The organism is Pseudomonas sp. AN-1 (assembly GCF_034057115.1).
Classification (GTDB): Bacteria; Pseudomonadota; Gammaproteobacteria; order Pseudomonadales; family Pseudomonadaceae; genus Geopseudomonas.
This window is the reverse complement of record NZ_CP139195.1, coordinates 1470148-1521863: the sequence shown is the minus strand read 5'-3', so window position 1 is coordinate 1521863 and position 51716 is coordinate 1470148. Positions and strand designations below refer to the sequence as shown.

Sequence of the window (51716 nt, the reverse complement as noted above, 5' to 3'; positions counted from 1 at the left end):
TCCAGGCCGCAGGCGCGCATGAACGCCAGGGTCTCGTCGATGCGGTCGGCCAACTGGCCGTACTTCTCGTTCAGCTCGGCGTTGGCGATGAAGTCGAGGTTCCACTGGTGCACCTGGTGCAGGTCGGCGAAGCCGCCCTGGGCGAAGGCGCGCAGCAGGTTGAGGCTGGCGGTGGACTGGTGGTAGGCCTGCAGCAGGCGCTCCGGGTCCGGCACCCGGCTCTTCTCGTCGAAGCCGATGCCGTTGACGATGTCGCCGCGGTAGGCGGGCAGGGTGACGCCTTCGATGGTCTCCTCGCCGGCCGAGCGCGGCTTGGCGAACTGGCCGGCCATGCGTCCGACCTTGACCACCGGGCAGCCGGCGGCGAAGGTCATGGCGATGGCCATCTGCAGCAGCACCTTGAAGGTGTCGCGGATCTTGCCGGCGGAGAACTCGGCGAAGCTCTCCGCGCAGTCGCCGCCCTGCAGCAGGAAGGCGCGGCCCTGGGTGACCTCGGCGAACTGCCGGCGCAGCTCGCGCGCCTCGCCGGCGAACACCAGCGGCGGATAGCCGGCGAGGGTCCGCTCGACGCGCGCCAGGTGCTCGGCGTCGGGGTAAACGGGTTGCTGCTGGATGGGCTTGCCTCTCCAGCTGTCGGGGCTCCAGGTCTGGCTCATCGGACTGCTCGCCTTGCGTGTGTCGGTATGCCGCTATGGTAACCGATGCATCCTTCCGCCGGGCCGATGGCTCCGATAGGGTCTCTGCATCTCAACGGTGGCTCTGCTAGGATGCCGGGCCATTTTTCCGGGGGCACGAGATGAGCGACTACCAGCAGCTGGCCGAGGTGCACGACGACTACGGAGTGATCCGCGTGGTGCAGTCCGGCGACTACCGCTTCCTCGAGTTCGGCGACGAGGTCGAGCAGAGCTGCAGCTATGTCCCCGATCCGGCCTGGCTGGAGTACGACTACACCCGCGCCATGCTGCTCGGCGCGCTGCTGCCCGAGCGCGCCGAGCATGCGCTGTTCCTCGGCCTGGGCGGCGGCAGCCTGACCATGGCCTGCCTGAAGTATCTGCCGTTCGCCACGGTGGAGGCGGTGGAGCTGCGCCCCGAGGTGCCGCGCCTGGCCCGCGAGTTCATGGGGCTGGCCAGCGATCCGCGCCTGAGCATCCGCATCGGTGACGCCCAGGAGCGGCTGGACGAGTGCGCGCCGGCGGACGTGATCTTCTTCGACCTCTATACCGACACCGGGCCGGCGGCGGCGCACCTCGCCTGGGGCTTTCTCGAGGCCTGCCGCGCGCGCCTGCGCCCCGGTGGCTGGCTGGTGATCAACCAGTGGAGCACCGCCGACGGCAAGCCGCTGGGCGCGGCGCTGCTGCGCGGGTTGTTCCGCCGCAGCTACTGGGAGATCCCGGTCAGCGACGGCAACGTGATCCTCTTCATTCCGGCCGACGCCGGGCAGGAGCTGGACGAGGAGCGTCTGCGCCAGCGCGCCTCGGTGCTGGAGGGGGCGCTCGGCTATTCCCTGGAGCGGCTCATCGCGGCGCTGCGCCCGGCGAGCTGACGGGGCGGGACAAAAAGGGCGCGACTCGGCACACATTTTGCGTTATGATGCGCGCCGGCTTTGACACGCGCCCTTCCGGAACATCTTTTCCCGGGAGCGCTGCTTCTGCTGTGCGTCCGTCCCCACGGACATTTCTTGACGAACTATCCTTTCACGCGATTTCGCAAATCCCCGCCGACCAGGCTGCCAGGGTGACCCCACGGGTCTTGCTTTTGGCTGGCGCAGCGCTGGCCATGGGTCTTTGCGGATTACACGAGGCAAATACCCATGACCGAATCCATCGTTGGCGGCTTCGCCGCGCTCAATCTTCACCCGGCCGTGCTGTCCGCGATCACCGCGGTCGGCTATGAAGAGCCGTCCGCCATCCAGTCGCAGTCGATTCCGGTGATCCTCGCCGGCCACGACATGATCGGCCAGGCGCAGACCGGCACCGGCAAGACCGCGGCCTTCGCCCTGCCGATGCTGTCGCTGCTCGACCCGGCCCGTCGCGAGCCGCAGATCCTCATCCTCACCCCGACCCGCGAGCTGGCCCTGCAGGTCGCCGCCGCCTTCGAGCGCTACTCCAGCGACATGGGCAGCGTGAAGGTGGTGGCGGTGTACGGCGGCGCGCCCATGGGCCCGCAGCTCAAGGCCCTGCGCCAGGGCGCCCAGGTGGTGGTCGCCACCCCGGGCCGCCTGTGCGACCACCTGCGCCGCGACGAGAACCTGCTGAACAGCGTCCAGCGCCTGGTTCTCGACGAGGCCGACGAGATGCTCAAGCTCGGCTTCATGGAGGACATCGAGGCGATCTTCCAGGCCCTGCCGGAAAGCCGCCAGACCGTGCTGTTCTCCGCGACCCTGCCGGCGTCGATCCGCGCCATCGCCGAGCGCAACCTGAAGTCGCCCAAGCACGTCAAGATCGCCAGCAAGACCCAGACCGTCGAGCGCATCGAGCAGGCTCACCTGATGGTGCATGCCGACCAGAAGCAGGCCGCCGTGCTGCGTCTGCTCGAGGTCGAGCAGTTCGACGCGCTGATCGGCTTCGTGCGCACCAAGCAAGCCACCCTCGACATCGCCGAGATGCTCGAGCGCAACGGCTACCGTGCCGCCGCGCTGAACGGTGACATCGCCCAGGCCCAGCGCGAGCGCGTGGTCGAGTCGCTGAAGAACGGCGTGCTGGACATCGTGATCGCCACCGACGTGGCCGCCCGCGGCCTCGACGTGCCGCGCATCACCCACGTGCTGAACATCGACATGCCGTACGACCCGGAGTCCTACGTGCACCGCATCGGCCGTACCGGCCGTGCCGGTCGCGAAGGCCGTGCCCTGCTGCTGGTCACCCCGCGCGAGCGCCGCATGCTGCAGGTGATCGAGCGCGTCACCGGGCAGAAGGTCGCCGAGATCAAGATGCCGGATGCCGAAACCGTGCTGGAAGCGCGTCTGCAGCGTCTGGCCAACAGCCTCCAGCCGCTGCTGGCAGACGCCGAAGCCAGCCGCGGCCAGGTCTGCGCCGAGCTGTGCCGTCGCCTGGAGTGCACCCCCGAGGTGCTGGCCGCCGTGCTGCTGGCCAAGCAGACCCAGGGCCAGGCCCTTGATCTGGAAGGCGTGCGCCGCGAGCAGCCGCTGGCCCCGGCTCCGGCCCGCGAGCGTGCGCCGGCTGGCGAGCGCGGCGAGCGTGGTGGTGAGCGCAGCGGCGAGCCGCGCGCCCGCCGCCCGATGGAGCCGCTGGCCGAAGGCCGCGTGCGCTGCCGCACCGCGCTGGGCAAGCGCGACGGCATTGCCGCCAAGAACCTGCTCGGCGCCATCATCAACGAGGGCAAGCTGGTGCGCGAAGCCATCGGCCGCATCCAGGTGCGTGAGACCTTCAGCCTGGTCGAGCTGCCGGAAGAGGGCCTGGAGCGTCTGCTCGGTCGCCTGAAGGAAACCCGTGTCGCCGGCAAGGCCCTGCGCCTGCGTCGCTACCACGAAGATTGATCCTGCGCTGACACGAAAACGCCCCGCCTGGTTCGGGGCGTTTTTGTTTGTGCCGGCGAATGCCCGGTGCTCAGCCGAAGCGGTAGATGTCCATGGCGATGGTGGCCTTGCTGAACCCCTCGTACTCGACGCTGAAGGCGCCGCCCGCGCCGCGGGCGAAGAACAGCGGCAGCAGGTGCTCGTCGCTGGGGTGGCTGCGCACCGCCCAGGGGGCCTGCTGGCGGTAGTCGTGCAGGGCGGCCTCGTCGTCGGCGGCCAGATGCGCGACCAGCCAGTCGCGGAACTCGCGGGCCCAGGGCTCGACCGTGCCGGGGGCGGCGTCCCAGTCCAGTTCGCGCAGGTTGTGGGTGATGCTGCCCGAACCGATCAGCAGCACGCCGCGCGCCCGCAGGTCGCCGAGCAGGCGGCCGAGTCGGGTCTGCAGCGCCGGCCCCTGGCGGCTGGGCAGCGACAGCTGCAGCACGGGGATGTCGGCCTCGGGGTACATCAGCAGCAGCGGCACCCAGGCGCCGTGGTCGAGCGGGCGCTGCGGGTCGAGGTGCGCCGGCAGGTCGGCGTCCTCCAGCAGTTCGACGATCTCCAGGGCCAGATCGGGGGCGCCCGGCGGCTCGTAGTCCAGCGCGTAGAGCGCCGGCGGGAAGCCGTAGAAGTCGTGCCAGGCCTGCTGGCGCGGCGCCGAGGTCAGGCGCAGGTCGCTGGTTTCCCAGTGCGCGGACACCACCAGGATGGCCCTGGGCCTGGCCAGCTCGCGGGCCAGGCGGGCGAGGGCGCGGCCGGTGTCGCCGGGCTGCAGGGCGACCATCGGCGAGCCGTGGGAAATGAACAGGCTGGGCAGCATGGGGTGTCTCCGGATGGCGATGTTGCTATCTTCGGCAGGCCAATGATCGAAATCCAGCATAAGTTTTCGACCATTGATATCGAATCCGGCAATCGAAGGGAGGCCCCGATGCACGAAGAGTTCTGGCAGGCGCGCTGGACGCGCAACGAGATCGGCTTTCACCTCCGGGAGGTGAACCCCTATCTGCAGGCCCACTGGGCCAATTTGCAGCTGCCGGCAGGCAGTGAGGTGCTGGTGCCTTTGTGTGGCAAGAGCCTGGACATGCCCTGGCTGGCTGCGCAGGGTTGCCGGGTACTCGGTGTCGAGCTGGCCGCGAAGGCGGTCGGTGATTTCTTCGCCGAGCAGGGGCTGCACGCCACAGTCAGCAGCGACGGCGGGCTGCAGCGGCACGAGGCGGAGGGCATTGCGCTCCTGCAGGGGGACTTCTTCGCTTTGGTACCGGCGCAGGCCGCCGGCTGCAGCGGCTACTACGATCGTGCCGCACTGATCGCCCTGCCGCCGGAGATGCGTCGGCGCTATGTCGCTCACTTGCAGACACTGCTGCCCAGCGGCTGTCGCGGCCTGCTGGTGACCCTCGACTATCCCCAGGAGCAGATGGATGGTCCGCCGTTCGCGGTGAGTGACGCCGAGGTGCACGCGCTCTACGGGGAGGGCTGGCAGATCGAGCTGCTGGGTGAGTACGAAGTGCGGGACAAGAACTGGCGCTTCGTCGAGCGTGGCCTGAGTCGTCTGCACGAGCGGGTCTACCGACTGACCCGCCGCTGATCCGGGGGGGAAGGCGGGGCGCGGCGGCCCCGCCAGCCTCAGCCGGCGCTCTGCAGGCGGCGCACGAAGGCGTCGGATTCGTCGATGGCGCGCTGCATGTCGCGCAGCAACTGGTCGACGTTGCCCTGCAGGGTGCGGTACTCGCCCTTGAGTGCGCCGATGGCGCGGGCGTTGAGGTTGTGCTTGAGGAACAGCACCTGGTCGCGCAGCACGCTGAGCACCGGCTCGATGCGCCGTTCGGCGGTCTTCATGCGCTGGATCAGGCTGCGGTAGTCCTGGCGGGTGCGCGCCAGCTCGCGGGCGCTGGCGCTGCGCAGGCTGGCGTTGCTGTACTGCGCCAGTTCGCCTTCCCATTCGTCGAACAGCGCCTCGGCCACGTCCTCCACCGCCGCGATGCGCGCGCGCACTGCCTTGGCGCTGTCCTCGCTGGCGCGGTATTCGCTGTCCAGCGCCCGGTAGCGTTCCTCCAGCTCGCCGCCGTCGACCTGCACCACGCTGCGGTAGCGCTCCAGGGCGTCGCGGAACTGCTCCTTGGCCTCCTGCTGGGCGTCGCGCGCCGCCTCGACGCGGTCGACGAGGATGTCGCGCTTGTGCACGCCGACCTTTTCCATGGCGGCGTAGTAGGTGCTCTGGCAGCCGGCCAGCAGGAACAGGGCGGCGGCGAACAGCAGGGGAAGGGGTTGGCGCATCGGGAGATCTCGCTGACGGATGACGGCGCCATGGTAGCGAGCGGACAAAAAAAGGGCGACTCGCGTCGCCCCCAGTGTGAAACCTTGCCGCAGTCGCCGATCAGCGGCCGCGCTGCATCAGCGCCTCGATGCGGTCTTCCAGCGGCGGGTGGGTCATCAGCAGGCCGGCCAGGCCGTGCTTGAGGCCGCCGTTGATGCCGAAGGCGGTCATGCTCGAGGGCATGTGCACCGGCAGGCCCTGTTCGGCGCGCAGGCGCTGCAGGGCGTTGATCATCGCGCCGGTGCCGGCCAGGTCGGCGCCGGCCGCGTCGGCCTTGAACTCGCGATGGCGGGAGAACCACATGACGATGATGCTGGCGAGGATGCCCAGTACCAGCTCGGCGAAGATGGTCGCGACGAAGTAGCCGATGCCGTTGCCTTCCTCGTTCTTGAGGATCGCCTTGTCGACGAAGGTGCCGAAGATGCGCGCGAAGAACATCACGAAGGTGTTCACCACGCCCTGGATCAGGCTCAGGGTGACCATGTCGCCGTTGGCCACGTGGCCGATCTCGTGGGCCAGCACGGCGCGCACCTCGTCGGGCGAGAAGCGCTCGAGCAGGCCCTGGCTGACGGCGACCAGCGCGTCGTTCTTGTTCCAGCCGGTGGCGAAGGCGTTGGCCTCGTAGGCCGGGAAGATGCCGACCTCGGGCATGCGGATGCCGGCGTCGCGCGACAGCTGTTCGACGGTCTGCAGCAGCCACTGCTCGTGGCGGGTGCGCGGCTGGCTGATGATCTCGGTGCCGGTGCTCATCTTCGCCATCCACTTGGAGATGAACAGCGAGATCAGCGAGCCGGCGAAGCCGAACACGGCGCAGTAGATCAGCAGGCTGCCGTAGTTCTGGCCGGTGAAGCGATCCACCCCGAGCAGCTTCAGGGTGATGCTGGCGATCACCAGTACGGCCAGGTTGGTGGCCAGGAACAGCAGAATACGCATCATGATTTGAACCGTCTCCTTGCGGCAGAGTCGCGATGAGTCTAGGCGGCTATATAAGGCTGCCCCGGGGGGCAATTCAACCGCAGCGCTATTTCAAACTGTGTCGCCTGCGCCGCTCTGGCTCGGGGCGAAGAGCAGGCGGGCATGGCGGATCAGGCGTTCGCTGTCGCCGCTGGCCAGGCTTTCCTGCAGTTGCCAGGCGAGGGTGGCGTGCACGCGCAGCACGCTGGGCGGCAGATGGCTGTCGGTCAGCGCCGCGTCGGCGATGCGGCCGCTCAGGCGCAGGAAGCCCTTCTCGCTGAGTACCGCCTGCTCCAGCGCCTCGTGGCGGATGGTGCCTTCGTGGCGCAGGTAGCCTTCCTCGCCGAGCCACAGCAGGGTGCCCAGGCAGCTCTGGTGGCGCGCGGCGGGCAGGCCGTACTCGTCGGGCTCGTGGTAGCCGATCAGGTCGTCGATGTAGAGGGTGGTCTTGCGCGGGAAGGCCCGGTAGAGGGCGAGTAGGGCGCGGCTGGCGTCCTGGTAGAAGTCGTCGATCTGCAGGTGCATGGCGAGGCTCGCACCCGCCGCCCGGAAGGGGCGGCGGGCCGGGAGTGGCTTACTGACGGTAGCCCTTGATGAAGTTGCCGATGCGGCCGATGGCCAGCTCGAGGTCGTCGACCCGCGGCAGGGTGACCACGCGGAAGTGGTCCGGCCACGGCCAGTTGAAGGCGGTGCCCTGGACGATCAGCAGCTTCTCGGAGAGCAGCAGGTCGAGGACGAACTTCTCGTCGTTGTGGATCGGGCAGACCTTGGGGTCGATCTTCGGGAAGGCGTAGAGCGCGCCCATCGGCTTGACGCAGCTGACTCCGGGGATGTCGTTGAGCAGTTCCCAGGCGCGGTTGCGCTGCTCGTACAGGCGGCCATGCGGCAGGACCAGGTCGTTGATGCTCTGGTAGCCGCCCAGCGCGGTCTGGATCGCGTGCTGGGCCGGCACGTTGGCGCACAGGCGCATGTTGGCGAGGATGTCGAGGCCCTCGATGTAGCTCTGCGCCTTGTGCTTGGGACCGGAGATGATCACCCAGCCGGAGCGGAAGCCGGCCACCCGGTAGGACTTGGACAGGCCGTTGAAGGTCAGGCACAGCACGTCCGGGGCCAGCGAGGCGGTGGAGATGTGCTCGGCGCCGTCGTAGAGGATCTTGTCGTAGATCTCGTCGGAGAAGATCACCAGGTTGTGCTGGCGGGCGACCTCGACGATCTGCTCCAGCACTTCCTTCGGATACACCGCGCCGGTCGGGTTGTTCGGGTTGATCAGCAGGATGGCCTTGGTGTTGCTGCTGACCTTTGCCTTGATGTCGTCGATGTCCGGGTACCAGTTCGACTGCTCGTCGCACAGGTAGTGCACCGCCTTGCCGCCGGCCAGGCTGGTGGCCGCGGTCCACAGCGGGTAGTCGGGGGCGGGGATCAGCACCTCGTCGCCGTTGTTGAGCAGGGCCTGCAGGGCCATGACGATCAGCTCGGACACGCCGTTGCCGAGGTAGATGTCCTCGATGGTGACGCCTTCGATGTTCTTCTGCTGGCAGTACTGCATCACCGCCTTGCGCGCGCTGAACAGGCCCTTGGAGTCGCTGTAGCCCTGGGAGATCGGCAGGTTGCGGATCACGTCCTGGAGGATTTCCTCCGGGGCTTCGAAGCCGAACGGCGCGGGGTTGCCGATGTTCAGCTTGAGGATGCGGTGGCCTTCCTCTTCGAGGCGCTTGGCGTGCTTGAGTACCGGCCCGCGGATGTCGTAGCAGACGTTGGCGAGCTTGTTGGATTTGCTGACCTGCATGAGGGGACCCCGATATGACCCGCCCGCTTCGGCGCTGGCGCAAATCGTCCGGGGGGCGGCTTGGCAGGCGCAGACGCGGGTGACAGACTGAAAGCCACGCATCATACGACTGCCCCGTGCCCGGTGAAAGGGAAGGGGCGGGCTTTTTTCCAAGGCGAGGTGAATTACATGGACAAGGTCGAGAAACCGCTGGAGTCCTGGCGCGAGGAGCTGTCGGAAAGCCAGTTCCAGGTCTGCCGGCTCAAGGGCACCGAGCGGCCTTTCACCGGCGAGTACTACCACTGCACCACGCCGGGCACCTACCACTGCGCCTGCTGCGATGCGCCGCTGTTCGATTCGGACGCCAAGTACGACTCCGGCAGCGGCTGGCCGAGCTACTTCCAGCCGGCCTCCGCGGAGGCGCTGCGCCAGGTGGAGGATTTCAGCCATGGCATGCACCGCGTCGAGGTGCTCTGTGCGCGCTGCGATGCCCACCTCGGGCATGTGTTCCCCGACGGCCCGGCGCCGACCGGCCTGCGCTACTGCATCAACTCGGTGGCCCTGCGCCTCAAGCCCCGCGCCTGAGGCGGCCCGTCGCGGTGCGGGCCGGCTGGCGGGTCGGCATGGTTTCCAGCGTCTCGCGGCGCTGGCCTGCCTGGAGGAAGGGCGCCGGCTGAAGGGGATATCCATATACGAAGGGCGACGCTGTGTGGCTGCGGGTGGCGTGGCCGCCCGGTCGCCGGTGTCGGCGGCCGGCGCGTCGCCGTCATTTTCAGGGAGTCTTGCGTGGAAAGTCGTCTGAATGAATTCCTGGGGCGGGTCGAAGGCCTGCTCGAGCGCGTCCGGCCGTTGTTGCCCGAGCCGGTGCAGACCATCGACTGGGAGACCTGTCTGGCGGCGCGCTGGCAGCGCAACGGTAGTCATGGTGCGCTGCGCCCGCTCGAGGTGCGCCTCGATCTGCAGCTGCACGATCTGCTCGGCGTGGACCGTCAGCGCGAGCAGCTGGGGCGCAACACCCGGCAGTTCGTCGCCGGCCTGCCGGCCAACCATGCGTTGCTGTGGGGCGCGCGCGGCACCGGCAAGTCGTCGCTGGTGCGCGCCCTGCTGGCGGCCTACGCCGCCGAGGGGTTGCGCCTGATCGAGATCGAGCGCGATGACCTGGCCGACCTGCCGCGGGTGGTCGCCCAGCTCGCCGGCCTGCCGCAGCGCTTCGTGCTGTTCTGTGACGACCTGTCGTTCGACGCCGGCGAGGGCGACTACCGGGTGCTCAAGAGCGTGCTGGACGGCTCGCTGGAGCAGGCGCCGGAAAACGTGCTGCTCTACGCCACCTCCAACCGCCGCCACCTGGTTCCCGAGCGGCTGAGCGACAACCTCGACTGGCAGCAGGTGGACGGCGAGGTGCATCCCTCCGAGGCGGTGGAGGACAAGGTCGCCCTATCCGACCGCTTCGGCCTGTGGCTGTCCTTCTATCCGTTCACCCAGCCGGAGTATCTGCAGGTGGTGCAGCACTGGATCGGCGTGCTGGCGGCGCGTGCCGGACTGGACTGGCAGTGGGACGAGGCGGTGGAGAAGGCGGCGATCCGCTGGGCCAGCGGACGCGGCAACCGCAACGGTCGCTGCGCCCAGCAGTTCGCACGGCACTGGGTGGGGCTCGCCCTGCTCGAGGGCGAGGCGCGCTGAGCGGGCCGGCGCTCGATCAGGCCGGGGTGGCGTTCTGCGCGCGGGCCAGCAGCTTGGCTAGCAGGGTGCACTCGTCCGGCAGCACGCCCTGCAGGCTGGCGCGCTGGCACAGGCGCGCGTACAGGGCGGCCAGGCCCGGCCAGCGCGCGGCGTCGATCGACTCGCCGCCGTGCTGGAGGTTGGCGATCTGGCAGGCGAAGGCCAGATCGGCCACGCTCAGGCGGTCGCCGACGAAGTAGTCGGCGCCGCCGAGGGCCTTCTCCAGATAGTCGAAGTGCCTGGGCAGCTTCTCGGCGAGAGCCTTCTGCACCGCCTCCTCGTTGCACGGCTTGCCCATGGTCGGGTTGAGCGCGCGGTTGAGGAACACGCAGAAGGTGGTCAGCGGCGCCAGCTCGTAGTCGGCGTACTTCTCCAGCCAGCGGATGCGCGCGCGCTCGACGGCGTCGCGGCCGTACAGGGCGGGTGCCTCCGGATACTGCTCCTCGATGTACTGGGCGATCACGCCGGAGTCGGCCAGGGTCAGCTCGCCGTCGCGCAGGGCCGGGATGCGCCCCAGCGGGCTGATCTCCATGAACCAGTCCGGCTGGTTGAACGGGGCGACGATTTCCAGCTGGTAGTCGAGACCCTTTTCCGCCAGCAGCAGGCGGACCTTGCGGACGAAGGGCGAGAGCGTGGCACCGTAGAGGATCAGGCTCATGGAGCGATTCCTTGTTGTGGTCGGAGGCATCGTTTATAGCATGTGGCCCGCGTGAGGGGGAGTGACTCTTATGGCGCAGGTGCCGGGTGGGGCCGGGTGGGCTGGAGGCCAGGCGTGGCGCGGGATTCGGGGTGCGGGTGGGGCGCGACAGTGATTGCGCGAAACTGCACCGGATTGAGCATGTTCTGAAAAAAGATGCGCGTTATCTGGCGCGGAGTGAGCGGGGAGTGCTCCCTCCTTGGTGAGGCCGGGATGCGCGGCGCGGCCGACCGTGTGCCGGTCATATCAGGCCACCCTTCCATACGGCTCGGCCGACCACGTGAAGGCTGTCTGCCGTGGCCTCGAACTCTGGGTACAGACGGTTGTCGCTGATGACCCGTATCACACCGCCCAGCTTGCGCTGCAGGCGCTTGACCAGGAGCGTCTCGCCGTCGCGGATGACGAACACCTGGCCGTCCTGGATCTGGGTGTGGGCCATGTCCACCAGGATGGTGTCGCCGCCGCGGATGGTGGGCTCCATGCTGTCGCCCTTGACGCGGATGGCCGCGAGTTGGCTGAGGCAAAGGCCGACCTTCTTGATCCAGTAGCGAGTGAAGGCCAGGTCGGCCAGCTTGTTCTCTTCGCCGTTGAGCAGGCCGTGACCAGCGGAGACGGTCACGTCGTACAGCGGCACCAGCGCGAAGCGGTCTTCATCGAGTGCTGTGTTGGCTTCAGCGGGCTTGGGGCGAATCTCTCCCTCGCCAGAAACGAGCCAACCAACATCAGCACCAACCGCTTTTGCGATTTCAACGCACCGAGACACCTTCGGTTCGCGCTCCCCTGTCAGGTAGTACTCAAGCGTCCGACGTGGGATAGCCGTTAAGCGCGAAAGCTCGTCGCCGCTTCCGGCTATCTCTGCGCATTGTCTGATGCGTGCTGCCAGACCCTCGTTCATTTCGCTTTCTCCCCAGAGGAAAACGAAAGCCGCTCCCTAGTGGTGGCGAAATTTCGCTTTCCCAAAAAAGCCTTAAAAAACAATGGCATAGCTCTAATGATCCAAGAATTGCCGCTTTGGGCTTGGCGAAATGCCGCTTTTCGCTTTACTGCCAAGCACAAAGCGGCTATGTTTGTGCCGTAAGTGACGTTAACTAGCCCAAAAAAACCACCCCGCCAGGTGGTTGAAATGGATGCAAGGCATGAACACAACCGAAATCCCAATCGACCCGCTCCTGCGCTGGGAATGGATCAAGTTCCAGCTCCGCACCAGAGGTACCTCGCTGGCCGCGCTGTCGCGTGAGCTGGGTGTTTCCGACACCGCAGTGAAGAACACCAAGCGCACGGCCTACCCGCGCATGGAGCGCGCCATCGCCGCAGCTTTGGACCTACAGCCGGTAATGCTGTGGCCCGAGCGCTGGAACGTCGATGGCACACCAAGCCGCTTGCGGCCAAGGCGCGCGGAAAGCAACGCAGTCTATGACCAAGAGCATAAACAAGTTTGTGCCCTTGAACACGTTAAAGCGGGTGCGGAGGGCTGAGCCCATGCGTAACTGGTACACAGCCAAGGAACTGGTAGGGCTGCAGGGCATGCCAGGAACAGTGCGTGCGGTGCAGCTTCGGGCTCAGCGCGAAGGCTGGGAAGGCCAGCGCCGCCTCGGCAGCAAGGCGATCGAATACAACATCGCCGTACTCCCGGAGGCGACCCGCGCCGCTCTGCTGAAGGCTGCCGTGACCGAAGTCGCCGAAGCCCGCGCCGCTGCAGCGCCGGCCGCCGAGACACTGCCGGTCGTCCAGGAAACCGCCGTCGCCCTGCGCCCGCTGTCCTCGACCGGCGCGCTGAGCCACCGCCAGACCCTGACCCGCGACGCCCGCCTGCTGGCAGTCAACATGCTCAAGCGCCTGATCGCCGGCGGCCTGAGCCAGAAGGCCGCCATCGCCCGGCTGCGCGAGTGGGCCGCCCGGGGCGAGCTGCAGCCGCAGGTTCTGGCTGCGCTGGCCCTGGGCAACAACAAGTCCGGCCTGGAATGGGCGATCCGCCTGGTCGACGGCCTGCCCAGTGCCGAGCTGCTGCCTGGCCAGGACGTGCAGGCTGCCGCCTGCGACGTGAGCGTGCGCACCCTGGAGCGCTGGCTGCAGCAGGAGCGCGACGGCGGTGCCGAGGCACTGGCCCCCGGCAAGCGCGAGAAGGACATGAGCGTCAAGCCGTGGGTGCCCTACCTGCTGGAGCGCATGCAGCGCCCGCAGAAGCCGTTCCTGTCGGACGCCTGGCGCGAGATGTGTGCGGCCCTGCCGGCGCACATCGAGGCGCCCAGCTACCACGCCGTGCAGCGCTGGTACCGGGAGAAGTTCTCCAGCCTGGACAAGCAGCGCGGCCGCCACCAGGGCAGCGCGCTCAACCCGCACAAGCATCACCTGATCCGCACCAGCGAGGGCATGCAGCCGATGCAGGAGCTGCACAGCGACGGCTGGGGCAGCAAGTTCACCGCGCCCCATCCGGTGTCGGGCAAGTACGTGAAGCTCGAGGTCTGGCACAGCCACGACGTGGCCACCCGCTACGTGTTCCGCCCGAGCGTGGGCCTGTCCGAGTCGATGCTGGTGATCATGGGCAGCCTGTTCAACGCCGTGGCTGAGGGCGGCGTGCCGGCCGTGTGGCAGACCGACAACACCGGCAGCGTGAAGAACGACCGCGTCAGCTTCGACCCGGTGACCTCGATTCAGGCGCGCGCTGGCATCCACATCGTCCACAACCTGCCGGGCAACAGCCAGGCCAACGGCATCGCCGAGAGTTTCAACAAGTACCTGGATCGTCGCGCCCGCGAGCTGGCCACCTACATGGCCAGCCGCATGGACCCCTTGGCGCAGAAGAAAGTGCTGCGTGTCACCCAGAAACTGGTCAAGGCCGAGGCCCTGGACGAGCGTCGTCGCCTCAAGGCCGAGGCCGAGAAGCTCGGCGCCGGGGTGCTGGTGGAGAGCTTCGAGGAGGCCCGCGAGCTGATCTGCCGCTGGTGCGAGGAATACAACCACACCCCGCACCGCAGCCTGCCGAAGATCGCCGACCCGGTGACCGGACAGCGCCGCCACCAGACCCCGGCCGAAGCCTGGGCCGCCCATGTGGCCGCCGGCTGGCGCCCGATTGCCGTGCAGGGCGAGCAACTGGCCGACCTGTTCCGCCCGCACGAAACCAAGGTGGTGCGCCGGGCCACGGTCACTCTGTTCACCCAGAAGTACCACCACGCCGAGCTGGAGCACTGGAACGGCCAGGAGGTGCAGGTCGCCTACGACATCCACGAGGGCGAACAGGTGTGGGTCAAGACCCTGGAGGGCCGCCTGATCTGCGTCGCCAAGCTCGACAGCGTGCGCGGCTACCGCGCCATGAGCGTGTACGAGATGGCCATGGAGAAGCGCGCCGACGCCGCCATCGCCCGCCACGAGGCGCACATCGCCGAGATCGAGCGGCAGCGCCCGGTCCACGTCATCAGCCACGACGCCCCGCTCAACCTGCCGGGCCTGGGCGAGATCACCCCCCAGCGCCTGCAGGAGCGCTTCGCCGCCGTGACCATCGAGGTCCAGGCCGAACGGTTGCCGGAGCCGGCCGCACCGCCGGCGCCGATCCCGGCCGCCGTGCCGGCCATGGCCGAGGTGTTCGTCCTCCCGGAAAGCCCGGCCCAGCGCTACCGCCAGTGGTGCGCGCTGGACGAACGGGTCAGCGCCGGCGAGGAGATCGAGGACCACCGCACCAGGCGCTGGTACGAGCTGTACCCGCAGAGCAAGGAATTCGCCGCCCAGCGGCGCCAAGCGTAAGACCGCAATCAATCGCAGTAGAGACAAGGAAATCAGCATGAGCAGTCTGAATACCCCCATCGTCGGCCCCGGCCTCGCCCAGATCGCCAACCTCGGCCTGTGCGACATCGCCCTGGAGCGCGCCCTGTCGCGCACCACCAGCCTGCCCGGGCTGGTGTGCTTCTACGGGCCGAGCGGCTTCGGCAAGTCCATGTCCGCCGCCTGGGTGGCCAACGCCCGCCGCGCCTACTACGTGCAGGCTCGCAGCATCTGGACCAAGAAGCACTTCCTCAAGGCCATCCTGGTCGAGATGAACATCAAGCCGGCGCCGACCGTGTCGGAGATGGCCGACCAGGTGGCCGAGGAACTGGCCGCCAGCGGCCGTCCGCTGATCGTCGACGAGATGGACCATGTGGTGGAGCGCGGCTCTGTGGAGCTGGTGCGCGACATCTACGAGGCCAGCCAGGCCGCCATCCTGCTGATCGGCGAGGAGGGGCTGCCGACCAAGCTGCGCAAGTTCGAGCGCTTCCACGGCCGGGTGCTGAGCTGGGTGCCGGCGCAGCCGGTGAGCCTGGAGGATGCGCGCAGCCTGGCGCCGGTCTACTGCGGTCAGGTGACCGTGGCCGACGACCTGCTCGAGCACCTGGTGACCCTGGCACAGGGCTCGGTGCGCCGTGTGGCCGTTAACCTCGAGATGATCCGCGACAGCGCTTTGACGCTCGGCCTCGACCAGATGGATCTGGTCACCTGGGGCGAGCGCGAGCTGTACACCGGCGAAGCGCCGAAGCGGAGGGTCTGAGATGCAGGGACGCAGGATTCCCGGGCGCAAGATGCATGGGCGCAAACCCGTGCACCTGGAGACCCGTGGTGGCAAGACGCCCCGACAGCTGCTGTGGGAGGCCATCCGTGCTTGCCGCGACGGCTTCACCGACCACTGCCTGAGCCAGGCGACCAAGGTCAACTACGGCACCACCTCGGCGTTCACCTGCTCGCTGCGCAACGGCGGCTATCTCGGCTGGCTGGATGCGCATGAAGAAGGCAGCGGCGAGCGCCTGCAGACGCTGATCAAGGACAACGGCGCCGAAGCCCCGGCCATCCGGCGCGACGGCAGCCGCTGCAACAAGCACCTGGGCTCCGAGGCGATGTGGCGGACCCTGCGCATCCTCGGTGAAGCCTCCGCCGAGGAGCTGGCCAGCCTCGCCAGTGCCGCGGCGCCGGTCAGTATCCCCAGGGCCAAGACCTACCTGAACTGGCTGACCCGCGCCGGTTACCTGCAGGCCAAGCGGACTGCAGGTCGCAGCACGCGGTATCGGCTGATCCCGTCCCGCTACAGCGGCCCGCTGCCCCCCAAGATCCAGCGTACCGGTCAGGTCTACGACCCCAACCTGGGCAAGGTGGTGTGGCGCACGCCACCCAAGGAGATCCCGGTATGACAGCCCCCTGGCTCGACCTGCTGCGCGGCGCCGTCGCCGCCAGCAGCATGACCGCCGTTGCCGCCCGGCTCGGCATCTCGCGCACCGCTGTCAGCCTGGTGCTGGCCGGCAAATACGGCGCCAAGGTCGACCGCATCGCCGCCAAGGTGCTGGACGTCCTCGGCGAGTCCGTGGACTGCCCGGCCAAGGGCGCGGTGATCGCCAAGAGCGAGTGCCACGAGCTGCGCAGCAGGAAGGCGCCCATGCACAACCCCATCGCCATGCAGACCTGGCGCGCCTGCCAGCGCTGCCCACACAACCCGAGCTGCCACGCCAAGGAGGCCTCCGATGCTCGCCACTGAGAAACAACCCCTGCAGATCCGCAACGCCGGCCGCATGTGGCGCGTGTGCCAGGGCGAGCGCGTGCTCGCCTTCGCCCGCACCTACCACCTTGCCAAGACCCGCGCCGCCGACCTGGAACGGCAGCCGACCCACCACTGAAGGAGCAACACCGCATGACCGCACAACCGCAAACCATCCCCGCCGGCTACCGCCGCGACGCCCAGGGCCGCCTGGTGCACGAGGAGCAGATCAAGCCCGTCGACAAGCTGCGCGACGAGCTGGTGCTCGCCCTGGTCGAGCGCGCCCGCACCACCCACGAGGCCCTGGTGCAGTACAAGGCCGCCGCCTTCGGCGAGATCGAGGCCTTCCTCGACCTGTCCGCCGCCGAGTACGGCGCCAAGATCGGCGGCAAGAAGGGCAACGTGAGCCTGCTCAGCTTCGACGGCCGCTACAAGATCCAGCGCGCCGTCCAGGAGTCGATCGCCTTCGACGAGCGCCTGCAGGCCGCCCGCGCCCTGATCGACGAGTGCCTGCGCGAGTGGACCGAGGGCGCCCGCCCCGAGCTGGCCACCCTGGTCAACGACGCCTTCCGCGTCGACACCAAGGGCGAGATCCGCACCGCCCGCGTGCTCGCCCTGCGCCGCCTGGACATCACCGACGAGCGCTGGCTGCGCGCCATGGACGCCATCGGCGACGCCTGCCAGGTGGTCGGCTCCAAGAGCTACATCCGCGTGTACGAGCGCATCGGCGACAGCGACCAGTACCGGCCCATCAGCCTCGATATCGCGGGGGTGTGAGATGGCAGGCGAATACACCATCCACCTGACTGTCCGCGAGACCGAGGAAGGCCTGCATATCGAGTCGCAGAACGACCTCGGCAGCGGCGACAGCCACGGCTCGATCTTCGCCAAGGCTCTCTTCGGCGCCATCAAGCGCGAGGTGCGGACCATGAAGGCCAAGGTCGAGGCAAGCGCTGCCGCCGAATCCAGCAAGACCCTCCACTGAGCAAGGAGCACCACCATGACCAGGAAGGACCTGATCGACGAGATCACCCATGTGCTGAAAGTCACCGGCACCCCGATCAGCAAGGTGCAGGTCACTGCCGTGCTGGATGGTCTGGCCTCGATCACCACCCGCGAGCTGATGGCGAATCGGGTGATGCACCTGCCCCGTATCGGCGGCCTGCAGCCGGTGAGCGGCCAGCAGGGCGAGCGCAACGGCGTGATGTTCCACCCGTGGCCGGCGCTGGATGACGCCCTGAACCTCAACCCCTGAGCGAAACCGCCCCGGGCAACCGGGGCGGTCTGCCCGGCGTGGTGGCCGGGTACTGATGAGCAGCCGAGGAAGAGATGGAACAAGCCGATTGGGATGCGCTCAAGGCGCAGATGGAAAGCCCGTGGGGCGTGATGAAGCTGCAGTGCGACCTGTACGTGCTGACCCTGGTGCAGGAGGCATCCAGCAAGAGCAAGAGTTGGTCGACCGCGGTGTACGTGGATGGCTTCTTCAAGGGGGCATGGATGGAGGCGAGCAAGGACGGCCAGCCGCTGCATGAGGAGGCGCGCCGCTTCTACCGCAAGGTCAGCAAGAGCATGCACACCCGCAAGGAGATCGAGGCATGGCGCAAGGCCTTCGGCAAGCGCGAGGCCGCGAAGATGGAAGCGAGAAAGTTCGTTCTCTTCCATCCGAACTGGAAAAGCTTCAACTCCCTGAAGAAGCACCTGCTGGCCAACAACACCAGCATCACCCGCCTGGACTGAGGTGACGACCATGCACACCAGTACCCAGCGCACCGCCCAGTCCGCTGCCCTGCAGGCCCTGCAGCTCCAGGGCTTCGCTCGCCAGTCCGCCGACGACGGCGTGATCGTCGTCCGCCGCGGCGCCGACGTGCGGATCGTCAGACGGGACGGCAGCGTCCGCCGCTGCGACCGGATCAAGTAGCGAAACCAGGCCCCCCCGCCGGGGTCTGGTCTGCCCGGCGTGGTGGCCGGGTACTGACGAGCAGCCAACTATGAGCAAGGAAACCAAGGAACAGCGCAAGACCCGCCTGGCGCGCGAGCGCAAGCAGGCCCAGCGTGACCGCGAGCGCGCGCACCGCGCCGCGGTCGACGCCCAGGAGTACCGCATGGAGATGTACGCCGGCACCCGTGCCGAGCTGGCCCGGATCTGCCAGGCCGGCCAGTTCGAGGAGCCGGCCGAAGCCATCACCCTGCTGATCCACAACGCCGCCGAACTGATCGAGCGTGACCCGTCACGCTTTGCGGAAATTCTGCGCGCGAGGTGTCACGCATGAGCGACAACCGCGAGGCTTTCGAGGCCTACATGCTCCACGACGTCGGCCTGCAGCCCGAGCAGCTGCTGCGCGACCGGGAAACCGGCGAGTACGACTGCTTCCAGGTACAGGACTACTGGCTGGTCTGGTGCCGCGCCTGTGCCGAATCTGCCGCGAGGGCCGAGGCATGAACGTGCAGCCGACCCAGCAGCCGAAGCTGCGCGAGACCTGGTACGGCCCGGAGAAACAGTGCACCCGCTGCGGCGAGTGGTGGCCGGCGGATGCCGAGTTCTTTCATGTGCGCCTCGGCCAACTGGTCGCGGCCTGCAAGGCCTGCTGCAACGAAGACCGCAAGCGGAGGGCCAAGGCATGAACCTGCGCCAAGCCAACCTGGCGAAGATCCACATCGCCAAGAAAGCCCTGGGCATGGACGACGACATCTACCGCGCCCTGCTGGCCCGCGTGGCGGGCGTCACTTCGGCCAAGGACCTCGGCCCGCGCCAGGTGTCGGCGGTACTGGCCGAGTTCCAGCGCCTTGGCTGGCAGCCGACCAGCAATCCGCGCGCCGGGCGGGCGCGGCCGAAGCTCGCGCGCAGCCGCCAGGCGGTGATGAGCAAGGTCGAGGCGCTGCTGGCCGAGGCCGGGAGGCCCTGGTCCTATGCCGATTCCATGGCCGAACGGATGTTCCGGATCGCTCGGGTAGAATGGCTGGACGACAACCAGCTGACCCGCCTGATGCAGGCGCTGATCATCGACGCCGGACGCCATGGGAGGCCCACAAGGTGAAACTGGAGCAGGTTCAGGAGCTACTGCCGCGCAGCGTGCGCGAGATGTCTCAGCGTCTGGGCCTGCCCGCCACACTGGTGGTGGTCGAGAAACTCGGTGGGATCAGTTGGCGAGTGGCCGAAGGTCGAGGCGGGGAGGGCGAGGCCCGCCGCGCCGCGCTGGCCGAGCTGGTCGGCAGCGATATCGAGGAGCAGCTGCACCACCACTACGCCGGCGAGGAGCTGTACCTGGCAAAGTGCGACGCGGCCCTGCGCCGCCTGCGCGACCTGCAGATCCACCGCCGCTTCGAGGCTGGTGTGCGCCAGGGCCGCGGCGCCCGCGACCTGGTCGCCGAGCTGGCCCGCGAGTACAAGCTGAGCGACCGCTGGGTCTGGGAGATCCTCGGGCGCTTCCTGCCCGAGCCGGAGCAGGGGACGTTGTTCCACTGAGAGGGCTACCACAGTCCTCGGAATCTGTAACCAAGGTCTGCCTGTGCAGAAAATACATCGAGTTGGCTTGCGTGCGTTAAACGCCCCCATATGATGGGTATCGACTTTTCTGTCGATGGAGCAGTTTGATGTCGGAGCAAGAAACTTTCCAGGCCAATCTCGAGCGCCTGAACATGCTGGGTCGCTGCTTGAGAGCAGTGGCCGATCTGCTTTCCCCTGAGCCGGATCTGAGCGTAGTTGATCGCCACGATCTGGCCTGTCTGTTGGATGTGCTGCACTGTGAGTACGACAAGGCGCAGGTGGGGTTGCGGCAATCTTGGCAGAACTACTGAATGGGTCAAAAAGAAGCCCCGCACTGTGCGGGGCTTCTCTCGTTTAACGGTCTGTTTCGGCGTGGCTATCGGCCCAGCCTGGCGGGTTGTGGCGTGCTGCCCGTGCGGCTAAATCCATCGACGCGCCCATCCGGGCCAACCTTGACGGAAAGGCTCTGAACTTCGGTGCCGATCCCCATGAAGCCGATGTGCGCATAGCCCCACGCCAGGAGCTGGGAGCCGTCCGAGTTGTAGGTCTCGGTGGTCGGGGCGCCGAACAGGGTGATCAAGTCGGAGCGGGTGGTTTGCCCGTTGATAACCTGATCCATCTTGTCCTGGGTGATACGCTGCCCGCTGCTGGCGCAGCCCGCCAGTAACATGGCCATGAGGCCGGCCGTCATGATCTTGCGCATGGGTTTCCCTCCCGGTATGAAGTGGCCGGACTGTAGCAGAGCAGCGGCGCCGGAACCCAGATGTCCAGGCGCTGAAACAGCTCATCTAGCACTGTCTCGCCAGCGCTGAACCGATTCCTGCTCTTGTCCCCACATGCCGCCAGCACCATGGCGGCATGACTACTCGAACCTCCCACTCGCCCCTGCGCACCCCACGCGACCATGCCGCGGCCATCCTGGCCGAGCCTTCGCGCGAGCGGCGCAACCAGCTGTTGGCCGCCTGCCCCGAGCACTGGCGCGAGCTGGTGCGCGAGCACGTGGCGAGCGCCTTCGCGCGAGTCCAGCAGTACCGCCAGCACAAGGCTGAGCGCGTAGCGGCGGCCAAGCAGCCGCCCAAGCCCGCACCGCGGCGCGAAGACACCACCTTCCGTATTTCCGACCACAAGAAGTCCGCCCCGGAGGTAGGCCATGCCCATCTGGCCGAACTGCGCGCCCGGCTCAACCCAACCCCGCAAGGACGCCCCCATGTCTGAACCCGCCAGCACGGCCGCCGCCGGTGGCGCACTGATCAAGTACTTCGGCCTGCACGTCAGCGCCGGCGCCCTGGCTGCGGCGCTGGGCTTCCTGGTGCTGTGGCCGCGCTCGATGAAGGAAGGCTTCGCCCGGCTGTTCTGCACCATCGTCGCCAGCTCGGTGTTCGGCCCGATGCTGGTGGTACAGATGCACTCCAGCCGGCCAGAACTGTTCGCCTCGGCCGACCATGTGGCCACCTTGTACGGCCTGGAGCCGGCGCTGGGGCTGCTGTTCGTCGCCACGCCGCTGCTGGTGATCGCCGGGCTGCCGGCCTGGTGGCTGATCGGCGCGGCACTGCGCCTGTTCGAGCGCGATAGCGATTCCTGGCTGGGCATGTTCGCCCAGTGGCTCAAACGCAAACTGGAGGCGTGAGATGGCCAAGCAACCCCGCGGTATCCGCAACAACAACCCCGGCAATATCGACTACAACGCGCGCAACAATTGGCGCGGCCAGCTGCCGCACGACCCGGCCGTCGAGCCGCGTTTCGCCCGCTTCGATACGGCGCAGAGCGGCATCCGCGCCTTGGCCAAGCTGCTGCTCAACTACCGCAAGCTGCACGGCCTGCGCACCGTCGAGGCGCTGATCGCCCGCTGGGCGCCCTCCAACGAGAACGACACCAAGCAGTACGCCCGCGCGGTGGCCGCCCAACTGGGCGTGCACATAGCCCAGCCGCTGCACCTGGACGAGCCGACCCTGGCCGGCCTGGTGGCGGCGATCATCTACCACGAGAACGGGCAGCAGCCGTACCCGCCCGCGCTGATCGGCGCGGCGGTGCGCGAGGTGCTGGCGTGACCCTGCGTGCCTGGCTGGCAGTCGCCCTGGCGCTGTTGCTGGCGCTGGCCTCTGCCTGGTGGGCTGGCCAGCAGGCGGGTTTTGCCGCCGGCAAGGCTGCCAGCGCCGAGTCTGCGTCCGACCAGTATCGCAAGCTGCTCGAGCAGTCCGGCGAGCAGATCAAGGCCTCCCAGCAGGCCAGCACAGCGCTGTTCCAGCGCCTGGACCAACGCGCCCGGGTTGACTGGGCGACCACGCAGGAGCTTCACGATGCCCTGGCCAAGACCGCTCTTAGCCGTGCCGATTGCCGCTTTCCTGCTGACGTCATGCAGCAGCTTGCCGCCGCCCGCGAGCGAGCCGCGGCCGCCATTGCCGGCGGCCTTGGCTCAACCTTGCCAGCCGCCGGTGGCGCCCGCTGACGACAGCATGGACGCCAGTGCTCTGGCCCTCAAACAGCTCTACGACCAATACGGCCAATGCGCCGGTCTGCACTGGGAAACGGTGCAGCACTATCAGAAGGACTGACCCCATGCCCGACCGCAAACCCGAATTCGAGCTGCTGCAACGCATCGACCAGCGCCTGGAGCGCATCGAAGACCGCTTCCCCGAGATGGAGCGCAAGGCGATGACCTACGGCGCCGCCGCCGGGGCGCTGGCCGGCACCCTGAGCGGGGCGATTGTCTCCGCCGGGCTGCTGGCGGCGCGTATCAAGCTCGGCGTGTAAGGACAGGCCATGGCCCACCCCAAGGAAACCCGCGACGGCCTGCGCCGCGCCTACGTGTTCGAACGCCAGAGCCTGGAGGTGGCGGCGGCGATGTTCGGCGTCTCCTACGGCACCGCGCGGCGCTGGAAGCAGGCCGCCCTGGAGGCCGGCGACGACTGGGACAAGGCCCAGTCCGCCCAGCTGCTGGCCGGCGGCGGCATCGAGAACGTGGCGCGCCAGGTGCTGGCGGGGCTGGTCACCCAGTTCCAGGCAACCATGGAGGCGGTGCAGAGCGATGCCGAGATCGGCCCGGCGGCCAAGGTGCAGATGCTCGCCAGCCTGGCCGATGCCTACAACAAGACGGTATCCGCCTCCAAGCGCGTGCTGCCGGAAACCAGCGCCCTGGCCACGGCCATGCAGGTGCTGCAGCAGCTCGCCGCCTTCATCCGCGAGCGTTACCCCCAGCACGCCCCGGCCTTCGCCGAGGTGCTGGAGCCGTTTGGGGATTTGATTGCGCGGGAGTTGGGGTGATGACGCTGGCTGAACACCTGCGTGCCGAGATGCAGAAGCGCGGCGCCGCGTATGCATGGTTTGGCGATCCGGACTTGTGCATAGGTGCCTACTTGAGGTCAGGCGGCCGAGTAGAGCATCCGCTCAACAAGGTCAAAGCCGTGCTTGATGCTGCACGCCGCTCGCCGCTGTTCACCCAGGACGGCTACATCCGCTGCTGCGACTGCACTGGGCGCAGGGAGATCCTGCGCCCAGTGTTCAAGCTGAAAACTGAATAAGGGAGCTGGGCTGATGCCTCTGATTCAACTCGATAGAAGCACTGGGCTGGCGGTCAATGTGGCGGAAATCAGCCATATGATGTTCACCCAGTCGAATGGCGATAACTACCTGGTCATTACCCTGTGCTCCGGCAAAGAGCTGCGGGTGCAGCACTGGCCGTATAACGGTACCAACATCTGGGAGCTGCATCGGCAGATCCTTGCGCTATCCGCCCAGGCGGAGGCCATGGAGTGAAAGCCAAGTCCTTCCTCGCCGACATCGCCCAGCTGGCGGGCGAGTTTCGCCGCCAGATCGAGGCGGCGGTGGACGGTTTCGACCCCGATCCCTCGGCCAGCCGCACCCGCCGCAAGCGTTCCTGGAGCGATTACGAGTACTTCGCCCGCACCTACTTCCCGCACTATGTGAAGAACGGCAACGCGCTGCTGCACGACTACCTCTACAAGCGCCTGCCCGAGCTGGTGGACAGCCCGGACGGCCAGCACGAGGCCATCGCCGCGCCGCGCGGCAACGCCAAGTCGACCCTGGTCAGCCAGATCTTCCTGATCTGGTGCGTGGCCACCGGGCGCAAGCGTTACCCGCTGATCATCATGGACGCCTTCGAGCAGGCGGCGACCATGCTCGAGGCGATCAAGGCCGAGCTGGAGTTCAACCCGCGCCTGGCCATGGACTTCCCCGAGGCGGCCGGCAAGGGCCGGGTCTGGCAGGTCGGCACCATCGTCACCGCCAACGACGCCAAGGTGCAGGTGTTCGGCTCCGGCAAGCGCATGCGCGGCCTGCGCCACGGCCCGCACCGCCCCGACCTGGTGATCGGCGACGACCTGGAGAACGACGAGAACGTGCGCAGCCCCGAGCAGCGCGACAAGCTGGAGAACTGGCTGAAGAAGACCGTGCTGAGCCTCGGCGCCGCCGACGACAGCATGGACGTGATCGTCATCGGCACCATCCTGCACTACGACTCGGTGCTCTCCCGCCTGCTCAAGAACCCGCTGTGGAAGCGGCGCAAGTTCAAGGCCATCCTCGAATGGCCCAGCCGCATGGACCTGTGGGAGAAGTGGGAGGAGATCCTGCTGGCCGACGGGGAGGATGCCGCGCGGGCCTTCTTCGACGAGCGCGCCAGGGCGATGGAGGAGGGTGCAGTGATCTGCTGGCCGGACGGCCAGCCGCTCTACAAGCTGATGCTCAAGCGCGCCCGCGACGGCCGCGCGGCCTTCGACTCCGAGCAGCAGAACGATCCGGTGCAGGGCGACAACGCTCCCTTCGCCGCCTGCATCACCTTCTGGGTCAACCGCCTGCGCGAGTGGCTGTTCTTCGGCGCCTGCGACCCGTCGCTGGGCAAGCAGGGCGCGAGCCGCGACCCCAGCGCCATCCTGGTCGGCGGCTTCAACCGCGAGACGGGCATCCTCGACGTGGTCGAGGCGAGCATCCGCAAGCGCCTGCCCGACCGGATCATCGAAGACGTCATCGCCTACCACAAGGCCTACCGCTGCCTGGTGTGGGGCATCGAGGCGGTGCAGTTCCAGGAGTTCCTGCGCACCGAGCTGGTCAAGCGCTCGGCCAAGGCCGGCTGTCCGGTGCCGGCCCGCGCGGTGACCCCGCACGCCGATAAGCTGCTGCGCATCGAGAGCCTGCAGCCGCACATGGCCAACGGGCTGATCCGCCTGCACCCCAGCCAGACCACCCTCGAGCAGCAGCTGCGCCACTTCCCGGCAGCCGACCACGACGACGGCCCGGACGCCCTGCACATGCTGTGGATGCTGGCCACCACCGGCTTCGGCCCCATGGAGTTCGCCAGCGCGCCGCGCCGGCACCAGGGCCGCGGCGATTCATCCGACGACATTGATCTGGGCCGCTACGGCGGCGCCTGGTAGGAGCGCGACATATGGCACAACTGCTCGACATCCACGGCAACCCGCTGCGCCGCGAGACCCTGCGCGAGCCGCAGACCGCCCGCCTGGCCGGGCTGCACCGGGAATTCGCCGAGCACCCGGCGCGCGGCCTGACCCCGGCCCGCCTGGCGGCCATCCTGCAGGACGCCGAGCAGGGCAACCTGCAGTGCCAGGCCGAGCTGTTCGCCGACATGGAGGAGCGCGACGCCCACCTCTATGCCGAAGTCAGCAAGCGCAAGCGCGCAGTGCTCGGCCTCGACTGGCGCATCGAGCCGCCGCGCAACCCGACGCCCAGTGAGACGGCCGACGCCGACTACCTGGAGGAGCTGCTACAGGACCTGGACGGCTGGGAGGAGCTGCTGCTCGACCTGCTGGACGGCATCGGCCACGGCTACAGCGCGGTGGAGATGGAGTGGCAGCTGTACGGCCGCGAGTGGCTGCCCAAGCGCTTCCACCACCGCCCGCAGGGCTGGTTCCAGCTCGACCGGGACAACCAGGACGCGCTGCGCCTGCGCGACAGCAGCGGCCTGGGCGTCGAGCTGCAGCCGTTCGGCTGGCTGCTGCACCGGCCGCGGGCGCGCTCGGGCTACGTGGCGCGCGGCGGCCTGCACCGGGTGCTGGCCTGGCCGTACCTGTTCAAGCACTACGCCACCCGCGACCTGGCCGAGCTGCTGGAGATCTACGGCCTGCCGATCCGCCTGGGCAAGTACCCGAGCGGCACCGGCGCCGCCGAGAAGGCCACCCTGCTGCGCGCGGTCACCGAGCTGGGCCATTCGGCCGCCGGGATCATCCCCGAGTCGATGGCCATCGAGTTCGTCAAGGCCGCCGAGGGCAGCTCCGATCCGTTCCTGGCGATGATGAGCCAGTGCGACGCGAGCATCTCCAAAGCGGTGCTGGGCGGCACCCTGACCAGCCAGACCAGCGACTCCGGCGGCGGCGCCTACGCCCTGGGCAAGGTGCACAACGAGGTGCGCCACGACATCCTCGCCGCCGACGCCCGCCAGCTGGCCGGCACGTTAAGCCGCGACCTGCTGTGGCCGCTTTTAACGCTCAACCGCCCCGGCGACGCCGATGCCCGCCGCGCGCCGCGGCTGGTGTTCGACCTGCGCGAGCCGGCCGACCTGACCGCCATGGCGCAGGCGCTGCCCGCCCTGGTGAAGATCGGCGTGCAGGTGCCGGCCAGCTGGGCGCAGGACAAGCTGGGCATTCCGCTGCCGGCCGCCGGCGAGCGGGTACTGGGTGGTGGCGCCGCGCCGGCCGTGCTCGGCGCCCGCCTGCCGGTGCGGCGGGCGGCGCTGGCCTCCATCGTCGCCCCGGCCTACGCCGACCAGCAGGCGCTGGACCAGGTGCTGGGCGAGATCCCCGCCGCGCAGCTGCAGCAGCACAGTGACGACCTGCTGGCGCCGCTGCTCGAGGCCCTGGCCAGCGGCGCCGACGAGGGCGAGCTGCTTGGCCTGCTGGCCGAGGCGCTGCCGGACATGGACGACAGCGGCCTGACCGAGGCCCTGCACCGCCTGCTGTTCGCCGCCGATGCCTTCGGCCGCCTGCATGCTGCCGCCGAGCGGGGCGAGTGATGGCCGGCCCGACTGCGGCGGATCTGCGCGCCATCCTCAACCTGGAGCCGGAAGCGGCCATCGCCTACCTGGAGCGCAAGGGTTTCCGCATCACCTGGGACTGGCACGCGGTGGACGCGGCCACCCATGCCCGCGCCTTCACAGTGGCGAAGATGACCCGCCTGGATCTGCTCCAGGACGTGCGCAACGCCCTGGCCGACAACCTGGCCAAGGGCCAGACCCTGCGCGAGTTCCAGCGCGCCCTGCGGCCGACGCTGGAGGCCAAGGGCTGGTGGGGCAAGCAGATCGTGGTCAACCCGGCCGGCGAGGCCCAGCCGGTGCGGCTCGGCAGCCCGCGGCGGCTGGCCACCATCTACCAGACCAACCTGCAGAGCGCCTACATGGGCGGGCGCTATGCCGAGGCCTTGAAGGCCAGCGCCACGCACCCGTACTGGATGTACGTGGCGGTGATGGACAACGTGACCCGCCCCAGCCATGCCGCCCTGCACGGCAAGGCGTACCGCTTCGACGATCCGATCTGGCAGCACATCCTGCCGCCCAACGGCTACAACTGCCGCTGCCGCTTCGTCGCCCTCAGCGAGGCGGAGGTCAAGCGCCGCGGGCTGAAGGTCGAGTCCAGCACGGGCAAGACCGGCAGCGTGACCGTGGAGACCGGGGTGGACGCCCGCACCGGCGAGATCCGCAGCGAGACCGTCACCACCCTGGAGACCACCAACCGCGCCGGCAAGCCGGTGCTGTTCCGCCCGGACGCCGGCTTCGACGGCAGCCCGGTGCAGAGCCACCTGATGGACGAGCTGCTGCTGGCCAAGGCCGGCCGCGCCCTGGGCGATACGGCGGCGCTGGCCGAGGTGAGGCAGGTGCTGCTCGATCCGGTGCGGCTCAGGGGCTGGGAGGCGTTCGTGGACACGGCGCTGGCCGAGGCGCCGCAGGGCCAGACCATGGCCTTCGGCGTGCTCGCCGGCGAGGACATCGCCCATGCCCAGGCTCGTGGCGCCCGTCTGGCCTCGGGCGTGGTCAGCCTGGACGACCGGCAACTGGCCGCCGCCCGAGCCAGCCGTCAGGGTGCCGCTGCGCTGTCCCGGGCCGAGCTGCAGGCGCTGCCCCGGCTGTTCGCCGATGCCGAGCAGGTGCTCTGGGAGCGCGGCAGCGAGTCGCTGGTGTACCTGCTGGCCGCCGATGACGACCCCGAGAGCCGCCTGCTGGTGCGCCTGCGCGGCGAGGTCTACGGCGCCGGGCAGATGGAGAACGTGGCGCGGGTCAGCCGCGGCACCCTGGCCAGCATCCGCGACGGACTGGCCACCGGCATCTACAAGAGGGTTCGCTGATGGCCAACCGTATCGAAATCCAGCTCGACGACAGCCAGGTGCGTCAGCGCCTGGATCAACTGATGGGCGCCCTGGCCGACAGCCGGCCGCTGATGGCCGGCATCGCCGCCGAGCTGGCGGCACAGACCGAACTGGCGTTCCAGGATCAGGGCCCGGGTTGGGCGAAGCTCAAGCCGGCCACCATCCGTGCCCGCGAGAAGGCCGGCAAATGGCCCGGCCAGATCCTGCAGGTGAGCAACGCCCTGGCGCGCTCGATCATCACCCGCTCGGGGCCAGACTTCGCCCAGATCGGCAGCAACGTGCCCTATGCCGCCATCCACCAGTTCGGCGGCACCATCGACCGCGCGCCCTACGGCGGCAAGCTACGCCTGCGCACCGACCGCAAGGGCAACCTGATACGCCGGGGCAAGAACGGCAAGCTGGCCACCTTCGCCAAGGAGAAGGGCGCCAAGGCCCACAAGAACTACGTGGAGCGCCAGTACGAGGTGCAGGCCTACCAGATCCACATCCCGGCCCGCCCGTTCCTGCCGGTGACCCGCGACGGCCGCCTGACGCCCAATGCTCTGGAGGCGGTCATGGAGGTGCTGCAGCGGGCGCTTTCGGGGTGAAATCGGCAAACGCTCTGGGAGGCGCTACAAGGCGCGTTCGTGGTCTGGGTGCCACCCTTGCCCGTCCGGGCGCGTTGCGACGTTTTTAACGGGGGGTTAACGGGGTTTGCGTGGGCTATAACTAGCCATCAAGGCATTCAATTGGACTGATCCCGCTGTTTTTCGCATTATGCGCGCCGGTTTCAATGGCTAGAGACGGTAGGGATACCAGGATGATCGACGACATGGGTCAACACTTCCGCTTCCACCTTGTATACGACGGGCCGGCGCTCGAGGAGCATCGCATGGATGTTCGTGCGCTGGCGCCTGCGCTGTTGGCCATGGGCGATCTGGTCGAGCGCGCCAACCTGTTGCTGAATGGCGAGCAGGTCAAGGTTTCCGTAGACGTGCACGCCTCGTTCAAGTCGGGCTCCTTCGGTATCGACATGGAGCTGGCGCAGAGCCTGTGGCAGAAGGTGCTCGACCTGGCCAGCAGCAATCCAACGACCAGCATCGCGACCATCTGCGGGCTGTTGGGATTTTCTGCGAAGGAGGCGTTCACCGGAGTTATCCAGGTGATCCGTTGGCTACGCGGTCGCGGCGTGACTCGTATCGAGCCGCTGGAAAATGGCGTGGTGCGCCTGTTCGTCAACGACGAGCACCTGGACACCGAGGAGCGGGTGCTCAAGCTGGTGCAGGACTACAAGCTGCGCAAGGCTCTGGAAGGCGTCATTGCCGAACCCCTGGAGCGCGAGGGCATCACCTCGGTCGCCACGGTGGAGGACCATCAGGTTGCGATGCACATCGAGCGCCTGGAGTCCGGTTATTTCAGGGCTCCTGCTCCCCAGGACGAGACCCTGAGCGAAGATACCTACGTTGCCAACCTGCAGGTGCTCAACGTGGCCTTCCAGGACGGCAACAAATGGCGTTTCACCGAGGGTGGCGGAAACATCTTCCACGCCATGGTTCTCGACGAGGACTTCCTCAAGCGGGTGCGTCTCAACGAGGAGCAGTTCGCCAAGGACGACATCATCCGGGCCAGCGTCCGGCGTATCCAGCGCATCACCAAGGAAGGCCTCCGGGCGGACTACGAGGTGATCAAGGTTCTTGAGCATCGCAGCGCCACGCCGAAAGTCCAGCTCAGGATGAACTTCGGCCCGGACGCCGAATAATCCGCTGAATCCCCTCGCGTAACCCGTCCCACATGCCGCCAGCACCATGGCGGCATGAAAAGAAAACCTCTCTCCATCGCCATCGCCGCCTGTTCCTTCGGTCTACCCCGGATCGAAGGCGACAGCCTCTGGCTGCAGGTCACCCCCGCCGGGGCGTTCGCGCCCAGTGACGGGCGGGCCATGGACGTGCCGGCCTGGCGCCTCGATGCCGCCAGCGCCTCGGCACTGATCCAGCGCTTCCAGGCCCGGCAGACCCCGCCGGTGCTCGATTACGAGCACCAGACCCTGCACAAGGAAGCCAACGGCCAGCCAGCTCCGGCTGCCGGTTGGTTCCGCGAGCTGGAGTGGCGCGACGGCCAGGGCCTGTATGCCCGCGTCGAGCTGACCGCCCGCGCTCGCGAGCTGGTCCAGGCCGGCGAGTACGCCTTCTTTTCCCCCGTCTTCAGCTACGCCCCCGACGGCACCGTGCTGGCGCTGCACATGGGCGCGCTCACCAACAACCCGGCCATCGACGGCATGGAGCCCCTGGCTCGACGTGCCGCCGCGACCTTTGGCCTGCACTCCCCACGCGAGGAAGCCCCCGTGACCGAAGAAGAACTGAAAGCCCTGCGCAAGGCTCTGGGCCTGGCCGACGACGCCCCGGTGGCCGAGGTGTTGGCCGCCGCCGAGGCGCTCAAGCCCAAGACCCCCGAGGAGAAGGCCAAGGACGAGGAGGCCAAGGCCGCCGTAGCCGCGCTGTCGGCCCTGCGCACCACCCTCGGCCTGCCGGCCACCGCCAGCGGCGAGACCATCGCCGCCGCGACCGCCGCGCTGAAGGCCGGCGCCAAGCCCGACCCGGCGCAGTACGTGCCGGTGTCGGCGGTGACCGAGCTGCAGAGCCAGGTGGCCGCGCTCTCCGCGCGCATCAACGGCGGCGAGGTGGACGGCCTGATCAAGGGCGCCATGGCCGATGGCCGCCTGCTGCCGGCGCTGGAGCCCTGGGCGCGCGACCTGGGCAGCAAGGACCTGGGCCAGCTCAAGGCCTACCTGGACAAGGCGCCGAAGATCGCCGCGCTGTCCGGGATGCAGGGCCAGCCTCCGGTCGACGACAGGACCGGCCTGAGCGCCGAACAACTGGCCGTGTGCAGCGCCATGGGCGTCGCACCCGCCGACTTTCTCGCCGTCCTGAAGGCGTAAGGAGCCCCCATGACCGCCCTGACCCGTGACCGCAACACCCCGCTGAAGGATGCCGAGGTCATCGCCGTGCTGGCTGCGGCCAGCGCCGTGATCCATGCCGGCGCCATCGTGGTGGCCAATGCCGGCGGCTATGCCGCACCCGGCAGCACCGCCACCGGCCTGACCTACATCGGCCGCGCCGAGGAGTCGGTGGACAACACCGGCGGCGCCAATGGCGCGGTCGCCGTGCTGGTGCGCCGTCGCAATGCCTTCAAGTGGGCCAACGACGGCAGCATCACCCAGGCTCACCTGATGAAGACCGCCTACATCGTCGACGACCAGACCCTGGCTGCCACCGACGGTACCGGCACCCGCTCGGCCGCCGGCCGCATCGTCGGCATCGACACCGACGGCGTCTGGATCGAATAACAGGAGACTTCCCCATGCTGGTGAACAAGCAAACCCTCTCGGCGATTTTCATCTCGCTGAAAACCGTCTTCAACAAGGCCTTCGGCGCGGCGCCGTCCACCTGGCAGAAGATCGCCATGCGGGTGCCCAGCACCTCTGGGCAGAACGACTACGCCTGGCTGTCCAACTTCCCGAAGATGCGTCGCTGGATCGGCGCCAAGCAGGTCAAGAGCCTCGAAGCCTACAAGTACTCGGTGGTCAACGAGGACTGGGAGGCCACCGTCGAGGTCGAACGCAACGACATCGAGGACGACGCGCTGGGCATCTACGAGCCCCAGGCGCAGATGGCCGGCTTCTCCGCTGCGCAGTTGCCGGACGAGATCGTCTACGAGGCGGTGAACAAGGCCTTCGCCACGCTCTGCTACGACGGCCAGTACTTCTTCGACACCGATCACCCGGTGGGCAACGCCTCGGTCAGCAACAAGACCACCGCGGTGCTCTCCAACGCCACCCTGGCCGCCGCCAAGGCCGGCTACGGCGCGGCGCGCACCGCCATGAAGCAGTTCAAGGACGAGGAAGGCCGCTCGCTGAACATCCTGCCCAACGTGCTGCTGGTCGGCCCGGCCCTGGAAGACACCGCGCGGATGCTGCTGACCAACGACAAGCTGGCCGACGACACCCCCAACCCCTACAAGGGCACCGCCGAGCTGGTGGTGGATGCGCGCATCGAGTCCGACACCGCCTGGTTCCTGCTGGACACCAGCAAGCCGGTCAAGCCCTTCGTCTACCAGGAGCGCAAGGCGCCGGTGTTCGTCGAGCAGACCAACCCGCAGGCCGAGGACGTGTTCAACCTCAAGAAATACAAGTTCGGCGCCGAGGCCCGCGCCGCCGGGGGCTACGGCTTCTGGCAGATGGCCTTCGGCTCGACCGGCACCGGCCTGTAAGGAGGTAGACCATGACTGACACCACCAAGCCCAAGGCGAACAAGGCGGCCCCCGCGGCCGCCGACAGCGCCGAGCCGAAGCTGCTGGACGGCATCTTCGTGCGCAGCCTGCCACCGCGCTTTCGCCGCGCCGGCTTCGAGTTCACCCGTGAAGGGTATGGCCTGCTGCTGGCCGACCTGAGCGAGGAGCAGCTCAAGGCCATCGAGGGCGAGCCGCTGCTCAGCGTGGAGCGTATCGAGGTCCCGGCGACCGCCGCGGACGATGCGCTGCTCGCCGAGCTGGTCGAGTCCCAGGCGGAGTAACGGCCCATGACCTACTGCACCCTGGCCGAGCTGGTCGAGATCTACGGTGAGGCGGACATCCGCAACCTGTCGGACCGCGCCAACAAACCCGCTCAGGCCATCGACGAGCAGGTGGTGGGGCGGGCCATGGCGGACGCCGCGGCGGAGATCGATCTGCACCTGGAGGCGCGCTACCGGCTGCCGCTGGCCAGCGTGCCGCGGGTGCTCACCCGCATCGCCTGTCAGCTGAGCTACGCCGGCCTGCATACCCGGGTGGATGCCGAGCACCCGGCGCAGCTGGCCGCCGAGCGGGCGCGCAAGCTGCTGGCGGGGATCGCCGCCGGCAAGCTCAGCCTGGGCCTGGACAGCGCCGGCGCCCCGGCGCCGCTGGCCGACACGGTGCAGATCGCCACCGGGCGCAACGACTTCGGCGGTACCTGGTGATGGCCGAGCCCTTCGATTACCTGTTCCTGGAGCCGCTGCTGGTCGAGCGGGTACGGGCAGAGGTGCCCGGGCTGGCGCTGGTCGGCGGTGTGCCGGATCTGGCCGCGGTGGCCGACCGGCAGCAGGCCAGCCCAGCGGTGTACCTGATCTACCTGGGCGACGAGCTGGCCGCAGGACCGCAAGCCCAGGGCGGACAGGGCCGGGTGCAGACCGTGAAACAGCTGTGGGCGGCGGTGCTGGCGCTGTACTGCGCCGACGCCAGCGGCGAAGGGGAGGGCGCCCGCCGCGAGGCCGGGCCGCTGCTCGGCCAACTGCTGCAGGCCCTCACCGGCTGGACGCCCCGCGCCGATGTGGAGCCGCTGACGCGCCGGCAGGGGTCGGCCGAGGTGGCCTACGCCGACGGCTACTTCTACTACCCGCTGGTTTTTCAGGCCAGCTTCGTCTTCCCGAGGATGCGCACATGGCAACCCCAACCGTGAAAGTCACCCTGAGCAAGCCCCATACCCACGCCGGCAAGCGCTACGAGAAAGGCGCCGAGATCGAGGTGCCGCGCGTCGACGCCGAGTTCCTGCTGCGGGTCAAGGCCATCGACAAGCTCCCTGCTGCCGGCAAGGCCGAAGGCAGCCAGCCCCCGGCGACCGTCGTCGCCCACGTTTAACGGAGACCGACCATGGCTCAACAGGAAACCTACTACTACGGCCAGGGCAAGGTGAAGCTGGCCGTCATCGCCGCCGACGGCAGCCTCGGCCCGTGGCGCTGGCTGATGGACGTGTCGGCACTGAGCGCCGCCATCCAGGAGGAGAGCGTCAGCCACCGCGAGTCCTACTCGGGCAAGAAGGCCAAGGTGCGCGAGTTCGGCATCTCGGCGGATATGACCCTGAGCGCGACCCTGCGCAGCCTGGATACCGAGAACCTGGCGCTGTTCACCCAGGGCACCGCCACCAGCACCGCGGCCGGCACTGTGACTGGCGAAGTGCTGCCGAGCGGGCTGGTTGCCGGCGATGTGGTCAACCTGGCGCAGATCAACGTCAGCGACCTGGTGATCACCGACAGCGCCGCCAGTCCGGCGACCCTGGCAGCCGAGCACTACAGCCTGGAAGCGCTGTACGGCAGCGTCGAGATCCTCAGCCTGCCGACTGCGCCGGCGCCGACCCAGCCGCTGAAGGCGGCCTACAGCCACGGCGCGAGCAAGCAAGTGACCTTCCTCACCGCCGCCAAGCGCCCCAACGTGGCCCTGCGCTACGAGGGTGTGAACCTGGCCGAGGGTGGCGCCCCAGTGGTGATGGAGCTGTACAAGCTGGCTCCCGGCCTGCTCCAGGAGCTAGCGATGATCACCGAGGGTACCGAGGTGGCCGGCCTGCCGGTGACCTTCGCCGCCCTGCTGGATACCAGCAAGCCCGCCAACGGCCCGCTGGGTCAGTTCGGCCGCATCGTCCAGGCCGTGTAAGGAGGCGCCATGAGCAGACCCGAACAGGCCGCCGAGGCCAGCGAGCTGGACGTGCTCTTCCCCGACCGCGAGATCCGGGTGGCCGGGCAGACCGTCACCGTGCGCGAGCTGCGCTTTGCCGAGCAGCTCAGGCACCACCACCAGCTGGCACCGCTGGCGGCGGCGCTGGCCGAGGCCGAGCCGACCGAGCTGGGCGGGCTGGATTCGGTAAACCGCATCTACGACCTGCTGGCCGCGCACGAGGAGCAGGTGATCGCCCTAGTGGCGGTCTGCTGCGACCGCGACGAGGCCTGGGTGCGCGAGCTGCCGGCGGCCGACGGCGAGAACCTGCTGCTGACCTGGTGGGGCGTGAACAGCGGTTTTTTTATGGTTCTTCGCGGGATCGTGGGGAAGAGCGGATTGACAGACAGGGAAGCAGGTAAATTGGCAGTCGCCAAACACACCAACGCCTGCCCCCTGCTGTCACCGTGCATCCTATTGATCTTGCTGCTTTCTGGCCAGGCTACGACGTTGTAGCCTGCAGCCATTCCGTCGAAAAAAACCTCACGCTGACCCTCGAACCCCGAGCGGCCGACCTTCCACGCTGTGGTCGCTGTCAGCAGCCCAGCCCCCTGATCCATGACCGACGCATTCGCCTCGTTCGCGACCGGGATCTGTTCGATCAGCGCGTCCAGTTGCGACTCCCCATACGCCGAGTGGACTGCCTGACGTGTGGGCGAGTTACCGAGCACATTTCCTGGTTGGCCCCGGCCTCGCGGCTGACCCGCCGGCTGTGTTCCTGGGTCGAAACCCTGCTGCGGTTCATGCCCATCAGCCATGTCAGCCAGCTCACCGGGCTGCACTGGCACACCATCAAGACGCTGGACAAGCGGCGTCTCCAGGCCGCATTCGGCACCTTCGAGCCGGGCGATGTGCGCCGTCTGGTGATGGACGAGTTCGCCCTGCACAAAGGCCATCGTTACGCGACGGTGATCATGGATGCCGAGCGTACCCGCGTTCTGTGGGTTGGCCTGGGTAACAGCCGCAAGGCCATACGCCCGTTCTTCGAGCAACTCGGTGAGCGCTGCCAGCAGATCGAGGCTGTGGCGATGGACATGAATACGGCCTTCGACCTGGAAGTGAAACAGCACTGCCCTCAGGCCGAGGTTGTGTACGACTTGTTCCATGTGGTCGCCCGCTACGGACGTGACGTGATCGACCGCATCCGGGTAGACCAGGCCAATGCCCTGCGCCATGACAAGCCCGCTCGCCAAGTGGTCAAGCAGAGCCGTTGGCTGCTGCTGCGCAACCGGGAGAACCTGAAGGAGGATCATGCCGTTCGACTGCAGGAGTTGTTGGCAGCCAACCAGCCACTGGCCACGGTCTATGTGCTCAAGGATGCGTTGAAGGAGGTCTGGTACGCACCCAGCGTGCGGGAGGGCTGGCGGCGCTGGCGAACCTGGCTGAGGCATGTCCGGGAGAGCGGCTTGGCGCCGCTACAACGCTTTGCCCGCAACCTCCAGCGCTATGCCCGGGGCATCCTCGCCAGTGCACGATTCCACATGCACACCAGCCTGCTGGAGGGGGTGAACAACCGGATCAAGGTGATCAAGCGCATGGCCTATGGCTTCAGGGACGCCGATTACTTCTTCCTGAAAATCAAGGCCGCCTTCCCCGGGAAAATGCGATGAACCTTTTTTATCCGCCGCGTATGGCGCCCCAAGCTGGTCGAGCAGGCAAGACGGCAGGCTGGGGCGTCATCTTCGCCACCCTGATCGCTGCCGGGCACTCCCGCGAGGCGCTGGGCGGCTACACCGCCCGGCAGCTGGAGTTGTTCTATCGCGAGGCGCTCAGCCGCGAAGACCGCCTGCAGGCACGACAACTGCTGGCAACCAACCTGGGCTTTGCCGGTGGCGCAGCCGCCGAGGCTGAGCTGAGACGACTGGAGGGCTGAATGGCCGACCCGAACATGACGCTGGCGCTGCGTATCCAGGCCGACTTCAAGCAGGCCGAACAGGCGATGGGCGGGCTTGGCCAGCAGCTGGACCAGACCGGCCAGCAGGCCCAGCAGACCAATACCCAGCTGGGTGCTACCTCTGCCGCCGTCGACAAGCTGGGCGCCGAAAGCGCCGCGGCCACGGCTGCAGTCAAGGGCGTGGCTGCGGCCTCCGCCAGCAGCGCCGCCGGCCTGGCCCAGCAGGCAGCGATCATGCAGCGCGCCGGCCTGACCGCCGGCCAGTACAACCAGGCCATGCGCATGCTGCCGATGCAGCTGACCGACGTGGCCACCTCGCTGGCCTCGGGCATGCCGCTGTGGATGGTGGCGATCCAGCAGGGCGGGCAGATTCGCGATTCATTTGGCGGGATCGGTAACGCTGCGCGGGCCGTCGCTTCGGCGATCAGCCCGATGGCTGCTGCCGTTTCGCTCGGGGTTGCGGCGCTGGCCGGCCTCGGTTGGGCCTGGTTCGAGGGCAGCCAGGAGGCCGTGCGCTTCAACGAGGCGCTGATCCTCACCGGCAGCTACGCGCGCATGACTTCCGGAGATCTGGCCGGCCTGGCGCAACAGATGGATGGGATGACCGGCGTCACCCAGCGCAGCGCCTCGGCGGCGCTGACCCAGGTGGTGGCCACCGGCAAGTTCGCCGGCGAGCAGGTCGAGCTGGTGGCGGTGGCCGCCGAGCAGATGCGCGTGGCCACCGGCAAGGCCATCGAGGACACCATCGCTGAGTTCGTCAAGCTGGGCGGCGATCCGGTCAAGGCCATCCTCGACCTCAACGACCAGTACCACTTCCTCAGCCGCTCCCAGCTCGAGCAGATCCGCTCGCTCCAGGAGCAGGGTCGCCACCAGGAGGCGGCTACCGAGGCCATGCGCACCTATGCCGGGGTGATCGCCGAGCGCACGCCGCAGGTCGAGCAGAACCTCGGCTCGATAGAGCGGTCCTGGCGGCGCATCAAGCAGCTGGCCGGCGAAGCCGTGGACGCTGTCGCCGGCATCGGCCGGCCCGGCCCACTGGCCGAGCAGATCGCCGAGGTCGAGGCCGAGTTGGCCCGCAACCGTAACCTGAAGTTCCGCAGCTTCGACGACGACTACAAGGCCAACGAGCTGGAGCAGCGCCTGGCCTACCTGCGCAAGCAGCTGGACCAGGAGCGCCAGGCGGCCGAGCGTGTGAAGGCCGGCGGCGGCACCGTCGACTCCGGCGAGGAGCGTGCCCGGAAGCAGGCGCAGGAGCAGTTCGACCGTCTGGCCCTGTCCAATCTGGACAAGAAGGCCAAGCTGGAGCGCGAGATCGCCGATATCCGCGAGCTGGGCCTGAAGGCCGGCAAGAGCGAGGCCGAGATCGAGGCGCAGATCGCCGCCGCCCGGGCGCGCTACGAGGAGAGCCTGCCGAAGGCGCGCAAGCCTCGCGAGCGCGCCTACACCGACGATGCGGCTACGCGCATGCTGCAGCAGCTGCGCAACCAGGAAGCCAGCCTCCGCAGCCAGTTGACCGCCAACGACAAGCTGTCCGCTGCGCAGCGCGCCCAGGCCGAGTGGGCGCAGCAACTGGCCGACCTGAAGGGCAAGGCCATCCTGACGGCCGAGCAGAAGAGCCTGCTGGCCAACCAGGACGCCATCACCGCCCAGCTGGCGCAGAACGCCGCCCTGGACGAGCAGATCCGCAAGCTCGCCGAGATCAACCAGCTGACCCAGCGCTCGGCACAGATCAACCAGTCCATGGCCGCCGCCCTCGAGGGCCAGCGGGCGCAGAACCAGCGGGAGCTGGACGGCTACGGGCTGGGCCAGCGCGAGCGTGAGCGGATCGCCAGCGAGCGCGACATCCGCGCCGAGTACCAGCGCTACCAGGACGAGCTGAACGAGGCCACGCCAAAAGACCTGCTCGGCAGTTCCGAGTACCTGGACGCCTCGGCCGAGATTCAGCGCGGCCTGACCGCCGCGCTGGACGAGAACGTGGCCGCCTATGACCGGCTGATCCAGAAGCAAGGCGACTGGAGCGCCGGTGCCAGCGAAGCCTTCGCCAACTACATGACCGAGGCGCAGGACATCGCCGGGCAGACCGAGCAGATGGTCGGCGGAGCACTGGATTCGCTGACCCAGGGGATCGGCGATTCGTTTGCCCAGGCAATCGTCTATGGCGACGACCTGCGGGCCAGTCTTCAGGGGGTGGCGCAGACCATCCTGGCCGAGGTGATCAGTGCCCTGGTGCAGATGGGCGTGCGCTACGCGATCAATGCGGCGATGGGGCAGGCCACGGCTGCCGCCGTTACGGCTGCTGGTGCTGCAATGGCTGCGGCAACCGCTGCGGCCTGGGCGCCTGCAGCCGCCGCTGTGTCGCTGGCGACTATGGGAGCCAACTCGGCGCCGGCCATTGCCGGGATGACCGCCGCACAGACCGCTGCTTCCGGTTTTGCACTGGCGCCCGGCTTCTCCACTGGCGGCCACGTCACCGGCCCGGGCACCGGCACTAGCGACAGCATCCCCGCATGGCTCTCCAACGACGAGTTCGTCACCCGTTCGGCGGTTGTCCGCCAGCCCGGCGCGCTGCCGTTCCTGGAGGACTTCAACCGCCGCGGCATGTCCGCCCTGGACGACTGGGCGGCCGCCGTCCGTCACAGCACCGGAGGCCTGGCCGGCGTGCCGGCTCCAGCATTGCCGGCACCGAGCCTGGGCAACGTCCAGCTGGCCGAGCCGGCCAAGGCGCTGAGCGCCACGGTGAACCTCAAGCAGCGGGTCACGCCCGTTCTGAGTGCCTCCACCGTTGCCGACCTGATGAACACCCCTGCAGGCGAGGAAGTGTTGCTCGTGCACATCTCCAAAGACCCAGCCAAGTACCGCAGCGCGTTAGGACTCTGATATGCCCCACCAGATCGGCTACGTCGACAACTCGGGCGGCACGCTCGCCCACTACAAGATGCTCCAGGTGATCCGCGACTTCGCCAGTGCCAACGGCTGGACCGTGCTGCGCTACGACGATGTATCGGCCAACCGCGAACTGATCCTCAAGGGCGCCGGCCTCTCCGGCGAGGAGGAGATCTTCGTCGGCTTCAGGACCTACCAGGATGCCAATGCGGACTACTACAACCTGCTGGCCGGGGTGTTCACCGGCTATGTGGCGGGCAACAGCTTCGACACCCAGCCCGGGGCGCGGCTGTCCGGCGTGCCGGCGCACAACCAGCGGATCGACTACTGGCTGACCCTCAACGGCCAGCGGATCGTGCTGGCCATGAAGGTGGGGACGCCGGTCTACGAGTCGGCCTACGTCGGCAAATGCCTGCCCTACGGCCGGCCGTCGCAGTACCCCTATCCGGTGGTGTGCGGCGGGATGCTGTCGGGCGCGGCCGCCACGCGGTTTTCCGACACCGCGCACTCGATCCCCTACAAGGGCAACCGGGCCAACATGGCGCTGCGTAGCAACGACGGCTGGCTGCAGCCGCATTGCTATCCCTGGGGCAATGCACTGATCGCCGGCAGCACCACCAACCTGCGCGACACCGGCGGCGTGTACCACCTGCTGCCCATCGAGCTGCACGACAACAGCGCGAACCTGTGGGGCGCGCTGGACGGCATCTTCTACATCTCCGGGTTCGACAACGCCGTCGAGAACACCCTGACCATCGAGGGCGTCACCTACGTAGTGATCCAGGACGTGGCGCGCACCGGGCATGCCGACTACTACGCGATGAGGCTCGACAGCTGATGGCTTACTACACCGGAACAGCGAACGACATGGCGGCGCTGCGCCAGGTGCTGATCGATGCCTGCGTGCTGGAGGGCTGGAGCTGGGATGCCGGCGCCGAGGTCCTGAGCAAAGGCGGGTTGTATCTGCGCGCCACGCTTTCTGCGGATGGCCTATCCCTACTCGGCAGGACCAGCGCCGCCGCCGGTAGCGCCCCCAATGCTGTGCGGATCGGCAAGCTTTTCCAGAAGGTCGGCCAGCCCACCTACGACATCGAGTTTCCGGCCACTTACGAGATCTTCGCGCACCCTGGCGAGGTGTATCTCGTGGTCAACTACGCAGCGGACCGCTACCAGTGGGCGGCGTTCGGTCAGTCCACGGTCGACGGGATGTCCGGAACGGGCATGTGGTTTGCCGCGACATCGGCGCAATTGGTGGCGGGCAGTCCTGGAGGCACCCAGACCGCGCCGATTGATATAGGCCTGACCGGCACGGGGGCCGGGTCGATTCTGACGTCGGCCGCACCGTTCTGGGCGCGCTCGTCGAATTACGCGACTGTCAACAATGGATTCGTGCATTCCGACCTGGACGGCCAGGGGTGGCAGATGGGGGCCGGTGCCAACCTAAACGATTTCGGTATAGCGCCCGCCGCGACGCTGCTTGGCATCCTGCCCAACAGCTGGAACAGCGAGGCCGTGCTGTTGCCGATCAGGGTCTACAAGGCGCGGTCGGCGAACAAGATCAGCCTGGTCGCAGATCTTGAGCATGCGCGGTATACCCGGGTCGACAACTACGAGCCCGGTCAGGTCATTGCCATCGGCGACGACCGCTGGAAGGTGTTCCCGTTCTATCGGAAAAATGCCGCCGTTCGGAGTGGCGGCGCCGGCATCAATCACACCGGCACCTTCGGCTGGGCCATCCGCTACGAGGGCCCGTAAATGGCCGTTCTGACCGGACAGCGTGCCCGCAGCGCGCAGGGCGGGTTCACAGATCCGCTGTGGGCTGCTGACCTATACCGTCACGCCTTCGTCGAGCAGCCCTACGAGTCCGAGGTGCAACGCTGGCCGGGCGGCGCGGTGCTGGCCACCCACTGGCCGGTGGAGGCCAGCGGCCGCGCGCTGGCAGGCCAGCGGATGCGCGCCCACCGCGACGACTTCTACAACCGCATCCACATCAGCCCGGCGCAGTTCGACCTCGGCAACGTCGTCTCGACCCAGACCAGTGCCGTGCGGCTCTGGAACGCCTACCTGGAGCCGCGCACCCTGGCCGCCATCGACGGCCTGGCCGAGGGCGTCGAACTGTCCGGCCAGCCTGCCGCACCGCTGCTGTTCAGCGGGCTGCAGGAGCGCGAGTGGCAGGTCAGCGTCACCCCCGACGGCCAGCCGGTGCTGGATACCCGCCTGGTCTGGCAGTTCGACAATGGCGACTCGGCCGGCCTGCGCATCACCGCCACCCGCATCATCGCCTGGGCGTTCGCCCCCGACTGGGGCGACGGGATGACCGAGACGCTCACCTGGGCGACCGACATCCTGCAGAGCGAGTCGGGCATGGAGCAGCGCAGGGCGATCCGCCTCGCGCCGCGCCGCGAGTTCGAGGCGCCGATGCTGGTCGAGGGCCGCGAGCGGCAGCTGCTCGACCTGAGCCTGTTCGGCTGGGGCGCACGGGTCTGGGCGCTACCGATCTGGCCGGATGTGCAGCTGCTGCCGGTCGCGGTAACGGCCGGCGCGACAAATATCGCGTGCGCCACGACCCGGCGCGACTTCAGCGCCGGCGGCCTGGCCCTGCTGCGCGGCGAGTCGGCTTTCGCCGTCGAGGTGGTCGAGGTGCTGAACGTCACGCCGACCGGCCTGACCCTCAAGCGCGGCCCGCAACAGACCTGGCCGGCAGGCTCGCGGCTGTACCCGGCCCGCCCGGCGCAGTTGCTCGAGCAGCCGACCAGCAACCGGCTGACCGACCGCGCCGAGCGCCTCGACGTGCGCTTCCTGGTGGTCGAGGCCTGCGACTGGCCGGCGGCGATGCCGGCCACCCTGTACCGCGGCTGGCCGGTGCTCGAGGAGCGCCCCGACGAGTCCGAGGACCTGACCCGCGCCTACCAGCGCCTGCTGCTCGAGCTGGACAGCGGCTCGGCCCTGCCGCTGACGACCGACACCGCCGGCCGGGCCTTCCCGGTGCTGCAGCATCGCTGGCTGCTCGACGGCCGTGCACAGCAGGCGGCGTTCCGCTCGCTGCTCTACGCGCTCAACGGCCGGCAGGCGGCGCTGTGGCTGCCGACCCATGCTGACGACCTGAGCCTGGCGGCGATCGTCAGCGACGTGGCCACCACCCTCGATGTCGATGCCATCGGCTACACCCGCTTCGCCTCGGCCAGGGCCGGCCGGCGCGACATCCGCATCGAGCTGGTCGACGGCAGCGTGCTGCATCGGCGCATCACCGGAAGTACCGAGCTGTCGGCGGACGTGGAGCGGCTGGCCATCGACAGCCCGCTGGGGCGCACGGTCAATCCCGATGAAGTGCTGCGCATCAGCTGGCTGGTGCTCTGCCGGCTGGACAGCGACAGCGTGACCATCAAGCACGAGACCGACGCCGACGGCGTGGCGCGCAGCCAGGCCGTGTTTCGCGGTGTGCGCGACGAGGAGTTCACCCCATGACCTACGATCTGACCGAGCGCTCGGCGGCGGCCGCCAGGCCGGTACGCCTGTACCGCTTCACCCGCGGCACGCTGGCCTGGCGCTACTGCAGCGCCGACCGCGACATCGTGCACCAGGTGCAGACCTTCAAGGCCCTGCGCGGCGGCATCAAGGACGGCGGCATCCGCCAGACCGGGCAGAGCAGCCCTGACCTGCTCAAGCTCACCGCGCCGGCCGATCTGGAGGTGGCGCAGCTGTACCGCGGCGCCGCGCCCAGTTCGCCGATCCAGCTGACGGTGTTCGCCCGCCACTACGGCGTCGACGACTACCTGGTGATCTGGTCCGGCGAGATCCGCAGCGTGAAGTGGCCGGCGCTGGATCGCTGCGAGATCAGCTGTTCGCCGCTGACCGAGCGCATGGACATGCAGGGCCTGCGTCTCGGCTGGGAGCGCAACTGCCCGCATGCGCTGTACTCGACGGCCTGTGGGGTCGACATGAACCTCTACCGGGTCGAATCGACCGTGCAGGGCATGGACGGCGCGAGCATCAGCAACGGCGCGTTCGCCGCCTACCCGGCCGGCCACTTCACCGGCGGCCTGGTCGAGTGGGCTATCGGCGGCGGCGAGTTCGAGCGGCGCGGCATCGAAGCGCACAGCGGCAGCACCCTGATCCTGCTCGGCGGCAGCGGCGGCCTTGGTCTGAGCCAGGCGATCCGCGTCTACCCGGGCTGCGCGCAGACCGTCGCCAGCTGCAAGAACCGCTTCGACAACCTCGCCAACTACGGTGGCATCCCGCATCTGGCGGGCAAGTCGCCGTGGGACGGCAGCAACGTGTTCTGAGGAGGTCCGCATGTGGCAGTACCTGGTGGTGGCCGTGGTGGCCATCGCACTGACGTCGCTGATCCAGCCGAAGATGGAGAAGCCCAAGCCGCAGGCGCTCGACGAGGACGACCTGCCGAAAACCGACGAGGGCGAACCGCATTGCGTGTTCTTCGGCGACTGCTGGACCGCCGACTTCCATGCGCTGAGCTACGGCAACCAGCGCACCTCTCCGATCAAGACCAAGAGCGGCAAGTGATGGACGACCTGTTTGTGACCTTCGACCACCTGCACAGCGTGCCCGGCTGGGGCGCGCGGCCGGGCTACTGCCACCGCGGCGCCCGTGCGCTGTGCGAGCGTTACGGGCTGGACTGGGCTGCCATCGTCAGCGCCGGCGGCATCCCGGCCAGTGTGTTGTTGGCCACCGGCGACGCCCTGGCCGTGCATCTGGTCGAGCACGCGCGGGAGGTGAGCCATGGGTAGCAAGAAGAGCGTCACCATCGGCTATCGGTACTACATGGGCATCCACATGGGCCTGGGCCGCGGTCCGGTCGACGAGCTGGTGGAGATCGAGGTCGGCGGCAAGAAGGCCTGGACCGGCAGCGTGACGTCCAGCCAGGCGATCACGATCAGCAAGCCGGACCTGTTCGGCGGCGACAAGAAGGAAGGCGGTATCAGCGGCCAGCTCGAGGTGATGATGGGCGCGCCGAACCAGACCGCCCCGGCCAAGCTTGCGGCCATGCTCGGTGGCGACGTGCCGGGCTTTCGCGGCGTGGTGACGCTGTTCTATGACGGTCTGGTCTCGGCCATGAACCCCTACATCAAGCCGTGGAAGTTCCGCGTGCGGCGCGCGCTGGCCGGCTGGGATGGCGAGGCCTGGTATCCGACCAAGGCCAAGATCGAGCTGTCGGCCGGCGCCATCCACGCCATGAACCCGGCGCACATCGTCTACGAGTGCCTGACAAACCGCGACTGGGGCGGCGGGATGGATCGCTCGCGGCTGGACGATGCCAGCTTCCGCGCCGCTGCCGATGCCCTGTATGCCGAGGGCTTCGGCCTGTGCCTGCGCTGGAACCGCGGCGATGCGGTCAGCGACTTCATCCAGGAGGTGCTCGACCACATCGGCGGCAACCTGTACCTGAGCCGCTTCGACGGCCTGCTCCACCTGACCCTGATCCGCGACGACTACGACGCTGCCAGCCTGCCGCTGTTCGACGAGGACAGCGGGCTGCTGGGCGTCGACGAGGACGACAACAGTGCCAGCGCCGGCGCGCTGAACGAGATCGTGGTCAAGTGGCACGACCCGGTCAGCAACGAGGCGCGCAGCTGGCGGGAGCGCAACCTCGGTGCCGTGCGCGCCGACGGCCATGTGCTCAGCGAGAGCAAGAGCTATGCAGGCCTGCCGACCGCCGAACTGGCCGGGAGGGTCGCCGTTCGCGAGCTGCGCGCTGCCTCGGCCGGTCTCAAGCGCTTCAAGGTGCGCCTCGACCGCCGCGGCTACCGCATCGAGCCGGGCCAGCCGTTCCGCATCCGCTCGCTCAAGCGCGGCATCGAGAGCATGGTGGTGCGCGCCGGACGCATCGAGGACGGCAGGCTGGACGATGCAACCATCACCATCACCGCCGTGCAGGACGTGTTCGGCCTGCCGGCCAGCAGCATGACCACGGTGCAACCCTCGGGCTGGACGCCGCCGAACGCCACGCCGCAGGCCATCGGCGTGCGCAGGCTGATCGAACAAACCTACCGCGACATCGCCCAGGATACCGATCCGGCCAACCTGGAACTGATCGACCCCACGGCCTGCTACCTGCAGGCGCTGGCGGTCAAGCCGACCGCGCTGTCGCAGGGCTACGCGATGCAGGTGCGAGTAGGCAGCAGCGAGTGGACCGAGGCCGACGACGGCGGCGACTTCTGCCCGAGCGGCTTGCTGGTGTCCGCGCTCGGCCCGGCCGATACAGCGTTTACCCTGACCTCGGGCAGCGACCTCGACTTCGTCACGCCAGGCGGCGCTGCGCTGATCGGCGACGAGATCGTGCGGGTGGACTCGTTCGACCACGCCACCCTGAGCGGCACGCTGGGCCGCGGCTGCGTCGACACAGTGCCGGCCAGCCACGCCGCCGGCACGCGGCTGTGGTTTATCGAGGACGCGGGTGCGCTCGATCCCGCCGCCTACAGCCCTGGCACCACCGTCCAGGCCCGCCTGCTGACCCAGACCAGCCAGGGCCAGCTCGACCCGGCGCTGGCCGCCACCGACAGCCTCACCCTGCTGGGACGCCAGGGCCGGCCATACCCGCCGGGCCAACTGCGGATCAACGGCGAGAGCTACCCGGCCAGCGTGACCGGCGATGTGGTGCTGACCTGGGCGCACCGGGACAGACTGCTGCAGGCCGACCAGTTGATCGATACGGCGATGGGCAACATCGGCCCGGAGGCGAGCACGACCTACTCGGCTCGGTTACTGCGGGCGGATACGCAGGCGGTGTTGGTCAGCCAGATCGGCATCGCCGGCACCACGGCAACTCTGAGCACGACCTATGAGGGCAGCGTGATCGTCGAGCTGTGGGCGGTGAGGGATGGGCTGGAGAGCTGGCAGTGGTGGCGATTGTTGCTTGATCGATTGGCTCAGTAATCCAGTGCTCAAGCGAAGTCTTTAACGGCGCCAAGCGCCACATTTTCAAGGAGAAAGGCAATGGCTGATATCTACGTACAACCCAAGCAGTGGGTGAATGCCTATACCGCCGCGGGACTTCCTGTTGGCACGGCGATGCTGTTGCAGAACAAGGGCGACCCGGTGTTGCTGCAGGAAGCGGCGGAGCAGCCCTCGGCGGTGAGCGATGACGGCTTCTACTTGGCTGCCGGGCGCTCCGTCGAGGTTGACGCCGGTTCGCCTGGGGTCTGGATCAAGGCGCCTTTCCAGATCTCGCGGCTGTTCGTGCAGGAGGTGCTGTCGTGACCATTCGACCCGTAGGCATTCCTGGAGCGGCCCGCCGTTACGTGGCGCCGCGCACTTTCAGCAAGCGCGATGGCCATGCCCCGGCCTGGTCCGTGGCTGGCAACGTGGTTTCCGTGTCGCAAGTCATCAACGTCGAGGTGGCAGGGCGCCTGCTGGCCTGGCCGGCGGGGGCGCTGGTCAGCCTGCCGGCGCTGGTGGCGGGCACCGATTACGCCATCTACGGCACCCGCGATGGTCGCCTGCTGGCCAGCGCCGACTTCACCTCGCCGGCGGGCGAGCCAGTCGGCACCACGCGCCTGCTCGGCGGCTTCCATGTCGCGCTGACCGGGGAGATCCTGCAGTACAGTCTGTGGGATCAGCACTGGCGCCCGCAGTGTCCAGACCCCCGCGGCATGGTCTGCATCAACGGCATGTTCTGGGCTGACATCTACCTGCTCGGCGTCAACCACCACGTCGATGGCACCAGCCGCGCCGGCGCGACCATCGCCGACGGCAGCAGTCCGCCGAAGATCCCGGCGGCCTACAACGGCGACGGTTCTACCGCCTACGGCAACTTCACCTGGTTCGTCGCCCAGGACGTGCTGCAGAGCCACGGCAAGCGCGCGCCAAGCTGGGCGGAATTCTCGATGCTGGCCTTCGGCGTCACTGAAGCGGCTTCGGTCGGCGCCGATCCGGTCACCACAAAGAACGACGCGCCACGCCGCAGCAAGTGGGGCGTCGAGCAGGCCACCGGCAACCTGTGGGTCTGGGGTGCCGATATCCAGGGCGTGACCGGCGAGACCGTGGCGACCAGTTGGCAGGCCATCACCAGTGGCCGCGGCTCGGTCTACACCGGCACCACTCGTGCCGTCCTGCTCGGCGCCAACTGGAACGCCGGCGCCGACTCGGGCTCGCGCGCGGCGGCCTGGAGCTACTCGCCCAGCTACTCGGTCAACTTCATCGGCGGGCGCGGCGTGGCGGATCATCTGCGCCTGAGCGCGGAGCGATAGGAGAGACCTATGCGAATCGTACAAACGGCACATGATCTGGAAGCACTGAAGGCGGTAAGCCGTGATGACTACCGCCTCCAGTTGGAGCGCCTGTTGGGGGCCAGCGTGGTGCGCAGCAACGTCGCCGAGTACCCGGAGGACTACGACCACAGCCTGCAGCCCGGCGACGCGGGGTACATCGCACCGCACTGGCAGGACCATGATGATCTGGCGGTGATACGGCGCTTCGGCTTCGCCAGTCGGGACGAGTTGATCAGCGCGCTGGCGTCAGTCGCCATTTGAAATTCATTTGGCGCATGCGGAAGGATTCTATTGCGCCATCTATCTCGCACGGCTGCGCCAGATTTCGCGCGGCGCTACATTATAGCATGTGGCCCGCGTTCGCCAAGCGGCTTCGCGATCCGCCGCAGTCGCTGCGAATCGTGTGCAAGCCATTGATTTGAAAAAAAATTCGAAACAGGGGTTGACGCCTGGGGAGGCGCTTTCTAGAATGCGCGCACTTCCGGAGCGAAGCCCACGACGAAGCGAAAGCCGATTCGAGGGAAAGCCGGAAGGATTGGAAAGTGTGGCAGTCAAAAGCTGTTGTAAGTTCCAGGCCGCGTCCCCTTCGTCTAGTGGCCTAGGACACCGCCCTTTCACGGCGGTAACAGGGGTTCGAGTCCCCTAGGGGACGCCACTTTTGCGGGAATAGCTCAGTTGGTAGAGCACGACCTTGCCAAGGTCGGGGTCGCGAGTTCGAGTCTCGTTTCCCGCTCCAGTTTGCATCAGGCGCCACGCGCAAGCGGGGCGTAACTCCGGAGAGATCCGGAAGCCGTCAAGGCAATGCGGGAATAGCTCAGTTGGTAGAGCACGACCTTGCCAAGGTCGGGGTCGCGAGTTCGAGTCTCGTTTCCCGCTCCAGTTTGCACCAGGCGCCGCGCGCAAGCGCAGCGTAACCCCGGAGAGATCCGGGAGCCGTCAAGGCACTGCGGGAATAGCTCAGTTGGTAGAGCACGACCTTGCCAAGGTCGGGGTCGCGAGTTCGAGTCTCGTTTCCCGCTCCAGTTTGCACCAGGCGCCACGCGAAAGTGCGGCGTAACCCCGGAGAGATCCGGGAGCCGTCAAGGCACTGCGGGAATAGCTCAGTTGGTAGAGCACGACCTTGCCAAGGTCGGGGTCGCGAGTTCGAGTCTCGTTTCCCGCTCCAAATCGAAAAAGACGCCACCTTCGGGTGGCGTCTTTTTTTGTGCGCGTTTTTTGCCGGCGCAGGCCTCTCCCTTGTGGGGAGAGGCGGGCACGGCTTCAGTGGCGCGGGCTGTCGTCGGGCAACGCCAGCAGCTGCTTCTCGCGCTCCCAGTCGAACGGCTCGTCATTCTCCTCGGCGGCGAAGCGGCGCTCGTCGAGTTGCTGGTACAGCTCGATTTCCTCGTCGGGCATGTAGTGCAGGCAGTCGCCGCCGAAGAACCACAGCAGGTCGCGCGGCACCAGGTGGGCGATCTGCGGATAGCGGTGGAACACCTGGGCCATCAGTTCCTGGCCCAGGTAGATGGCGTCCTCGGTCTGGCGCGGCAGTTCGGCGAGCAGCTCGTCGAAGCGCTCGAGGAACAGCGCGTGATTGTCTTCCGGCACCTGCTCGGCCTCGCCCAGGGCGGCCAGGATGGTGCGCAGATGGGCGAGCAGGGCGAGGTGATGGTCGATATAGGAAGTGGCCATGGCAGAATCCGGCAGTGGAACGGCGGGCGAGTATAGCAGCTGGCCTTCGTGCGATTAGCGCCCGCAAATGCCCGCTCGCCGGTGCTCCGTGGTTGCATTTGCCTTCCCCAGCCCTTATCTAGTGCGCTCGAATTGTCGCGCGTGCCTCCTTTCAATGACTTCCGCACTGACCATCCGCCAGTTGACCAAGACCTACGGCAACGGCTTCCAGGCCCTCAAGGGCATCGACCTGGAGGTCGCCGAAGGCGACTTCTTCGCCCTGCTCGGTCCCAACGGGGCGGGCAAGTCGACCACCATCGGCATCCTCTCCACCCTGGTCAACAAGACCGGCGGCACGGTCGAGGTGTTCGGCCATGACCTCGACCGCGATCCCTCCGGGCTCAAGCGCTGCCTCGGCGTGGTGCCCCAGGAGTTCAACTTCAACCAGTTCGAGAAGGCCTTCGACATCCTCGTCGCCCAGGCCGGCTACTACGGCATCCCGGCGCGTCTCGCCGGCGAGCGCGCGGAGAAGTACCTCACCGAGCTGGGCCTGTGGGACAAGCGCAACGTGCCCTCGCGCATGCTCTCCGGCGGCATGAAGCGCCGCCTGATGATCGCCCGCGCGCTGATCCACCAGCCGCGCCTGCTGATCCTCGACGAGCCCACCGCCGGGGTCGACATCGAGCTGCGCCGCTCGATGTGGAGCTTCCTCACCGAGCTGAACCAGCAGGGCATCACCATCATCCTCACCACCCACTACCTCGAGGAAGCCGAACAGCTGTGCCGCAACATCGGCATCATCGACCACGGCCGCATCGTCGAGCACACCAGCATGCGCGAGCTCTTGATGAAGCTGCACGTGGAGACCTTCCTGCTCGACCTGCGCAGCCCGCAGCCGGCGGCGCCGCGCCTGGAGGGCTACCCGGTGAGCCTGGTCGACCCGCTGACCCTCGAGGTGCAGGTGGAGAAGAGCCAGGGGGTGAACGCGCTGTTCGCCCAGCTCGCCGCGCAGGGCATCGAGGTGCTCAGCCTGCGCAACAAGACCAACCGCCTGGAGGAGCTGTTCGTCTCCCTGGTGGCCAAGAATCTCGCCGGAGGCCAGTGAATGTCCGTTGAACTGCAAGCCAACTGGGTGGCGCTGCAAACCATCGTGCGCAAGGAAGTGCGCCGCTTCATGCGCATCTGGCCGCAGACCCTGCTGCCGCCGGCGATCACCATGGTTCTGTACTTCGTGATCTTCGGCAACCTGATCGGCCGGCAGATCGGCGACATGAACGGCTTCTCCTACATGGAGTACATCGTTCCCGGTCTGATCATGATGTCGGTGATCACCAACTCCTACGGCAACGTGGTGTCGAGTTTCTTCGGCACCAAGTTCCACCGCTCCGTCGAGGAGCTGATGGTCTCGCCGGCCTCGCCGCACGTGATCCTGGTCGGCTTCGTCATCGGCGGCGTGCTGCGCGGTCTGGCGGTGGCAGCCATCGTCACCGCGCTGTCGCTGTTCTTCACCCACCTGCAGATCCACCACGCGCTGGTGACCTTCGCGGTGATCCTGCTGGCGGCGACCATCTTCTCGCTGTGCGGGTTCATCAACGCGGTCTATGCGCGCAACTTCGACGACATCTCGATCATCCCGACCTTCGTGCTGACGCCGCTGACCTACCTGGGCGGGGTGTTCTACTCGATCCACATGCTGCCCGAGTTCTGGCAGACGGTATCGCTGGCCAACCCGATCCTGCACATGGTCAACGCCTTCCGCTACGGCATCCTCGGCGTCTCCGACATCCACATCGGTACCGCCATCATCCTGATGCTGCTGGCGGCGGCGATCCTCTACACGGTCAGCCTGCAGCTGCTCAAGCGTGGCGTGGGCATGCGCCAGTGACTCCGGCCGGATGGTCGCCGGGCGGGCTTGCCTTTGCCGCCCGCGGCCGTCAGGCTTCCACTTTTACGTTTGTCGAGTTTCGCAATGGCGCAAGACGTCCACCATTCCCCGCTGGGCAAGACCACCGAGTACGTGGCCGAGTACGCCCCCGAGCTGCTGTTCCCCATCCCGCGCGAGCCCAAGTGGCGCGAGCTGGGCATCGACCCGCAGGCGCTGCCGTTCCAGGGTGTCGACCTGTGGAACTGCTACGAGCTGTCCTGGCTGAACGACAGGGGCAAGCCGCTGGTGGCCATCGGCGAGTTCGCGATTCCCGCCCATTCGCCCTGCATCATCGAGTCCAAGTCGTTCAAGCTGTACCTCAACTCGCTGAACCAGACCCGCTTCGCCAGCCGCGAGGCGCTCGCCGAGGTGCTGGCGCGCGACCTGTCGGCGGCGGCCG

The 51716-nt window shown here is 67.9% G+C and carries 69 protein-coding genes, 5 tRNA genes, 2 other RNA genes and 1 pseudogene (2 of these 77 only partly in view); 67 read left to right on the top strand and 10 right to left on the bottom strand.

Features of this window, described 5'->3' with window-relative positions; genetic code table 11:
* Window positions 1-656, bottom strand: partial view of a class II 3-deoxy-7-phosphoheptulonate synthase gene (locus tag SK095_RS07060; RefSeq protein WP_320548408.1) — the start only. 691 nt of this gene lie to the left of the window's left edge; the window shows 656 of its 1347 coding nt (coding positions 1-656); its start codon is at window positions 654-656; its stop codon lies beyond the left edge, outside the window.
* A gap of 140 nt (window positions 657-796) precedes the next feature.
* Here SK095_RS07060 and SK095_RS07055 point away from each other — a divergent pair, with 140 nt between their 5' ends.
* Both SK095_RS07055 and SK095_RS07050 read left to right on the top strand, forming a co-directional pair.
* A complete protein-coding gene (locus SK095_RS07055; RefSeq protein ID WP_320548407.1) occupies window positions 797-1543 on the top strand; it encodes a spermidine synthase in 747 nt (248 codons plus the stop codon).
* 233 nt (window positions 1544-1776) lie between these two features.
* Window positions 1777-3496 (top strand): annotated as a pseudogene (locus tag SK095_RS07050) (DEAD/DEAH box helicase).
* 70 nt (window positions 3497-3566) lie between these two features.
* On the opposite strand, the gene SK095_RS07045 reads toward SK095_RS07050, so the two are convergent.
* Window positions 3567-4334, bottom strand: a complete 768-nt coding sequence (locus tag SK095_RS07045) for a class III extradiol ring-cleavage dioxygenase (RefSeq protein ID WP_320548406.1) — start codon at window positions 4332-4334, stop codon at window positions 3567-3569.
* Between the two features lie 108 nt (window positions 4335-4442).
* On the opposite strand from SK095_RS07045, the gene SK095_RS07040 reads away from it, so the two are divergent.
* Complete coding sequence (locus SK095_RS07040; protein WP_320548873.1) at window positions 4443-5099, top strand: thiopurine S-methyltransferase; 657 nt, start codon at window positions 4443-4445, stop codon at window positions 5097-5099.
* 38 nt (window positions 5100-5137) lie between these two features.
* Here the strand turns inward: SK095_RS07040 and SK095_RS07035 are convergent, their stop codons facing one another.
* From SK095_RS07035 to SK095_RS07020, 4 genes are all read right to left on the bottom strand, one after another.
* A complete protein-coding gene (locus tag SK095_RS07035; protein ID WP_320548405.1) occupies window positions 5138-5788 on the bottom strand; it encodes a DUF2959 domain-containing protein in 651 nt (216 codons plus the stop codon).
* Between the two features lie 100 nt (window positions 5789-5888).
* A complete protein-coding gene (htpX, locus tag SK095_RS07030; protein WP_320548404.1) occupies window positions 5889-6764 on the bottom strand; it encodes a protease HtpX in 876 nt (291 codons plus the stop codon).
* Window positions 6765-6854: 90 nt separating this feature from the next.
* On the bottom strand, window positions 6855-7307 hold the full coding sequence (locus SK095_RS07025) for a hypothetical protein (RefSeq protein WP_320548403.1): 453 nt from the start codon (window positions 7305-7307) through the stop codon (window positions 6855-6857).
* Window positions 7308-7356: 49 nt separating this feature from the next.
* A complete protein-coding gene (locus SK095_RS07020; protein WP_136490048.1) occupies window positions 7357-8568 on the bottom strand; it encodes a pyridoxal phosphate-dependent aminotransferase in 1212 nt (403 codons plus the stop codon).
* A 168-nt stretch (window positions 8569-8736) separates the two neighbouring features.
* On the opposite strand from SK095_RS07020, the gene msrB reads away from it, so the two are divergent.
* Window positions 8737-9132 (top strand): peptide-methionine (R)-S-oxide reductase MsrB, encoded by a 396-nt coding sequence (gene msrB / locus SK095_RS07015; RefSeq protein ID WP_201487701.1) that lies wholly within the window; start codon window positions 8737-8739, stop codon window positions 9130-9132.
* A 201-nt stretch (window positions 9133-9333) separates the two neighbouring features.
* Entirely contained in the window at window positions 9334-10227 is an 894-nt protein-coding gene (locus SK095_RS07010) for an ATP-binding protein (protein ID WP_136490050.1), read from the top strand.
* Between the two features lie 16 nt (window positions 10228-10243).
* On the opposite strand, the gene SK095_RS07005 is transcribed toward SK095_RS07010, so the two are convergent.
* The gene (locus SK095_RS07005; protein WP_201487702.1) at window positions 10244-10924 is read right to left on the bottom strand and encodes a glutathione S-transferase family protein; all 681 of its coding nucleotides are present in this window, start codon (window positions 10922-10924) and stop codon (window positions 10244-10246) included.
* 280 nt (window positions 10925-11204) lie between these two features.
* Window positions 11205-11858 carry a helix-turn-helix transcriptional regulator gene (locus SK095_RS07000; RefSeq protein ID WP_320548402.1) on the bottom strand — a complete coding sequence of 218 codons (654 nt, stop codon included), beginning with the start codon at window positions 11856-11858 and terminating at the stop codon, window positions 11205-11207.
* A gap of 241 nt (window positions 11859-12099) precedes the next feature.
* Between SK095_RS07000 and SK095_RS06995 the strand changes: the two genes are divergently transcribed.
* The 19 genes from SK095_RS06995 to SK095_RS06905 all read left to right on the top strand — a co-directional run bounded on the left by SK095_RS06995 (window position 12100) and on the right by SK095_RS06905 (window position 20249).
* Window positions 12100-12438 (top strand): helix-turn-helix domain-containing protein, encoded by a 339-nt coding sequence (locus SK095_RS06995; RefSeq protein ID WP_320548401.1) that lies wholly within the window; start codon window positions 12100-12102, stop codon window positions 12436-12438.
* A 4-nt stretch (window positions 12439-12442) separates the two neighbouring features.
* Window positions 12443-14701 (top strand): Mu transposase C-terminal domain-containing protein, encoded by a 2259-nt coding sequence (locus SK095_RS06990; protein ID WP_320548400.1) that lies wholly within the window; start codon window positions 12443-12445, stop codon window positions 14699-14701.
* 37 nt (window positions 14702-14738) lie between these two features.
* Window positions 14739-15479, top strand: a complete 741-nt coding sequence (locus SK095_RS06985) for an ATP-binding protein (protein WP_320548399.1) — start codon at window positions 14739-14741, stop codon at window positions 15477-15479.
* A gap of 1 nt (window position 15480) precedes the next feature.
* Complete coding sequence (locus tag SK095_RS06980; RefSeq protein WP_320548398.1) at window positions 15481-16113, top strand: hypothetical protein; 633 nt, start codon at window positions 15481-15483, stop codon at window positions 16111-16113.
* Entirely contained in the window at window positions 16110-16454 is a 345-nt protein-coding gene (locus SK095_RS06975; RefSeq protein ID WP_320548397.1) for a helix-turn-helix transcriptional regulator, read from the top strand. The genes SK095_RS06980 and SK095_RS06975 overlap by 4 nt, the downstream gene beginning before the upstream one ends.
* Window positions 16441-16593, top strand: coding sequence for a hypothetical protein (locus SK095_RS06970; protein WP_320548396.1), 153 nt, complete (start codon window positions 16441-16443; stop codon window positions 16591-16593). The genes SK095_RS06975 and SK095_RS06970 overlap by 14 nt, the downstream gene beginning before the upstream one ends.
* Before the next feature lie 14 nt (window positions 16594-16607).
* Window positions 16608-17231 carry a DUF3164 family protein gene (locus tag SK095_RS06965; RefSeq protein WP_320548395.1) on the top strand — a complete coding sequence of 208 codons (624 nt, stop codon included), beginning with the start codon at window positions 16608-16610 and terminating at the stop codon, window positions 17229-17231.
* A 1-nt stretch (window position 17232) separates the two neighbouring features.
* Entirely contained in the window at window positions 17233-17439 is a 207-nt protein-coding gene (locus SK095_RS06960; protein ID WP_320548394.1) for a hypothetical protein, read from the top strand.
* Between the two features lie 15 nt (window positions 17440-17454).
* Window positions 17455-17709 carry a hypothetical protein gene (locus tag SK095_RS06955; protein WP_320548393.1) on the top strand — a complete coding sequence of 85 codons (255 nt, stop codon included), beginning with the start codon at window positions 17455-17457 and terminating at the stop codon, window positions 17707-17709.
* Window positions 17708-17778: hammerhead ribozyme type II (locus SK095_RS06950), an RNA gene on the top strand. The genes SK095_RS06955 and SK095_RS06950 overlap by 2 nt, the downstream gene beginning before the upstream one ends.
* Before the next feature lie 5 nt (window positions 17779-17783).
* Window positions 17784-18191 (top strand): hypothetical protein, encoded by a 408-nt coding sequence (locus SK095_RS06945; RefSeq protein ID WP_320548392.1) that lies wholly within the window; start codon window positions 17784-17786, stop codon window positions 18189-18191.
* Between the two features lie 10 nt (window positions 18192-18201).
* Entirely contained in the window at window positions 18202-18372 is a 171-nt protein-coding gene (locus SK095_RS06940) for a hypothetical protein (RefSeq protein WP_320548391.1), read from the top strand.
* Window positions 18370-18442: hammerhead ribozyme type II (locus SK095_RS06935), an RNA gene on the top strand. Before SK095_RS06940 ends, SK095_RS06935 begins: the two co-directional genes overlap by 3 nt.
* Entirely contained in the window at window positions 18443-18724 is a 282-nt protein-coding gene (locus SK095_RS06930) for a hypothetical protein (protein ID WP_320548390.1), read from the top strand.
* Window positions 18721-18894, top strand: coding sequence for a hypothetical protein (locus tag SK095_RS06925; protein ID WP_320548389.1), 174 nt, complete (start codon window positions 18721-18723; stop codon window positions 18892-18894). Before SK095_RS06930 ends, SK095_RS06925 begins: the two co-directional genes overlap by 4 nt.
* Entirely contained in the window at window positions 18891-19076 is a 186-nt protein-coding gene (locus SK095_RS06920; RefSeq protein WP_320548388.1) for a hypothetical protein, read from the top strand. Before SK095_RS06925 ends, SK095_RS06920 begins: the two co-directional genes overlap by 4 nt.
* Window positions 19073-19489 (top strand): regulatory protein GemA, encoded by a 417-nt coding sequence (locus SK095_RS06915; RefSeq protein WP_320548387.1) that lies wholly within the window; start codon window positions 19073-19075, stop codon window positions 19487-19489. The genes SK095_RS06920 and SK095_RS06915 overlap by 4 nt, the downstream gene beginning before the upstream one ends.
* Window positions 19486-19917, top strand: coding sequence for a Mor transcription activator family protein (locus SK095_RS06910; protein WP_320548386.1), 432 nt, complete (start codon window positions 19486-19488; stop codon window positions 19915-19917). The genes SK095_RS06915 and SK095_RS06910 overlap by 4 nt, the downstream gene beginning before the upstream one ends.
* Before the next feature lie 128 nt (window positions 19918-20045).
* A complete protein-coding gene (locus SK095_RS06905) occupies window positions 20046-20249 on the top strand; it encodes a hypothetical protein (protein WP_320548385.1) in 204 nt (67 codons plus the stop codon).
* A gap of 65 nt (window positions 20250-20314) precedes the next feature.
* Here SK095_RS06905 and SK095_RS06900 read toward each other — a convergent pair whose 3' ends face one another.
* Complete coding sequence (locus tag SK095_RS06900; protein ID WP_320548384.1) at window positions 20315-20641, bottom strand: hypothetical protein; 327 nt, start codon at window positions 20639-20641, stop codon at window positions 20315-20317.
* 155 nt (window positions 20642-20796) lie between these two features.
* On the opposite strand from SK095_RS06900, the gene SK095_RS06895 reads away from it, so the two are divergent.
* From SK095_RS06895 to SK095_RS06700, 40 genes are all read left to right on the top strand, one after another.
* Window positions 20797-21153: a hypothetical protein gene (locus SK095_RS06895; RefSeq protein ID WP_320548383.1), complete on the top strand. Its 357-nt coding sequence runs from the start codon at window positions 20797-20799 to the stop codon at window positions 21151-21153.
* Window positions 21146-21565, top strand: coding sequence for a hypothetical protein (locus SK095_RS06890; protein WP_320548382.1), 420 nt, complete (start codon window positions 21146-21148; stop codon window positions 21563-21565). The genes SK095_RS06895 and SK095_RS06890 overlap by 8 nt, the downstream gene beginning before the upstream one ends.
* A gap of 1 nt (window position 21566) precedes the next feature.
* On the top strand, window positions 21567-21986 hold the full coding sequence (locus tag SK095_RS06885; RefSeq protein ID WP_320548381.1) for a structural protein: 420 nt from the start codon (window positions 21567-21569) through the stop codon (window positions 21984-21986).
* Window positions 21983-22384, top strand: a complete 402-nt coding sequence (locus SK095_RS06880) for a hypothetical protein (protein ID WP_320548380.1) — start codon at window positions 21983-21985, stop codon at window positions 22382-22384. Before SK095_RS06885 ends, SK095_RS06880 begins: the two co-directional genes overlap by 4 nt.
* 110 nt (window positions 22385-22494) lie before the next feature.
* Window positions 22495-22689: a hypothetical protein gene (locus SK095_RS06875; protein WP_320548379.1), complete on the top strand. Its 195-nt coding sequence runs from the start codon at window positions 22495-22497 to the stop codon at window positions 22687-22689.
* 9 nt (window positions 22690-22698) lie between these two features.
* Complete coding sequence (locus tag SK095_RS06870; protein ID WP_320548378.1) at window positions 22699-23199, top strand: DUF1804 family protein; 501 nt, start codon at window positions 22699-22701, stop codon at window positions 23197-23199.
* Window positions 23199-23456 carry a hypothetical protein gene (locus SK095_RS06865; RefSeq protein ID WP_320548377.1) on the top strand — a complete coding sequence of 86 codons (258 nt, stop codon included), beginning with the start codon at window positions 23199-23201 and terminating at the stop codon, window positions 23454-23456. The genes SK095_RS06870 and SK095_RS06865 overlap by 1 nt, the downstream gene beginning before the upstream one ends.
* Before the next feature lie 13 nt (window positions 23457-23469).
* A complete protein-coding gene (locus SK095_RS06860; RefSeq protein WP_320548376.1) occupies window positions 23470-23691 on the top strand; it encodes a hypothetical protein in 222 nt (73 codons plus the stop codon).
* Window positions 23688-25325: a phage terminase large subunit gene (gene terL, locus SK095_RS06855; protein WP_320548375.1), complete on the top strand. Its 1638-nt coding sequence runs from the start codon at window positions 23688-23690 to the stop codon at window positions 25323-25325. The genes SK095_RS06860 and terL overlap by 4 nt, the downstream gene beginning before the upstream one ends.
* Before the next feature lie 11 nt (window positions 25326-25336).
* Complete coding sequence (locus SK095_RS06850) at window positions 25337-26917, top strand: DUF935 domain-containing protein (protein WP_320548374.1); 1581 nt, start codon at window positions 25337-25339, stop codon at window positions 26915-26917.
* Window positions 26917-28242 carry a phage minor head protein gene (locus SK095_RS06845; protein WP_320548373.1) on the top strand — a complete coding sequence of 442 codons (1326 nt, stop codon included), beginning with the start codon at window positions 26917-26919 and terminating at the stop codon, window positions 28240-28242. Before SK095_RS06850 ends, SK095_RS06845 begins: the two co-directional genes overlap by 1 nt.
* Window positions 28242-28850, top strand: a complete 609-nt coding sequence (locus SK095_RS06840) for a phage virion morphogenesis protein (protein ID WP_320548372.1) — start codon at window positions 28242-28244, stop codon at window positions 28848-28850. The genes SK095_RS06845 and SK095_RS06840 overlap by 1 nt, the downstream gene beginning before the upstream one ends.
* A gap of 284 nt (window positions 28851-29134) precedes the next feature.
* On the top strand, window positions 29135-30001 hold the full coding sequence (locus tag SK095_RS06835; protein ID WP_320548371.1) for a hypothetical protein: 867 nt from the start codon (window positions 29135-29137) through the stop codon (window positions 29999-30001).
* 54 nt (window positions 30002-30055) lie between these two features.
* Window positions 30056-31177 carry a phage protease gene (locus tag SK095_RS06830; RefSeq protein ID WP_320548370.1) on the top strand — a complete coding sequence of 374 codons (1122 nt, stop codon included), beginning with the start codon at window positions 30056-30058 and terminating at the stop codon, window positions 31175-31177.
* 9 nt (window positions 31178-31186) lie between these two features.
* Complete coding sequence (locus SK095_RS06825) at window positions 31187-31585, top strand: hypothetical protein (protein ID WP_320548369.1); 399 nt, start codon at window positions 31187-31189, stop codon at window positions 31583-31585.
* 14 nt (window positions 31586-31599) lie between these two features.
* A complete protein-coding gene (locus tag SK095_RS06820) occupies window positions 31600-32508 on the top strand; it encodes a Mu-like prophage major head subunit gpT family protein (RefSeq protein WP_320548368.1) in 909 nt (302 codons plus the stop codon).
* 11 nt (window positions 32509-32519) lie between these two features.
* Window positions 32520-32810, top strand: coding sequence for an HI1506-related protein (locus SK095_RS06815; protein ID WP_320548367.1), 291 nt, complete (start codon window positions 32520-32522; stop codon window positions 32808-32810).
* A gap of 6 nt (window positions 32811-32816) precedes the next feature.
* On the top strand, window positions 32817-33233 hold the full coding sequence (locus tag SK095_RS06810; protein WP_320548366.1) for a DUF1320 domain-containing protein: 417 nt from the start codon (window positions 32817-32819) through the stop codon (window positions 33231-33233).
* Window positions 33233-33712, top strand: coding sequence for a hypothetical protein (locus SK095_RS06805; protein WP_320548365.1), 480 nt, complete (start codon window positions 33233-33235; stop codon window positions 33710-33712). The genes SK095_RS06810 and SK095_RS06805 overlap by 1 nt, the downstream gene beginning before the upstream one ends.
* Window positions 33694-33891, top strand: coding sequence for a hypothetical protein (locus tag SK095_RS06800; protein ID WP_320548364.1), 198 nt, complete (start codon window positions 33694-33696; stop codon window positions 33889-33891). The genes SK095_RS06805 and SK095_RS06800 overlap by 19 nt, the downstream gene beginning before the upstream one ends.
* 12 nt (window positions 33892-33903) lie before the next feature.
* A complete protein-coding gene (locus tag SK095_RS06795) occupies window positions 33904-34680 on the top strand; it encodes a hypothetical protein (protein ID WP_320548363.1) in 777 nt (258 codons plus the stop codon).
* A gap of 9 nt (window positions 34681-34689) precedes the next feature.
* The gene (locus SK095_RS06790) at window positions 34690-35196 is read left to right on the top strand and encodes a DUF6631 family protein (protein ID WP_320548362.1); all 507 of its coding nucleotides are present in this window, start codon (window positions 34690-34692) and stop codon (window positions 35194-35196) included.
* Window positions 35148-36350: an ISL3 family transposase gene (locus SK095_RS06785; protein WP_320546462.1), complete on the top strand. Its 1203-nt coding sequence runs from the start codon at window positions 35148-35150 to the stop codon at window positions 36348-36350. Before SK095_RS06790 ends, SK095_RS06785 begins: the two co-directional genes overlap by 49 nt.
* The gene (locus tag SK095_RS06780) at window positions 36347-36613 is read left to right on the top strand and encodes a hypothetical protein (RefSeq protein ID WP_320548361.1); all 267 of its coding nucleotides are present in this window, start codon (window positions 36347-36349) and stop codon (window positions 36611-36613) included. The genes SK095_RS06785 and SK095_RS06780 overlap by 4 nt, the downstream gene beginning before the upstream one ends.
* On the top strand, window positions 36614-39511 hold the full coding sequence (locus tag SK095_RS06775) for a phage tail length tape measure family protein (protein ID WP_320548360.1): 2898 nt from the start codon (window positions 36614-36616) through the stop codon (window positions 39509-39511).
* A gap of 1 nt (window position 39512) precedes the next feature.
* On the top strand, window positions 39513-40355 hold the full coding sequence (locus SK095_RS06770; protein ID WP_320548359.1) for a hypothetical protein: 843 nt from the start codon (window positions 39513-39515) through the stop codon (window positions 40353-40355).
* Window positions 40355-41272 carry a hypothetical protein gene (locus SK095_RS06765; protein WP_320548358.1) on the top strand — a complete coding sequence of 306 codons (918 nt, stop codon included), beginning with the start codon at window positions 40355-40357 and terminating at the stop codon, window positions 41270-41272. The genes SK095_RS06770 and SK095_RS06765 overlap by 1 nt, the downstream gene beginning before the upstream one ends.
* Complete coding sequence (locus SK095_RS06760) at window positions 41273-42982, top strand: hypothetical protein (RefSeq protein ID WP_320548357.1); 1710 nt, start codon at window positions 41273-41275, stop codon at window positions 42980-42982.
* Window positions 42979-43800: a phage BR0599 family protein gene (locus tag SK095_RS06755; RefSeq protein WP_320548356.1), complete on the top strand. Its 822-nt coding sequence runs from the start codon at window positions 42979-42981 to the stop codon at window positions 43798-43800. Before SK095_RS06760 ends, SK095_RS06755 begins: the two co-directional genes overlap by 4 nt.
* Before the next feature lie 10 nt (window positions 43801-43810).
* The gene (locus SK095_RS06750) at window positions 43811-44038 is read left to right on the top strand and encodes a hypothetical protein (RefSeq protein ID WP_320548355.1); all 228 of its coding nucleotides are present in this window, start codon (window positions 43811-43813) and stop codon (window positions 44036-44038) included.
* A gap of 8 nt (window positions 44039-44046) precedes the next feature.
* Window positions 44047-44262: a hypothetical protein gene (locus SK095_RS06745; protein WP_320548872.1), complete on the top strand. Its 216-nt coding sequence runs from the start codon at window positions 44047-44049 to the stop codon at window positions 44260-44262.
* Window positions 44255-46408, top strand: coding sequence for a hypothetical protein (locus SK095_RS06740; protein WP_320548354.1), 2154 nt, complete (start codon window positions 44255-44257; stop codon window positions 46406-46408). The genes SK095_RS06745 and SK095_RS06740 overlap by 8 nt, the downstream gene beginning before the upstream one ends.
* A 60-nt stretch (window positions 46409-46468) precedes the next feature.
* Window positions 46469-46732, top strand: coding sequence for a hypothetical protein (locus SK095_RS06735; protein WP_320548353.1), 264 nt, complete (start codon window positions 46469-46471; stop codon window positions 46730-46732).
* Window positions 46733-46845: 113 nt separating this feature from the next.
* Window positions 46846-47721, top strand: coding sequence for a hypothetical protein (locus SK095_RS06730; protein WP_320548352.1), 876 nt, complete (start codon window positions 46846-46848; stop codon window positions 47719-47721).
* 9 nt (window positions 47722-47730) lie between these two features.
* Window positions 47731-48003, top strand: a complete 273-nt coding sequence (locus SK095_RS06725) for a hypothetical protein (RefSeq protein WP_320548351.1) — start codon at window positions 47731-47733, stop codon at window positions 48001-48003.
* A 318-nt stretch (window positions 48004-48321) separates the two neighbouring features.
* Window positions 48322-48397: transfer RNA gene (locus SK095_RS06720), tRNA-Glu, on the top strand.
* Between the two features lie 5 nt (window positions 48398-48402).
* A tRNA-Gly gene (locus SK095_RS06715) sits at window positions 48403-48478 on the top strand.
* A gap of 67 nt (window positions 48479-48545) precedes the next feature.
* Window positions 48546-48621, top strand: a tRNA-Gly gene (locus SK095_RS06710).
* Between the two features lie 67 nt (window positions 48622-48688).
* A tRNA-Gly gene (locus tag SK095_RS06705) sits at window positions 48689-48764 on the top strand.
* Between the two features lie 67 nt (window positions 48765-48831).
* Window positions 48832-48907: transfer RNA gene (locus SK095_RS06700), tRNA-Gly, on the top strand.
* A gap of 95 nt (window positions 48908-49002) precedes the next feature.
* Here SK095_RS06700 and SK095_RS06695 read toward each other — a convergent pair.
* Window positions 49003-49413 (bottom strand): PA2817 family protein, encoded by a 411-nt coding sequence (locus SK095_RS06695; RefSeq protein ID WP_136490052.1) that lies wholly within the window; start codon window positions 49411-49413, stop codon window positions 49003-49005.
* A 154-nt stretch (window positions 49414-49567) separates the two neighbouring features.
* On the opposite strand from SK095_RS06695, the gene SK095_RS06690 reads away from it, so the two are divergent.
* The 3 genes from SK095_RS06690 to queF form a co-directional block, all read left to right on the top strand.
* Window positions 49568-50497 carry an ABC transporter ATP-binding protein gene (locus SK095_RS06690; RefSeq protein ID WP_136490053.1) on the top strand — a complete coding sequence of 310 codons (930 nt, stop codon included), beginning with the start codon at window positions 49568-49570 and terminating at the stop codon, window positions 50495-50497.
* Complete coding sequence (locus SK095_RS06685) at window positions 50498-51277, top strand: ABC transporter permease (RefSeq protein ID WP_136490054.1); 780 nt, start codon at window positions 50498-50500, stop codon at window positions 51275-51277.
* Window positions 51278-51361: 84 nt separating this feature from the next.
* On the top strand, window positions 51362-51716 hold the 5' portion of the coding sequence (gene queF / locus SK095_RS06680) for an NADPH-dependent 7-cyano-7-deazaguanine reductase QueF (RefSeq protein WP_320548350.1). It continues 476 nt past the right edge of the window; 355 of the gene's 831 nt are visible here — the first part of the coding sequence; the start codon lies at window positions 51362-51364; the stop codon falls past the right edge of the window.

Coding starts and splice junctions, on each gene's coding strand:
- SK095_RS07055 (WP_320548407.1), top strand. CDS start 797: ATGAGCGACTACCAGCAGCTGGCCGAGGTGCACGACGACTACGGAGTG.
- SK095_RS07045 (WP_320548406.1), bottom strand. CDS start 4,334: ATGCTGCCCAGCCTGTTCATTTCCCACGGCTCGCCGATGGTCGCCCTG.
- SK095_RS07040 (WP_320548873.1), top strand. CDS start 4,443: ATGCACGAAGAGTTCTGGCAGGCGCGCTGGACGCGCAACGAGATCGGC.
- SK095_RS07035 (WP_320548405.1), bottom strand. CDS start 5,788: ATGCGCCAACCCCTTCCCCTGCTGTTCGCCGCCGCCCTGTTCCTGCTG.
- htpX (WP_320548404.1), bottom strand. CDS start 6,764: ATGATGCGTATTCTGCTGTTCCTGGCCACCAACCTGGCCGTACTGGTG.
- SK095_RS07025 (WP_320548403.1), bottom strand. CDS start 7,307: ATGCACCTGCAGATCGACGACTTCTACCAGGACGCCAGCCGCGCCCTA.
- SK095_RS07020 (WP_136490048.1), bottom strand. CDS start 8,568: ATGCAGGTCAGCAAATCCAACAAGCTCGCCAACGTCTGCTACGACATC.
- msrB (WP_201487701.1), top strand. CDS start 8,737: ATGGACAAGGTCGAGAAACCGCTGGAGTCCTGGCGCGAGGAGCTGTCG.
- SK095_RS07005 (WP_201487702.1), bottom strand. CDS start 10,924: ATGAGCCTGATCCTCTACGGTGCCACGCTCTCGCCCTTCGTCCGCAAG.
- SK095_RS07000 (WP_320548402.1), bottom strand. CDS start 11,858: ATGAACGAGGGTCTGGCAGCACGCATCAGACAATGCGCAGAGATAGCC.
- SK095_RS06995 (WP_320548401.1), top strand. CDS start 12,100: ATGAACACAACCGAAATCCCAATCGACCCGCTCCTGCGCTGGGAATGG.
- SK095_RS06990 (WP_320548400.1), top strand. CDS start 12,443: ATGCGTAACTGGTACACAGCCAAGGAACTGGTAGGGCTGCAGGGCATG.
- SK095_RS06985 (WP_320548399.1), top strand. CDS start 14,739: ATGAGCAGTCTGAATACCCCCATCGTCGGCCCCGGCCTCGCCCAGATC.
- SK095_RS06980 (WP_320548398.1), top strand. CDS start 15,481: ATGCAGGGACGCAGGATTCCCGGGCGCAAGATGCATGGGCGCAAACCC.
- SK095_RS06975 (WP_320548397.1), top strand. CDS start 16,110: ATGACAGCCCCCTGGCTCGACCTGCTGCGCGGCGCCGTCGCCGCCAGC.
- SK095_RS06970 (WP_320548396.1), top strand. CDS start 16,441: ATGCTCGCCACTGAGAAACAACCCCTGCAGATCCGCAACGCCGGCCGC.
- SK095_RS06965 (WP_320548395.1), top strand. CDS start 16,608: ATGACCGCACAACCGCAAACCATCCCCGCCGGCTACCGCCGCGACGCC.
- SK095_RS06960 (WP_320548394.1), top strand. CDS start 17,233: ATGGCAGGCGAATACACCATCCACCTGACTGTCCGCGAGACCGAGGAA.
- SK095_RS06955 (WP_320548393.1), top strand. CDS start 17,455: ATGACCAGGAAGGACCTGATCGACGAGATCACCCATGTGCTGAAAGTC.
- SK095_RS06945 (WP_320548392.1), top strand. CDS start 17,784: ATGGAACAAGCCGATTGGGATGCGCTCAAGGCGCAGATGGAAAGCCCG.
- SK095_RS06940 (WP_320548391.1), top strand. CDS start 18,202: ATGCACACCAGTACCCAGCGCACCGCCCAGTCCGCTGCCCTGCAGGCC.
- SK095_RS06930 (WP_320548390.1), top strand. CDS start 18,443: ATGAGCAAGGAAACCAAGGAACAGCGCAAGACCCGCCTGGCGCGCGAG.
- SK095_RS06925 (WP_320548389.1), top strand. CDS start 18,721: ATGAGCGACAACCGCGAGGCTTTCGAGGCCTACATGCTCCACGACGTC.
- SK095_RS06920 (WP_320548388.1), top strand. CDS start 18,891: ATGAACGTGCAGCCGACCCAGCAGCCGAAGCTGCGCGAGACCTGGTAC.
- SK095_RS06915 (WP_320548387.1), top strand. CDS start 19,073: ATGAACCTGCGCCAAGCCAACCTGGCGAAGATCCACATCGCCAAGAAA.
- SK095_RS06905 (WP_320548385.1), top strand. CDS start 20,046: ATGTCGGAGCAAGAAACTTTCCAGGCCAATCTCGAGCGCCTGAACATG.
- SK095_RS06900 (WP_320548384.1), bottom strand. CDS start 20,641: ATGCGCAAGATCATGACGGCCGGCCTCATGGCCATGTTACTGGCGGGC.
- SK095_RS06895 (WP_320548383.1), top strand. CDS start 20,797: ATGACTACTCGAACCTCCCACTCGCCCCTGCGCACCCCACGCGACCAT.
- SK095_RS06890 (WP_320548382.1), top strand. CDS start 21,146: ATGTCTGAACCCGCCAGCACGGCCGCCGCCGGTGGCGCACTGATCAAG.
- SK095_RS06885 (WP_320548381.1), top strand. CDS start 21,567: ATGGCCAAGCAACCCCGCGGTATCCGCAACAACAACCCCGGCAATATC.
- SK095_RS06875 (WP_320548379.1), top strand. CDS start 22,495: ATGCCCGACCGCAAACCCGAATTCGAGCTGCTGCAACGCATCGACCAG.
- SK095_RS06870 (WP_320548378.1), top strand. CDS start 22,699: ATGGCCCACCCCAAGGAAACCCGCGACGGCCTGCGCCGCGCCTACGTG.
- SK095_RS06865 (WP_320548377.1), top strand. CDS start 23,199: ATGACGCTGGCTGAACACCTGCGTGCCGAGATGCAGAAGCGCGGCGCC.
- SK095_RS06860 (WP_320548376.1), top strand. CDS start 23,470: ATGCCTCTGATTCAACTCGATAGAAGCACTGGGCTGGCGGTCAATGTG.
- SK095_RS06850 (WP_320548374.1), top strand. CDS start 25,337: ATGGCACAACTGCTCGACATCCACGGCAACCCGCTGCGCCGCGAGACC.
- SK095_RS06845 (WP_320548373.1), top strand. CDS start 26,917: ATGGCCGGCCCGACTGCGGCGGATCTGCGCGCCATCCTCAACCTGGAG.
- SK095_RS06840 (WP_320548372.1), top strand. CDS start 28,242: ATGGCCAACCGTATCGAAATCCAGCTCGACGACAGCCAGGTGCGTCAG.
- SK095_RS06835 (WP_320548371.1), top strand. CDS start 29,135: ATGGATGTTCGTGCGCTGGCGCCTGCGCTGTTGGCCATGGGCGATCTG.
- SK095_RS06830 (WP_320548370.1), top strand. CDS start 30,056: ATGAAAAGAAAACCTCTCTCCATCGCCATCGCCGCCTGTTCCTTCGGT.
- SK095_RS06825 (WP_320548369.1), top strand. CDS start 31,187: ATGACCGCCCTGACCCGTGACCGCAACACCCCGCTGAAGGATGCCGAG.
- SK095_RS06820 (WP_320548368.1), top strand. CDS start 31,600: ATGCTGGTGAACAAGCAAACCCTCTCGGCGATTTTCATCTCGCTGAAA.
- SK095_RS06815 (WP_320548367.1), top strand. CDS start 32,520: ATGACTGACACCACCAAGCCCAAGGCGAACAAGGCGGCCCCCGCGGCC.
- SK095_RS06810 (WP_320548366.1), top strand. CDS start 32,817: ATGACCTACTGCACCCTGGCCGAGCTGGTCGAGATCTACGGTGAGGCG.
- SK095_RS06805 (WP_320548365.1), top strand. CDS start 33,233: ATGGCCGAGCCCTTCGATTACCTGTTCCTGGAGCCGCTGCTGGTCGAG.
- SK095_RS06800 (WP_320548364.1), top strand. CDS start 33,694: ATGGCAACCCCAACCGTGAAAGTCACCCTGAGCAAGCCCCATACCCAC.
- SK095_RS06795 (WP_320548363.1), top strand. CDS start 33,904: ATGGCTCAACAGGAAACCTACTACTACGGCCAGGGCAAGGTGAAGCTG.
- SK095_RS06790 (WP_320548362.1), top strand. CDS start 34,690: ATGAGCAGACCCGAACAGGCCGCCGAGGCCAGCGAGCTGGACGTGCTC.
- SK095_RS06780 (WP_320548361.1), top strand. CDS start 36,347: ATGAACCTTTTTTATCCGCCGCGTATGGCGCCCCAAGCTGGTCGAGCA.
- SK095_RS06775 (WP_320548360.1), top strand. CDS start 36,614: ATGGCCGACCCGAACATGACGCTGGCGCTGCGTATCCAGGCCGACTTC.
- SK095_RS06770 (WP_320548359.1), top strand. CDS start 39,513: ATGCCCCACCAGATCGGCTACGTCGACAACTCGGGCGGCACGCTCGCC.
- SK095_RS06765 (WP_320548358.1), top strand. CDS start 40,355: ATGGCTTACTACACCGGAACAGCGAACGACATGGCGGCGCTGCGCCAG.
- SK095_RS06760 (WP_320548357.1), top strand. CDS start 41,273: ATGGCCGTTCTGACCGGACAGCGTGCCCGCAGCGCGCAGGGCGGGTTC.
- SK095_RS06755 (WP_320548356.1), top strand. CDS start 42,979: ATGACCTACGATCTGACCGAGCGCTCGGCGGCGGCCGCCAGGCCGGTA.
- SK095_RS06750 (WP_320548355.1), top strand. CDS start 43,811: ATGTGGCAGTACCTGGTGGTGGCCGTGGTGGCCATCGCACTGACGTCG.
- SK095_RS06740 (WP_320548354.1), top strand. CDS start 44,255: ATGGGTAGCAAGAAGAGCGTCACCATCGGCTATCGGTACTACATGGGC.
- SK095_RS06735 (WP_320548353.1), top strand. CDS start 46,469: ATGGCTGATATCTACGTACAACCCAAGCAGTGGGTGAATGCCTATACC.
- SK095_RS06725 (WP_320548351.1), top strand. CDS start 47,731: ATGCGAATCGTACAAACGGCACATGATCTGGAAGCACTGAAGGCGGTA.
- SK095_RS06695 (WP_136490052.1), bottom strand. CDS start 49,413: ATGGCCACTTCCTATATCGACCATCACCTCGCCCTGCTCGCCCATCTG.
- SK095_RS06690 (WP_136490053.1), top strand. CDS start 49,568: ATGACTTCCGCACTGACCATCCGCCAGTTGACCAAGACCTACGGCAAC.
- SK095_RS06685 (WP_136490054.1), top strand. CDS start 50,498: ATGTCCGTTGAACTGCAAGCCAACTGGGTGGCGCTGCAAACCATCGTG.